The following is a 57,671-nucleotide window of genomic DNA, read 5'->3' on the forward strand; positions in this document are numbered from 1 at the left end:
TCCCAAAAACGTGAAGGTCTAGCCTTTACAATGTCTGGTCTCGGTTTAGCGTTTACGGTTTCTGCGATTTTTGTTGGACTATTTCCGAGGGTCATGATCAGTTCTATCAATAAAGCATTTGATTTAACCGTATACAACGCCTCAAGCGGTGCATACTCTTTAAAAGTCATGACGATTGTGGCCCTAACGATTCTACCATTTGTATTAGGGTATACGATCTGGAGTTATTATATCTTCAGAAAAAGAGTAACTGACAAGGAGCATTTAACTTACTGATGGATAAATCATTGTTCACTTACAGGGGAATAAAGCCGGTCCTAGTCGGTTTAACATTCATAACTGTTATTCAAAGTATAATGATTATTATTCAGGCCTATTTTTTAGCAGATTCAATCTCCTCCCTTTTCGGAGGAGATTTGTTTCATAATGTCATAAAAAAATTAGTCTTTTTCTTTTTAGCTCTCGTTTTCCGTCAAGTGCTAGTCTTTATGAAAAAAAAGATTGCCTATCGTTTCGCTACAGATACGAGTGTACATGTAAGGGAGTCTGTTTTAAAAAAGTTATTCCAACTCGGTCCCAGGTGGATTAAAAAGGAAGGCTCCGGACAGACGGTTACGTTAATCATGGAAGGGACAATCAAATTTCAACGCTATTTGGAACTTTTTTTACCTAAATTAGTGAACATTGCCATTATCCCAGGGGCGGTCTGTCTTTTCGTTTTTTTTGAAAATATACGTTCAGCCGTTATTTTAATCGTAGCTGTGCCTATTTTGATGATATTTATGATTCTTCTGGGATTGGCTGCAAGAGACAAAGCAAATCGCCAGTATGAATCCTATCAAATGCTGTCTAACCATTTTGTCGATTCTTTAAGAGGGCTTGATACTCTTAGATATTTAGGCCTTAGCCGCAAGCACATTGAAGCCATTCGTTTTGTAAGTGAACGCTATCGAAAGGCAACGATGGCCACGTTACGCATCGCTTTTTTATCAACGTTTGCGCTCGATTTTTTCACGATGCTTTCCGTTGCAATGGTAGCTGTTTTTCTTGGTATAGGTTTAATAAACGGGACAATGGAACTAAAAACTGCCTTAACCATTCTTATTCTCGCACCTGAATATTTTTTGCCGATTCGGGAAGTGGGAGCAGATTATCATGCGACCCTAGACGGAAAAGATGCCGGAAAAAAATTTCAGGAAATCCTTCAAATTGAAGTAACGCAAAAACAGGGAACGTTTCCTGCCTTACAATCCGAACCTAACATCTCGGTAAAAGATTTGAGTATACAGTTTGCTGAAAACAATCAAAATGGATTGGAACATATTAATTTTTCCATTTCAGGAATGAAGAAAATTGGGATCATTGGGGCTAGCGGTGCTGGTAAATCAACTTTAGTTGATGTATTAAGTGGATTTTTAGCTCCTACTGAAGGTGAATTTCTAATCAATGGTGAAAAATTCGAGACTCTGTCACAGGAGGAATGGCAAAAGCAGCTGACGTATATCCCGCAGCATCCTTATATTTTTTCCGATACTGTTTTTAACAATATTCGTTTTTATCAACCAACTGCAACGGATAAAGAAGTAGAGGCCGCAGCAATGGCAGCGGGATTAACGGAGGTTATTCATGAATTGCCGGATGGTTATCGTACCCTAGTTGGTGAAGGGGGGCGTAACCTTAGTGGTGGACAGGAGCAGCGAATGGCCCTTGCACGTGCATTTTTAGGAAACCGTCCGATTTTATTACTAGATGAACCTACAGCCCATTTGGATATTGAAACTGAGTATGAATTAAAAGAGGCAATGCTTCAATTGTTTAACGGAAAATTGGTTTTCTTTGCAACACATCGATTGCATTGGATGTTGGAAATGGATCAAATATTGGTTTTAGATCATGGAAAGTTAGTGGAAACTGGTACACATGAACAATTAATGGCACTGCAAGGTTTTTATTATCGACTTTTCCATAGCCAAGTGGAGGGACTCTCATGAAGAAGGATAACTGGATCTTCCCTTATCTACGGCATTATCGTCGTTTATTTTTGCTCGCCATTTTTCTTGGGGTACTGACAATTCTTTTTGGCGGAGGTTTGATGTTTACTTCCGGTTACTTAATTTCTAAAGCGTCAACGCGCCCAGAATCGATTTTAATGGTGTATGTGCCGATTGTTGGTGTTCGTACCTTCGGAATAGGTAGATCGGTATTAAGCTATATTGAACGATTGACAGGTCATCAATTTATTTTAAAAATCCTTTCTGACATGCGTATTCGCTTATATAAAGTAATCGAACCTCAAGCCGTTTTTCTAAGATCGCGTTTTTTAACGGGTGATCTTCTCGGTGTTCTTGCGGATGATATCGAGCATTTACAGGATTTTTACTTAAAAACCTTATTACCGTCTATTGTTTCACTTGTTGTTTATACCGTCATCATTATTTGTGCAGGTATTTTCTCCATCCCATTTGCCATTCTTTTAGCTGTCTTCGTCGGCTTGCTTATTTTTGTCGGACCGATTCTTTCCTTTATTTATATGAGAGTGAAAAATGAACAGATAAAAAAAGGGAGGAATCAACTTTATCAGCAGTTTACCGATGCTGTTTTTGGAATTAGCGATTGGCTCTTTAGCGGCAGATACTTAGACTTTATTCAGCGCTATGAACAGCAACAACACGAGTTACTGCAGCTTGAGACGAAGAAACGATCCTTTGTGAATTGGCGGGACGTCATTCAACAAATGGTGCTCGGCATCACTGTAATTCTTGTGATTTATTGGGCCAATGGCATGACCCTAGACGGGAAAATTCCGGGAACTTTTATTGCGGCGTTTGGGCTCGTTATGATGTCTTTATTGGAAGCGTTTCTCCCAATATCAGAGGCTGTCAGCAATGCTTCCACTTATCAAGATTCGATCAAGCGACTTGAAAGGATCGAGACGGAAGATGGATCAAAGTGGATAGAAGAAGAGAGCCATGACCAAACTGAGATTTCAGAAGTAGCGATTGAATTAAAACGTGTTTCATTCGAATATCAATCAGCACCGCCATTATTAAACGATTTCGGCTTAAAAGTAGCCCCAGGTGAAAAAATGGCTATTCTTGGGCCAAGCGGCGCCGGAAAATCGACTTTGTTGAAATTGATCCAAGGGGCATTTGCGCCAACAAGCGGAGAAGTTCTTTTAAATGGAAGCAAGGCGCATGAGACACCATTATCGATACCAAAAATGATGGCGGTATTAAATCAAAAAGCCTATTTATTTAATACATCTGTTCTCAATAACATTAGGTTGGGAAATCCAGAAGCAACCGATGAAGAAGTATATGAAGCAGCAGAACAAGTCGGACTCCATCAAATGGTGAAAGGGCTGCCGAACGGGTATGACACGATTATGCACGAAACAGGACAGCGCTTTTCGGGAGGAGAACGGCAAAGGATTGCTCTTGCTCGGATTCTTTTGCAAAAAACACCAGTGGTGATAATGGATGAACCGACAGTGGGGCTTGATCCTATTACAGAAAAGAAATTGTTAATGACCATTTTTGATACGCTAAAAGGGAAGACCATTATTTGGGTAACGCACCATTTAGCGGGTATGGAGAAGATGGACCGGATTCTGTTCATGGACAAAGGCAAAATAACAATGGCTGGCAGTCATCAACAATTACTAGAAAACGAAGAGAGATATCGGCGTCTATATTCAATGGATCATCCACAATAATGAATAAATGATATAAAGACCTTCAACTTCCCTATGATTCACTTATAGGGAGGTTTTTTTATTTTTTAGGATGTTAAAGCTCATTGTTCACTATGTTGATTGGAGCGGAAAGCGAGCGCCAGGAGCGGAAATCAACAGGTAAGTTTAACAGATTTTTCAAAAAAATGAATAAAAATAGCCCGGTTGAGTCATAGGAAAAATTTGTGAATTCGTTTACGTTTTTATAGTAAGACAGCGCAATCCCTTGGACTACTTTATGGATACATATTGCTTAGGAAGGAAATTCGTTTGAATGAAAGTTTTAATGAAAATCATTTTAGTTATGGGGATTATTTGTGTATTTAGGGGAGAGGAGGCAGCAGCAGCAGGATCGCTTCAGTCACAAATTAATGGGGTACCGGAAGGCGGTACATTAAGGCTGAAGAAGGGGGTCTACGAGGAAGCAATTGTGATAAAAAGACCTATCGTCATTGAAGGGGAAAAAGGGGTCATTTTTAAAGTTTGTTCTTCAAAACCAGCGATTACGATCACTGGAAACAAAGTAACTCTTAAAAGTATAGAAGTGGTGGGGTGTCAAAAAAATAGTAGCCCTCCTGCCCTATCGGTTAGTGGGAGAAATCATCACTTTGAAGAGATTACCATTCATTCTAGTGGACAGGGAATAAAGCTAGATAATGTGGAAAAAACAAGCTTTCAAACAATTATAATATCAGGGCTTGGCAAGGAAAATGGTTTTGATCTTTGGCAATCGCATCATAACACGTTTACAGATGTCCATATTGACCACGTCCAAGACGGATTTTATATGGAAAATAGCCCCGATAACATGTTTATTCAAAATGATATACATGATTCAAGATATGGGTTTCATGTCATGTTCTCCGACAACATTACCATTAAAAGCAATACATCGTCAGAAAATTTTACTGGTGCCATGATTATGGGGACGAACCATTCGGTCATTGAGGAAAATAAGCTGATCGATAATAACCAAAATGTAAACGCACAGGGACTGCTTCTCTATGATGTCCACGATTCAACGATTAATGGTAATCGTGTTTCAAACAATCGAGTCGGACTGTATATGGAAGACTCGACTGGAAATGAAATAAATCGCAACGTATTTTCCGCAAATTTTATAGGGGCTCAAATTAATAATATTAAAAAGAATGTGATTGAAGGAAATACGTTTATTGCTAATGTGAACGAAATACAAGCAAATGGTGGCTCTGACAATCGAATTCGAAATAACTATTGGGATGCAGCTTTGAATCTTGATACAGATGGAGATGGAAAGAGTAATCTTCCGTATAAAGCAGATCCGTATTTTCTTACGCTTGTAAAGGATACACCATCTTATCAGCTATTCTTTCAGCATCCAGGGCTTGTTTTGCTGCAAAAAATGCTAAAGAGTCCTGAGCATTTACTGATTACGGACGAACAGCCATTAATGAATAACGAGGCAAAGATTGTTCATAGACAATCGCATAATACAGCTGCCTGGTTCATGAGTCTTTCTATGATTCTTGGCAGTCTTATCATCATTTTTTACGGGAGGAAGAAAGTATGAAACGACAGTATGTAACAATATGTATCATTACTATCCTTAGTTTATTTGTCATCTCAGGGTGTGGAAAGAAAGAGTATCAACCAGTTGCGATTAACGAAAAAACAGATAAATGTGATATATGCAATATGGCCGTAAAGGATAATCAATTTTCTACTGAAATTTTCCTTGATAATGGGAAATCCATGGTGTTTGATGATATGGGATGCATGGATAAATGGGTGAAGAAAAATAAGGATAAAAAAATATCGATTACATATGTAAGAGACTATAACTCTAAGAAATGGATTGATAGTAAAAAGGCTACCTATGTTTATGATAAATCGATTAGAACAGCAATGGCCTACAATGTCATCGCTTTCATCGATAAAAAGGATGCCCAAAAATTTATTGCTGATCATAAAGGAAAACTATTAAGTTATGATGAACTTCAAAAACATTCCTGGGTACAAAACGAAGACATGGTAAAAGAAATGAAGAAAAAGAAAATGGAAATGGATAGCGCCAAAAAGGATATGAATACGGGAGATTCCAATAGCCACTAATAGATGATGTGCTTGAGAGGAAACAAACGATGAGAAATTTTTGGATTTTTGAATGGAAGACAATGACTAGGCAACGGTCTTATTATACTTCTATCATCCTATGGGTTCTGGTTTTTTCCCTTCTATTTTTACTAGAAAGAACTAATGATGCTATTTCTGGCTTTACGAATATAACGGGTACGATTGTCAATATCATCTTGTATTTATTGCCTCTTTTCATGATGATTATCGGTTCCTTCTCGATTGCAAATGAAATGGAGAGTGGGCAGTGGCAGCTCCTGTGTACGTATCCAATCAGTATACCGTCCTATTTATTCGGAAAATTCATGGGGTTATTTACAGGACAGGCCGTCATTTTTACGTTTAGCTTTGGATTAAGCATGGCGATAGGTTTAGTAGCGAGAATCCAGTTATCCATCCAATGGGTGCTTGGAATTTATCTGTTCTCCCTTCTCCTGATCTACTTTTTTTTAATTCTCGGCATCTTTCTTGGGACCCTGGTCCAAACAAGGTGGAAGGCATTAATGATCTCGGTCGCAGTCTGGTTTTTCTTGATTATGATTTGGCCAACCGCTTTGATTACTATACTGGGGCTAGTTCCATATCCAATGATTGACTGGTTGATGAAAATAGCTATGTTCCTAAATCCGGCTGAGTTTCTACGAATCTTTTTAATTATTCAATGGGATAGCGGCTCAATTTTCGGCCAATCCTATGATTCTATTGTTCAAGTATTCAAATCAGGAATGGGATGGACAATTTTTATTGAATATATGATTACTTATATAGTGATCCTCTTTTTCTTTGCCAATCTTTGTTTGAAAAGGAGGAGAGTACAATGACCGTTCGTCTAGAAGTGAGAAATGTTTCAAAAATATTCAAGGGGAAAACGGCACTCTATCCTCTCTCTCTGACAGCCGAAGAAGGTGAGTGCCTGGTCCTATGTGGGGGGAATGGAGCGGGGAAAAGTACATTGCTTCATATCCTTGCTGGTATTTCCACACCAGGGGAAGGGGCCGTATTGATTAATCAAGTCGATCTACAAAATAATCGAAAGAAGTATGTATCCTTAATTGGCTATATGCCGGATGAGTTTGCTGCTCAAGAAACAATGACTGTCACTGAGTTTTTAACTTTTTATGGGACCTTTCGAAAAATAGCAAAGGACCGCGTAAAGGAAGTCATCCATATTCTTGGCCTGGAAGAAAAGAAAAATGAATTGATAAAAAACTTATCCAAAGGGATGCGGCAAAGGCTATTATTTGGGCAAGCCTGGATTGCTGAACCATTAGTGCTGATCCTTGATGAACCGACAAATGGCCTAGACCCATATTGGATCAATGTATTTATCGATCTATTAAAGAAAATAAAAATGAGTGGAACAACAGTTATTTTTTCTACTCATATGATGGACGTTGCGGCAGAAGTAGCAGACAAAATCATATTTATGGAAAATGGAAAGCAAATGGACACGATTATTAATGAACACAGTAACACTAAACAATTTATGGTAGATTTGTTAAATCGTTATCGAAAAAAGCAAGAGTAACGTGAATCTATGTTTAAATAGAAGTATCAGTAGTTGAAAAGGGGAGCTCTAGCATGTCATACCGAACATTAAAAATACTTTCATGTTTAATCCCTCCCCTTCTCATCGGTGGGTTTGAATTAGTTCGACACAATATCCTCATGCATTATATGTCGATGAATGTCGGAAACTATTTAATTATCATTTTATCTCTTGTCATTTCTTACGTTTTCTCAACATGGATGTTTAAGATGATTCAAGAAAAAAATCATCGTCTTACGGAAGAAAGAGAAATGCGGGCGATATATGAAGAAAGAGAAAGACTAGCAAAGGAATTGCACGATAATATTGCACAAACGTTATTTTTATTAAAAGTGAATTTAAAAAAGGGAAAAATAGACGAAGCAAAGGGACTGGTCAATTCAATCGATTCCAATGTCAGACAAGCTATTTATAATTTACGAATAAACCCGTCTGAAATGATTTCTTTTCCAAATCGAATTGAGAATTGGCTTGATGAGTGGAGCACGGTCACCGGAATTGAAACAACAGTTTCCCTGCAGATCACAAAAGGTTATTTCAGTGCATCAGAAGAAGTGCAGCTTTTTGGAATTATTCAAGAAGCATTTGCCAACATTCGTAAACATTCTGGTGCAAAAAACGCTAGGCTATCACTAAGTAACACTCTCAAGGGATGGGAAATGATCATTTCAGATAATGGTAGGGGATTTTCACCAAAAGATATCAAAATAAATCAATATGGCCTAGTCATGTTAGAGGAGAGAGTCGAGAAAATTGAGGCTGTGATCGATATCTCTTCCGATCATCATGGAACTCAAATCTTGATACAAGGAAGTGGAAAAAATGATGCCCTATCGAGTAATCATTGCAGATGACCATCCCCATGCACGGCAAGCGATTTTGGAGTTGCTCGAAGAAGATAGCCAATTTACAATTGTTGGACAGGCGAAAAATGGTCATGAGGCGATTCAGCTGTGTGAAGAATATCTCCCCGATATTTTACTAATTGATATTCAAATGCCTTATTTAGATGGTTTGGAAGCAACGAAAATTATTAAAGAAAAATTCCCTTTTATAAAAGTTATCATATTAAGTGTTTCAGATAATGTGGGGGATTTGTTTACTGCCATTCAATATGGAGCACAAGGATATTTATTAAAGAATATGGATCCAGATGATTGGCTTCAATATCTCCGCTCGATTGTTGATGGGTCTTGTGATGCCATTAGGGATTTGGCAGGAAAGCTTTTGTACCAATTTAGAGAACGCGATTTACAGAACACGCCAGCGATCAGTTCGTTAACACCAAGAGAAAAGGAAATCCTCCTGTTGGTTTCAGAAGGATTAACGAATAAACAAATTGCTGAAGACTTGTTTATTTCGGAGAATACTGTGAAAAACCACATAAAAAATCTATTGGAAAAGTTGGGTCTCGAAAACAGGGTTCAGCTTGCCTCCTATGCAGTTAAATATATAACGAAATAAGTCCACATCCGCCCATCAGATAACTTCTTAAGCGATCTAAGATCGTCCTCAACAGTATAATTCATTGTTTAACAAAAAAAGCTAGTAGAACTGTCTAGAAAAATTAGACCTTTCTACTAGCTGAAATTTGATCTTATTTCAATCCATCAAAAGCTACGGCTAATTTAGCTCCAACGACTGCATTGTTTTTTACTAAAGCAATGTTGGCTTCAAGGCTTTTGCCGTCAGTTAATTCTTTCACTTTCCCTAATAAGAAAGGGGTTACATTTTTACCTGAAATGTTTCGTTCTTCTGCCTCTTTTAAAGCAGATTCAATGACGCCATTAATGGTTTTTTCATCCATAGCAAATTCCTCAGGAATTGGGTTGGCGATGACAGCGCCTCCATTTAAATGTAAATCCCATTTTACTTTTAATGTAGAGGCAATCGTTTCTACATCGTCTGCACGGAAGTTAACCCCGAAATCACTCTTGCGCGTATAGAAGGCAGGAAGTACATCAGTTTGATAACCGATCACAGGAACCCCTTTTGTTTCAAGGTATTCCATCGTTAATCCTAAATCTAAAATCGATTTGGCACCTGCACAAATGACCGCCACATTTGTTTGTCCTAATTCTTCGAGGTCAGCAGAAATATCCATTGTTGTCTCTGCACCACGGTGAACACCGCCAATACCACCGGTAACAAAGATGTTAATGCCAGCAGCTTCTGCACAAATCATTGTAGCCGCAACGGTTGTAGCACCCAATTTTTTTGTTGCAAGCAAATACGCTAAATCGCGTCTTGAAGCTTTTGCAACATCGGTGCTTTTTCCGAACATTTCTAACTCTTCGTCAGATAAGCCGATTTTAATTTTTCCATCAACAAGCGCAATCGTTGCTGGGACTGCACCGTTGTCGCGAATAATTTGTTCTACTTCACGGGCAGTTTGTACGTTTTGCGGATAAGGCATGCCGTGGGAGATAATTGTAGATTCTAAGGCAACGACCGGTTTTCCTTGTTCTTTCGCAGCCTGTACTTCTTCTGATAATGTAATGTATTGTTTCATGATTATTCCCCCAAGTCTTTTTGTAGTTGTGCTGCAGATAAATCCTGCCGCACTGTATAAGGTGATTCCAATGTTTTAGAAGCATTGAGACTTCCAGCTTTGGCAATGTCGAGTAATGTTTTACCCTCTAACCAACTGTAAATAACGGCGGAGGAAAAAGCGTCTCCTGCCCCTGTAACATCAGCGATTTTCTCTGGTGGAATCGATGGAGCATGAAAGATTCCTTCTTCGTTGTTGCCAATCATGGCCCCCAACTTTCCGTTAGTAATGACAACATTGGAAACTCCAAGTGATAGCCATTTTTGTAACGTGTTTTTCCAATCCTCATCATTTTTGATTTCAGTATTAAAATAGGTTTCAGATTCATCTCTGTTGGTAATCAGCCAGGTAACACCCGTTAAATCCTCTGGCAATCGCTTCATCTTTGGTGATGAAACAGGCATTAAAACCAACGGTATATCATGGTTTTTAGCAAAATCACATAAGAATTGAATCGTTTCCTTTGGGCAATTTAGATCAACGACTATACATTTTGAACGGCTCAATAAGGCATCATTTTTAAGTAGTAAGTCAGGTGTAATTGCCTCATACACTTCCATATCAGCTAGAGCAATAATTAATTCTCCGTTTGCATCTAATACGGCTGTGTAGGAACCTGTCGACATTCCAGGAAATTGTGTGACGTTTTCAAGATTCATATAGAGCGATGATGACTCTTCAATGAATGACCAATCCTTATCGGCACCGCTTGCCGTTATCATGGTCACATCCATACCAAGCCGTCCGAGATTTTCAGCAATATTACGGGCAACCCCTCCTGCACTTTGCGTCGAACGAATCGGATTAGAGGTCCCTAACTGAGCTTTGTCCTTAATGTGGAATTTACGGTCGATATTTGCTCCGCCGATGCAAATGATCTGTTGCGATTCATTTAATATATAGGCTCTGCCTAGAATATTTCCCTTTTTAATGAGACCGGATATTAAGTTTGCAATCGACGGCCGGGAGAGTCCTAATGTTTCCGCGAGTTCTTGCTGCGAAACATAAGGATTTTTTCGGATCAAATCAAAAATCAATTGTTCTTTCTCCGTCATTCTTTCAGGCATATATTCACCCCGCAAACATTTGTTTATATTTTAAACTTATGTTTAAATTGTAAGCGCTTTTTTTAAACAGGTCAATATTTTTTTTGAAAGCGTTTTAACGGGGGGCTCCGTGTAAAAGTGTGAAATCTCTTAAAATATTATTTTCTCCCTCATTTACGACAAAACTGAGTTCAAGAAAGGAAAAAATGACGCTAATAGAGCTTATTAGAGCTAAAACTGAGTTCAAAAAAGGGGAAAATGACGCTAATCGTCCTCATTAGTGTTAAAACTAGGTTCAAAAAAGGGAAAAATGACGCTAATAGTCCTTATTAGTGTTAAAACTAGGTTCAAGAGAGGAAAAAATGACGCTAATAGCCCTTATTAGAGCTAAAACTAAGTTCAAGAGAGGAAAAAATGACGCTAATAGAGCTTATTAGAGCTAAAACTAGGTTCAAGAGAGGAAAAAATGACGCTAATAGAGATTATTAGAGCTAAAACTAGGTTCAAGAGTGGAAAAAATGACGCTAATAGAGCTTATTAGAGCTAAAACTAGGTTCAAGAGAGGGAAAAATGACGCTAATAGCCCTTATTAGAGCTAAAACTAAGTTCAAGAGAGGAAAAAATGCTACTAATAGAGCTTATAGTGCTAAAACTGTGTACAAAAGAAAAAACGTCGCCAATAGCTCTTATTGGCGACAAAACTGACTTTAAGCTATAAAAAATGTAATGACAGAAAGAAGGACCGATGTGATCAACATTGCGATAAGCGGCCGGGCTGCTTTCGTCCGAAGGTCACGTAGGCTTACGTTTAAACCAAGCCCTACCATCGCAGAAGTCAGAATAAAGGTAGTTGCAGAAGAAACCCCGTCCATTACTCCTTTGGAAACAGGAATCGATTTGCCGAGCACATAGCTTCCAAACAAACTCATGAGGATAAACCCGATGAGGAACCACGGAAATTCAATCTTCGTTTCCTGAGTATTTTCCGTATCCTTTCGTTTCATCCAATACATCAGAATAAAGCATAATGGGATCAGCAAGAGAACCCGACCTAATTTTGCCAGCAAGGCAATTGCCAACGCATCTTGCCCTGCAGGAGCTCCTGCTAGTGCCACATGGGCAATTTCGTGGAGGCTAATCCCGCTCCAGATCCCGTAATGGATGGCGGAAACATGGAGAAACGGACGAATGATCGTATAGGTAATGGAGAAAATAGTACCTACAAGGGCAATAATGCCGACCGCAATGGCAGTATCCTCATCTTTTGTCTTCAATATTGGTGAGACCGCCGCAATGGCTGCCGCACCGCAGACCCCAGTGCCGACTCCAAGGAGTAAGACTAATGATGACTCTGCTTTCAAAAGTTTTCCTAACCAAACGGTGGCTAAAATGGCAAATGTAATGACTCCGATGTCACGAACCAAGAGGCCCAGCCCTTGATGGAGAATAACATCAATGTTTAGCTTTAATCCATATAAAATAATTGCAAATCGTAAAAAACGTTTAGATGAAAATTGAATTCCAGATCGTATTTTTTCAGGATAGCCAAAAAATTGCCGGTAGGCGACCGATATAACAATGGCACATGCTAACGGTCCTACACGATCAAACCCAGGTACTTTAGCTAGGGCAAAGCCGATAGCCGCAATGGCAACGGTAAAGGCGATCCCTGCTAACCATAAACCGAATGATGAATCAGGGGCTGGCTTTTTTTGCTGCTGACCGACTCGATCATGTGAAGGCAAGGCTTTTGCGCTTTGACTCATAAAATCACCTCAATTTATTTTTTCCAATTTCAGCATAACTCTGTTTTATGCATAAGGAAAATAATGATATATTATGAGTATAATAAGTAAAATCATATACATGAAAAAATAGTGAGGGGATCCCCTATATGGATCAATATTTAGAGGTGTTTATAAAGGTAGTTGAAAAAGAGAATTTTTCAAAAGCAGCGGAGGAGCTTCATATGACGCAACCAGCTGTAAGCCAATATATTCGAACGCTCGAGGAGAGCATCGGCACAAGATTGCTGGAACGAAGTAATAAATATGTTCGCCTTAATAAGGCCGGAGAGATTGTCTATCACCATGCGAAGGAAATAGTAGCCCTTTACACAAAGATGCAAAGCTTAGTAGAAGATCTGACAAATAATGCGAGCGGACCGCTTGCGATTGGTGCAAGCTACACGTTTGGTGAATATATTTTGCCGCATATTATGGCAAGGCTTCAGGAGCAATATCCACTCATTTACCCCTCCATCAAGATCCATAATACAAAGGAAATTATTGAATTGGTAAACAGTCATCAGTTGGATATTGGAATTATTGAGGGGCAATTTCATGAGAAAACCTTAAATTCTGAGGTCGTTTCCGAGGATCAAATGGTGATTGTTGCTCCACCCCATCATCGTTTGCTAGGAAAAACCGTTCGCTTATCTGACTTAGAAGAAGAAACTTGGATACTGCGGGAAACGGGGTCTGGGACAAGGGAAGCATCGGAAAATCTGTTTCGCATGTATAATTTTAATCCCAAAAAAGTCATGGAGTTTGGAAGTACACAGCTGATTAAAGAGTCTGTTGAAGCAGGATTAGGGATTAGTTTGGTATCGCGATGGGCGATTGGCAAAGAACTGAAGAACGAATATTTAGGCGTGCTTAATGTAGAGGAGCTGCCGTTTAAACGTAATTTTGCTATCATTACCCACTCCACCTACCAGACAAAATCGTTAAAAACATTTATTGAAACTCTGAGGCAATATATGGCTGACCACGAACAATGAAAAAGGAGAGTCCTTTGGTCTATGTAAAATCCATATAGCTAACATAAACATACCATTATAAACTAAATGAAAGGGGGGCAAGCCGGATGATTGATTTAAATAGGATTAGAATTAGTCTGCAAGATGAGAATTCCTCTCTTTCACGATTATCAAAAGAGATGATTCGTGATTTTTATGAAAAGATTCCGTGCAATCCATACAAAGACCTTTGGAAAAAAGAGTTTATTTTTTTATATGGAGATATCGAAAATAATCTTTCCAGTAATAAAAAAATAAAGCCGGAAGAGCTAGCGACAATTTATTTCATCGATACAAATGAAAAAGAAATAGATTTATTTGATTTGTTCTATTCCATTCAAACATTCTTTAGCCTTTTTATAAGATTCGTAGCTTATAAACTTGTCAGTGATGTGAAAGCGGATACGGAACAAGTAGATCTTGTAAAACCGTTGCTCCTTTCCATTCTATCGGGAAGGTATTTTGAAGCTTTAGGGATAAAAAACTACTGTAATCAAGATTGGTTTTGTTGGATCGGCGAAGACATCGATGACAAATTAGAAATGGCAGTTAGCCATCTATTAAAAGAATTGAACCAATATGATACCATCACCGATTGCGATGAATTAAGCAAAATTGACAATATGAAACAAATGTATGAAACGATTATCCCTCGTGAGTTAAGGCATGCACTTGGCGAGTTCTACACTCCCGATTGGCTGGCGGTTTTTACCATCGAAAAGGTTAGCAAGCTTGACGAAGGGAAGGGGAAAAAATATCTTGACCCGACTTGTGGATCCGGAACGTTTTTGTTTAAAACGATCCAACAATTAAGGAAAAACAATCCCGCTATTACTTTGGATGAACTTATTTCTTCGGTGCGCGGATTTGATGTAAATCCGATTGCCGTATTAACGGCAAAAACAAACTATTTAATTGCGATCCTTGATTTAATTAAGCGGGATACCGTTATCTATATACCTGTTTACAACTATGATGTCATCCACTCTCCTCAGTTAAAACACAATAGATGGTTATCTGTTGATATTAATGGTGATTTCTATGATATTCCGCTTTTTCTAATTGAAGAGGAGTTCTATCCGTGGTTTAAAAAAGTTATAGTTGAATCCTTACAAGATCACGTGAGCCCGGACTTATTTATGCACCGTCTTCGTGAAAAGAGAATGCTAGATGAAGGAGAACTTCAGCCGTTATACGCTAAATTGTCGGAGGGGAAAAAGGGATCAATCATTGCTTCCATCCTATTAAACCGAATAGAGGCATATAAACTAGATAAGGTTGATTTCATCATTGGCAATCCTCCTTGGGTAAATTGGGAGTATCTCCCTAAAGAGTATCGAGAGAAATCCCAGCATTTGTGGACTGAGTACGGTCTTTTTGCGAAAAAAGGAAAAGACTTAAGTTTTTCAAAAGAAGATATCTCGATTCTCATTACCTATCTGGTGATCGATCAGTTTCTTGTGCCATCCGGTCATGTAGCCTTCGTGATTAATCAAAGGATCTTGAAAGCGAAAAAGAACGGAATTGGCTTTAGAAGGTTTCGCGTTAGTGATGATTATGATGTAAAGGTGAAAAGAGTAGATGATCTTTCATTTTTACAGCCATTTGAAAATGCGGCCACAAGTACAGCGGTGATTTTTTTGCAAAAAAATCAACCAACTGATTATCCTGTTCCTTATTATGTGTGGAAGAAGAGTCGACCTAAAGGGAAAAACAAACTAGGTACATATGAGGAATTGGAAGAAATTCTTTCAAAAATCACCATCAAGGAAATGATTGCATTCCCTTCAGATAACGAGGATCGGACCTCCCTCTGGATCACTATTCCAAAGGAAACGGAAATGGCGATTCAACAAGTGTTAGGGACCAATCAGTATAAAGCAAGAACGGGTGTTTTTACAGGTGGAGCCAATGCCGTTTATTGGCTGGAAATAAAAGAGAAAAAAGAGAATGGGAAAATCCTCGTTTCGAATTTGGTGGACCGGGCAAAAAGGAAGGTCGAAAAAGTGGAGCGAGAGATTGAACAAGATTTAGTGTATCCCTTCGTGAAAGGCGGCAATATCAACCAGTGGGATGTGGCATCTGAGCATTATTTGCTTTGTCCTCATACGAAGGAAACGAAAATGGTTCCGATTCAGGAAGAGATCATAAAAAGAGACTATCCCGACAGTTATCTTTATTTACTGAACTTTAAAGAGGAGCTCGATGCGCGTAAAGGCTTTGCCGGCTGGGAAAAGGAGATTCAAAAGCAAAACTTCCATGCCATTTTACGAATCGGTACTTATACCTTTTCGCCTTACAAGGTAGCTTGGCGCTATATCGCTAGTGAGTTTATCACTACGGTCATGAGTAGTTCTGATGATGAGTATTTAGGCCGAAAAATGCTCATTCCGAATGAAAAGGTTATGTATATTAGCCTAGAGGATGAAGAGGAGGCGTATTATGTCTGCGGGATATTAAGCTCCTCACCCGTTGCCTATTGTGTAAAAAGCTATATGAATCCAACAAGCATTTCCACACATGTGCTCGAAAAAATTAAAATCGAACCATTTCAGAAAGCAGACAAAAGGCATACCGCAATCGCCAAACTGTGTAAATTAGGACACCAAGTAAAAAACCAAAAGGAAAAAGAAAAAATACGTAGTGAAATAGATCAGATTGTCGCTGGAATCTATCACCTTAGCCAAGAACAAATGGACCAGTTAACATAACGTTGGGTGTCAGGCACCAAAACCAGAAAAAAGTTGTTGACGTTTTGCTTGGCTTTCTTTTAAGATAGGTAGGAAAAGAATACCCGTACTTTGACGGGAGAGGTTCATAGCTGAAACCCTCTATAAAAAACTATGGATACATGATAATTATGCCATGTCCATACGGACGTGGCTTTTTTATTTTAATCCTTTTGTTTGCATAGATCGGCTGTTTAGAATCTCTCTTGGAAAAGTGGTGGAGACATATTTCAAGGAGGTTTTTTTTATGTCCGGCCGTAAACAAGAAGAAGGTCTAACGGATTTAACATTATTAGGTAATCAACATACTCAATATTCATTTGAATATGCACCAGAGGTACTAGAGGCAGTCGATAATCTTCACCCTGAACGAGATTATTTCGTGAAATTTAATTGTCCGGAGTTCACCAGCCTGTGTCCATTAACAAGGCAGCCTGACTTTGCCACGATGTACATTTCGTACATCCCTAATCAAAAAATCGTTGAGAGCAAATCACTGAAATTATATTTGTTCAGTTTCCGTAATCATGGCGATTTCCATGAGGATTGCGTCAATATCATCATGAACGATTTAATTAAATTGTTGGACCCTCGCTACATCGAAGTTTGGGGTAAATTCACACCAAGGGGCGGGATTTCCATTGATCCATGGTGCAACTATGGGAAACCGGGCACAAAGTATGAGGAAATGGCTCATTTCCGTTTAATGAATCATGACCTCTATCCTGAAAAAGTGGATAATCGCTAAGAGAAGGAACAAACAGATGCTTTTATATTTAAATGGAATTTTTGTCGGCTTGTTGATTTTGGCAAATATTGTGACTGTTAAGCTTTTCAGCATTGGAAATTTGGCCATTCTTCCAGCCGCTGTGATTATTTATATTTTTACTTATCCAATCGTTGATGTCATAGTTGAGGCTTATGGGAAAAAAGAAGGACAGAGAACGGTGCAGGCGGGCTTGATTACGCAAATCCTTGCCTTACTCTTTATTACCATTACCATCCATCTGCCATCAGCTCCTGTATTTAAAGATCAAGTGGCGTTTGAGACCATTTTAAACGGCAGTTTTCGAGTGATTCTGGCAAGTCTAATCTCTTATGGTGTAAGTCAAAATCTCGATGTTTTCGTATTTAATAAATTAAAATCCATCCATGGGCAAAAAAAGCTATGGCTGCGTAATAATGCCTCGACCATGCTAAGCCAATTAACGGATACCGTTATTTTCATCACCATAGCCTTTTATGGGACAATGCCTATTGCCGTCTTAGGCAGTTTAATTCTCACTCAATATATTTTTAAAGTCCTAGCGTCCATTGTAAATACTCCGATTGTTTATCTACTTGTCCACCTGATAAGAAGAATTGAACCTGGAGCGGGACAATTTTCAAGCTCGAAATAATATACTTATCGTATAAAAAATAAGGATGTGTTAAAGGTCATTGTTGATTTTTGACACTATGTTGATTGGAGCGGAAGGCGCGAGATCCTCGAAAATGCTATCGCATTTCCTAGGTACGGTGTTGATTCAAGGATGCTGATTCAACGTCCTGCGGGAGACCCCACAGGCGCTTAAGTGCCGAGGAGGCTCCCCGGAACGCCCGCGGATGCTCGCTTCTGGAGCGCAAATAAACAGGCAAGTTTAACAATGCAAAAATATAAACAGGCTGACCACAAATATTCCGGTCAGCCTGTTTTAATTTGTCCTAAAAATGACAATTCAGATTAATTTTATTTCTGTGGAATGAGGTATATAATCATACTATATGGAATAACTTAAAAGGTTGATTCTAAAGGGTGATGAGTCTTTTTACATAAATGGATAAAACTTATTGTTACCCATAATGAAAATCAGTCATCTAGCACTTGCCCTACCCGTTATTTAGTGTCAATATCTATATATTGATATAGAGAGGTCCGATAGAATTTTATGAAAAACAAAGCTGTTATATTAGGATGCAATTATTATATAGGTTTAAGTACGATTCGGTGCTTAGGAATTCATGGAATCCACACAGTTGCAGTGGACTATTCAGATAAAGACAATTATGGAGCAGATTCTAAATATACATCTGAACGAATCATTGCCCCTCATTATAAAGAGAAGAAACAGGAATTTATCGATTTTCTGAAGGATTATGGCAGCAAACAAAGCGTGCCGCCGGTTCTTATACCCTGCCATGATTCTTATGTAGAAGTTATTGATGAACATTTAAATGAATTAAAGAAATACTACTTAATTCCGCAAACGAACCAAGGCCTTTGGTCGAGGGTGATGGATAAAGAAGCGCTGCACCAGTTAGCAGTTGACCATGGTGTCTTAGTACCGGAAACGGTTCGCTTAAATGAAGAGAATTTTTTCGAAAAAATTGAAACCATTGTTAAGTATCCGTGTATCGTTAAGCCGATAGACTCACCGTCGTTCATGGCGAAATTCAGACGGAAAATCTTTGAGGTTCATAATAAACAAGAATTAGAAGAAGCGTTGGCAAAAGCAAAACAGGCAAACGAAGAAGTGATTGTCCAGCGGATTATACCGGGATTTGATGATCATATGTATACTTTTGACGCCTATTTAAATCAAGATTCAAAGGTCACTCATTGGTTAACCTGTCAAAAGTTTCGCCAATTTCCGATTAATTTTGGCGCCTCTGTTTACACGGGGCAAAAATATGTCCCTGAGCTTTATGAAATTGGCGCCAAATTTTTAGAAGAGATTGGCTATAAAGGCTTTGGTGAAATTGAATTCAAAAAAGACGCCGAAACAGGAAAATTTTATTTAATTGAAATCAATGCAAGGATCACGAACCTTAACAACTTGTTATTTAAAGTAGGGATTAATTTTCCTTACATTACTTATATGGAAATGACCGGTAACCCTTTGCCTCCAAAATCCGTCAAAGAAGATACAGGCAGAGTTTTCTGGTATGGCTTTGAAGATATGTTGGCAGTAAGAGATTATGTAAGAACAGGTCAGCTTTCCTATTCTCAAGTCTTGAAATCTTACTTTAAGCCAAAGGCTTATGCTATTTGGAATTGGAAGGACCCAAAACCAGCTTTTTCATATTTGAAACTACTATCTGGAAAGCTTAGGAAGAAATAAGATTGTCTATTTTAACAAAAAGGAAACGAGGTTGTAAGAATGGTTAGATTAAGCGAATTACTGGATGCAATTGAAATCAAGCAAGCATTTAATGATCAGGAATTAAATATTAGCGGTATCTCCTATCATTCAGGAAATGTCTCGAATGGTCAGCTTTTTGTTTGTGTTAGAGGATATAAAACCGATGGACATAAATACCTTCCTCAAGCGGTAGAAAACGGAGCGGTAGCGGCAATTGTTGAAGAATTCCAAGAAGGAATCGACATCCCGCAATACCTAGTGGAAAATGCCCGAATTGCCTTGGCACGTTTAGGCGATGCTTTTTATGATCATCCAGCGAAAAAAGTGAAAATGATTGGCATTACGGCAACAAACGGGAAAACAACGACGACATTTATGACCAATGCGATTTTAGAAAATCACGGCCTTAAAACAGGGATGATTGGTACAGTTTCCGTTAAAATGGACGACGAGTCGATTCCGGCGGATTTAACGACACCCGAGTCTCTCGATTTACAATATTATTTAAAGAAAATGGTTGATAAGGGCGTATCTCATGTCAGCATGGAGGTTTCCTCTGCTGCCATAGAAACCCATCGTGTTGAAACAATTGATTACGATATTGTGACCTTAAATAATATCAGTCGGGAGCACATTGATTTCCACAGTTCATTTGAACAATACTTTGAGGCAAAATCAAGCTTAATTCGCAATGCTAGCGAACACAGTGTGGCCATTCTGAACCTAGATGACTCTTACTCTGCTTCCCTAATAAATGAAACAAAAGCTCAAGTCATCACTTTTGGCTTAGAGAGCAAGCAAGGGCATATTTACTGTAAAAATTTAGATTTGACGACAGGGCGAGGAAGGTTTACAGTTGAGATTTTAAAGCCTTTTGAAGTGAATGGACGAGAATTTGTACCAAGCGAGTTTGCTGTCGAGCTGTCCGTCCCAGGATTACACTCTGTCTATAATTCGATGGTTGCCATCACAATTGGGTTAATATGCGGTGTTTCGGAGTCGACGATTCAAAAAACACTCTCATCATTTGTAGGTGTGGAGAGACGATTCCAATTTATTTATGAAGATGATTTTAAAATCATTGACGACCATTTCGCCAATGCTGGGAATATCAACGTGACATTACAAACGTTAAACTATATGACCTATAAAAATCTCCATTTAGTATATGCAATTCGCGGTGATAGGGGTCCTACCGTCAATCGGGAAAATGCCGAAATGATTGTCGAATGGGCATCAAAGCTTGGCTTGAATGAGGTCATTGCTACGAAGAGCATTTCTCATGTAACATCTAAGGATTGGGTAAGTGACGAAGAGGAACGAGTCTTTTTAGAGGTAATGGCTGAAGCAGGGATTAAAGTGAATCTGTATGATGAACTGTCTGATGCGATTAGTCATGGATTGGACAATGTAGAGACAGGCGACTTAGTATTATTAGCAGGCTGCCAAGGGATGGATTTCGGCGGTGAGGTTGCTTTACTTCAATTACACGAAAGAAAGCCGGAAATTCCGGTAGAAAAGCTTTTCCATCCGCTTTTGGATCGAGTTTGTGGTGTTACAAAAGATTATAAGGAATGGGTATTGAAAGAAACCCTTCAAAAATCATAATAGAAGGACTAAAGGTGATTAAAAACAATGTGCGGCTTTGTAGGTTTTGCAGATTCTAAGATAGATATCGATAAAGTAAAAACGATTAACGATATGATGGATACGATCATACATAGAGGTCCCGATTCCGGGGACTTCTTTACGGATGACCGGGTGGCATTGGGCTTTAGACGCCTTAGCATCATCGATTTATCCGATGAAGGCAGTCAGCCGATGTACAATGAAGATAAAAGCATAGTCTTGGTTTTTAACGGAGAAATTTACAACTTTCAAGAAATCCGTGAAGACCTAAAGAATAAGGGGCATATTTTTAAATGTCATTCTGATAGTGAAGTAATTGTTCACGGCTATGAAGAGTATGGCGTCGACATCTTGCAAAAGGTCAGAGGGATGTTTGCCTTTGCAATTTGGGATATGAAAAACGATAAGATGTTCTTCGCGAGAGACTTTTTCGGAATTAAGCCGCTCTATTATACGCAGAATACAACTGATAACTCACTGATTTTTGGTTCGGAAATCAAGTCATTCTTAAAGCAGCCGGCGTTTAAAAAAGAGTTAAACAAGGATGCATTGAAGCCTTATTTAACCTTCCAATATTCCGTTATGGATGAAACCTTTTTTAAAGGTGTCTACAAGCTAAAACCAGGTCATTATATGATCTATCAAAACGGCAAATTAGACATCAAGCGGTATTGGGATGTTGATTATAATGAAAAAGAAAATTCCCTTGAGTATTACAAGGAAAAAATCAAAGACACGCTGCGGGAATCAGTTGCCTATCATAAAATCAGCGATGTGAAGGTAGGCAGCTTTTTATCCGGCGGGATCGATTCCAGCTATATTACCGCATTGCTAATGCCAAATAAAACTTTCTCAGTCGGCTTTAAGGACTATGAGGGAATCTTTAATGAAACGAATTTAGCAGGGGAATTATCTGAAATCCTTGACATCGAAAATTATAAAGAGCTCGTCAATGCTGACCAGTGCTTCGACATGCTGCCAACGATTCAGTACCATATGGATGAGCCGCAATCAAACCTATCATCGGTACCGTTATACTTTTTAGCACAGTTAGCTAGCAAGCATGTGACGGTTGTCTTATCCGGCGAAGGAGCCGATGAAATTTTCGGTGGCTATGTCTGGTATCAGAAATCAGCAAACCTAGAGAAATATGAAAAGATCCCGTTCGGCATTCGCCATTCGCTCTCCAACCTTTGTAAGTCATTGCCGCAAAACAAGATTACCAACTTCCTTGTGAAGGGCGGTCAAAGGATTGAGGAGAAGTTCATCGGACAAGCTAAGGTATTTGAAGAAAGTGATGCTTTAAATGTGCTTCGCGATGAATATAAAAAAGGCCCATCTGTTGGCGACATTACGAAAAAGGTATATGACAACATCCAGGGCAAGGATGATATTACGAAAATGCAATATCTTGACCTTCACCTCTGGTTGCCAGGTGATATCCTGTTAAAAGCGGATAAAATGAGTATGGCCCACTCCATTGAATTACGGGTTCCATTTTTAGATAAAGAAGTCATGGCCATGGCAGGTGAAATTCCTGGGAATTTAAGGGTAAATGACATCGACACGAAGTATGCGTTAAGACAGGCATCCAAAGAAGTGCTTCCGGATGAATGGGCTAACCGCGAAAAGGTCGGTTTCCCTGTACCTATGCGCCACTGGCTGAAGGAAGAAAAGTACTACAATCTTGTCAAAGAAATGTTCACGTCCGATCTGGCGAAAGAGTTCTTTAACACAGATGAGCTTGAAAGATACCTTAATGAACATTACACCGGTCAACACAACTATGCCCGTTATATTTGGACGGTTTATGTTTTCTTAGTTTGGTATAAAAAGTTCTTTGTGGAATTATAAATTAAAGAAGGTTATCAAATGGAAAATAAAACCTTAGGTGTATTAGGCGGGATGGGACCAAAGGCGACATCGGTATTTTTTGAAAAAGTAATCCAAAATACCGAGTCGAATTGCGATCAGGACCATATTGACATGATTATTCTCAATCATGCCTCATTACCTGATCGAACGATGTCGATTTTGGATCATCAAGAAGAGGCTTTTATAAAGGTAATTGGAAAAGATATTAAGCTTTTAGAAGCATCAGGTGTTGCTAATATCGCCTTAACCTGTAATACGGCCCACTATTTTTATGAGCAAATGCAGGCGTTGACAGACGTTCCCATCATCAATATGGTGGATGAGACGATTAAAGCCATTTATTTAAAGTACGGGGCTGACAGCAAGGTTGGCATCCTGGCGACAAATGGAACACGACGCAGTGGAATATATAAGAATAGCTGTCATAAATATAACTTAGAGCCATATTTTCCCGAACCAGATGTACAGGACAGAGTCATGGATATCATTTATAATGATGTAAAAGGTGATTTGGAGGTCGGCTCGAATAATAAGCTAGAAGGCATCATAAAAGATCTTATTTTTGAGCAAAATTGTAAATGTGTGATTTTGGCCTGCACCGAATTATCTTGTATTAAATTAAGTGATGATGTTGCTAAGTACAGTATCGATGCCATGGATGTTCTTGTCGAGAAATCGATTCTTTTATCTGGAAAAAAGGTGAAACAACTCCTCAAAGTTTAAAAGGATTGGAGGGATAAAGTTGATACTAAACCAATTGGAAAAATTTGAAGAATTTCTGGTTAATTCTTTTGGAGATGGAATGTACACGCGAGAGTTACGTTTATCAAACGAAGAAGTAGAATTTGTTCAGAAAAAGTATCCAAAGCTAAACGTGAAAAAATGTTTCGCAACGGAAGCTTCAGATGGAAAGTGTTGGTATGAGGTCAGTCTATCTACTCCAATCGAAAAAGTGGAAAAGTCCTCTAAGTCAAGTGAACTTCACTTAGAAAACCTCCGCTTAAAGCTTGAGCTTGAACGGTTAAAAAATTCGTTAACGAAATTAGCATAACGTTTTTATAGTTTTGGCTATGTTAAAGAACATTGTTGATTTTGCCACTATGTTGATTGGAGCGGAAGGCGCTCGACTCCTATGGGAAAAACGGGTCAAGGGAGACCCCGCAGGCGCAAGCGCCGAGGAGGCTCCCGAACCGCCACTAGAGCGGAAATCAACAGTCTAGTTTAACAGAGCCATAGTTTTAAAAAATCACTTAGCAATATTGCTAGGTGATTTTTTTACAAACAATTTTCCCATTGTGTTAAAATTAAAATATTTCCAATATATAGGTTTTCTGGGAGACAGGATTGGGGGAAATGAGATTGTTAATGACGATATTGATCATTCTTTTAGTTGTGTTTATTGTCGGTCCGCTTTGCTTACTTTTGTGGCTCCATTTTTTAGCAAAAAAACCGCAGCATTCGATTATTCGGGCCCATCCGTATTTAGGCTGGGTGCGCTACTTTTTAGAAAAAATGGGTCCCGAGTTTCGCCAGTATTGGTTTGATGGGGATAACGAAAGCAAGCCCTTTTCTCGCGCTGACTTTTTAGGGATTGTCTTTTCGGCCAAATATCGCAGTGACCTGCTAAGCTTTGGCTCTAAGCGTGATTTTGAACAGCCCGGTTATTATATTGCAAACGGCCTATTTCCCCTATTAAATGATGAATTAAAAGTAGACAATCAGGAAAAAATTCATGCGATGAAATATAAAATTGATCATGAAGGGTTGTTTACCCGCAAGGAGCATTTTGAAAAAGATGAAGTCACACGATGGCTTTTTCACGAGGATGATGCCATCATTGTTGGCTCGGAACGGAAATCTCCGTGGCGACTGCGCGGTCCTTTCGGTGCCTCGGCAACCTCCTATGGAGCTGTAGGTGAACATTATATTCTTTCCACAGGTCAAGGAAGCAAGATGGCAGGCGGCTCCTGGATCAATACAGGGGAAGGCGGAATTGCCCCAGAGCATTTAGAGAGCGGTGCCGATGTCGTGGCTCAAATTGGACCGGGGTTGTTTGGTTACCGCGATGATGACGGGAATTTTTCACTTGAAGAATTTAGACGGAAAGCGGAAGAGCCGAATGTAAAAGCATTCGAACTGAAGTTTGGACAAGGGGCAAAAATTCGCGGCGGCCACCTGGAAGGTTCGAAGGTGACTCCAAAGGTAGCTGGTATTCGTAAGGTCCGCGTCGGGCAAACGATCAATTCACCAAACCGTTTTCCATTTTTGCGGAATTCAATCGAGACATTACAGTTTATAAAAACCTTGCAGGATGAAGGCGGCAAGCCGGTTGGCATCAAGCTAGTTGTCGGCTATCATACAAATCTAGATGAATTTTTCGAGGCGATGAACCTTCTCCGCATTTACCCTGATTTTATTACGGTGGATGGTGGTGAGGGCGGCACCGGTGCTACGTTTAAATCAATGGCAGACAGCATGGGGCTTCCACTTTATCCTGCTTTAGTGGCTGTTGTAGATAAAGCCCATCAGTTCGGTGTGCGTGATAAATTGAAAATTTTTGCCTCAGGAAAATTGATTTCTGCAGATAAAATTGCGATTGCACTTGGCATTGGTGCCGATGCGGTCAACTCTGCCCGGGGCTTTATGATTGCCAATGGCTGCATCATGGCGATGCAGTGTCATACTGGGAAATGCCCGGCCGGCGTAACGACGACCGATCCGAAATACCAGGAAGCCCTGGTGCCGGAGGAAAAGAAATGGCGCGTCATGAACTATATTATTAATGTGCGTCAAGGCTTGTTTGCCCTTGCGGCGGCATGCGGCCTTGATACACCGCGAAAATTCACCCGCGACCACATCGTCTTTAAAGATGCCAACGGTCAGGTGAAAAGGCTATCTGAGATATTTCCTCTTCCAGATGCTGTAGACATGCCAAAAAGACATCTGCTCGATGCAAAAGAGGATTCACAAGTAGGATAAGAAGGTGTTTAGTTGAAAAAAGTTGGATTAGTCATGCGTAAGATTCAATTTACGGAAGCACAGGGACCGCGTGTGTTTGCCGAAAGACTTAAGAGGATTGCAGCAGAATTAGGGGTAGACATCGTCTTTATTTCTCCTGAGCGCCATGTAAGCGGCCATGACTGGATCGCCGGCTATGAGCATGAAAAAGGCGATTTAGTCAATTACGATATTGTATTAGATAAAATTTATGCTGAAAAAATTGATCATGTCATATATACCGTTTCCGGTTTTACTTTTTTAAAAATGTTTCTTAAAAATAGTGTCCTGTTTCCGCACAGCTTCCCTGACCCGGCCTTGACCGGTTACGAAATGATGAAGCCGTTCTATTCCATTGTTGATAAAGCGATTGTGCAAACGGAATTTTTGAAACGGGAATTTGCCAGAAACTTTGGGATTACCGATGTCACCGTGATTCCGATTGGCTTTAATGAAGCCCTTGCTGCCAAACATTTTGACCCTTTACAAGTTGTTGATAACCGCGTGCTATGGATTGGCAGGGATGAAGAAAACCGCAGGCCCGACCTCGTTTTGGAGTACGCCCGCAGGAATCCAGATAAGGAAGTATATATGGTCTTCGGCGGCGAGCGCTACAGGGAAAGCATGAAAAAGTATTCGATTCCTGACAATGTGAAACTGCAGTTTGCCTTAACACAGGATGAAATTTTCGCGCTGATGAATAGCGCTAAGGTGTATTGGAGCTGCTCGAAGTTCGACACCTTTGCGATGCCGCTCACCGAAGCGCTAGCAATGGGAAAAATCGTCGTCAAGCCGGAGCATCCGTGCTACGGTCACATCAGCTCAACCCATTCCTTTTCCGGCAACGAGAAAAATTGGTTTGAGCTCGTCAATATGGCCCTCTCCTCGCCTCAGCGAGTTTCCTATGAGAACCGCGACTATGCTTTTGAAAAATTCTCGAGTAAAGTCATGAAGCAAGGCTATGCAGAGTTTTTTGATAAGTGGCTGTCTAAATAGTAGGATCTTTTCGGGAGATGTCGTAAATACGCAGTTTGTGGATTCGCGGATAGAATAGTGAAATTCGCGGATAGAGCGGTTAGAATCGCGGATAGAACGCATAAATTCGTGGATAGAACGGCCAAATCCGCGGATAGTGTATCATTTTTTGCTGATAAACGACGTTTAATGGGAATTTATTTCATTGAAATAGCGATTTTGCCTATTTAAAAAAGACTAACCCGCATTTTCGGGTTAGTCTTTCACTTTTTTACGCTCTTTCTTCAAAAAGCTTGGCAATTTCTACTACTGTTTGGGTAGCTTTCACCATATTATCGACGGAAATGAATTCATATTTTCCGTGGAAGTTTTCGCCGCCGGTAAAAATATTTGGTGTCGGCAGACCCATGTAAGAAAGCTGTGAACCGTCCGTGCCGCCACGAATCGGTTTGATGATCGGCGTAATGTCCAAATTCTCCATAGCCTGATGTGCAATATCAACAATTTCCTTCACAGGTTCAATTTTCTCTCTCATGTTGTAGTATTGGTCTTTTAATTCAAGCAGAATGCTGTCTTCGCCATATTTTTCTTGTAATTCTTGAACAATTTTCGTCATGTTGGCTTTACGGGCATTGAAATTTTCTCGGTCAAAATCTCTGATGATATAGGACAGCTTCGTTTCTTCCACATCTCCGTTAAAAGAGATTAAATGATAAAAGCCCTCGTACCCTTCTGTATGCTCTGGCGCTTCAAATAATGGCAGCCTGCTGTTCAGCTCCATAGCAATTTTTGCTGAGTTCACCATTTTGTTTTTTGCGGAACCAGGGTGAATATTGGTGCCTTTAATGGTGATTTTCGCTCCAGCCGCATTAAAGCTTTCGTACTCCAATTCCCCCAGCGGCCCGCCGTCAACGGTATAGGCAAACTTCGCATTAAAGGCTGCAACGTCAAACTTATGTGGTCCCCTGCCAATTTCCTCATCAGGTGTGAACGCAACGCGGACCTTACCGTGCTTAATTTCTGGATGCTGAATCAAATAAGCCATTGCGGTCATAATTTCCGTAACTCCGGCTTTGTTATCAGCCCCAAGCAGGGTTGTTCCGTCCGTTGTAATCAGCGTATGGCCTTTATATTCTGAAAGATTAGGGAAGGCATTCGGTGACATGATCACCTTCAATGCGTCGTTTAATACAATCTCGCCGCCATCGTAATTTTCATGGATTTGTGGGTTCACGCCTTTCCCAGTGAAATCTGTTGCCGTGTCAACATGGGCTAAGAAACCAATCGTCGGCACATCCTTCTCTGTATTAGAAGGTAGTGTCGCCATACAATAGCCATTCTCATCGATGGTGACTTCCTCCATTCCGATCGATTTTAACTCATCGACGAGCATCCGTAACAGTGTCCACTGCCCTTCTGTGGACGGACAGGTCTCGCTGCTTTCATCGGATTGCGTGTCTACTTTTACATAGGAGGTAAATCTTTTAATTAATTCGTTTTTCAACTTCACCACAACTCCCTTTTTGTATGTATATCCTTTTTATCATATCACTCTGAGAGAGCGGTTACACGTTTTTAATAAAATCGTTAGCGGTGAAAGAGTTTACTGTCGGATAGAGAAACATAAATGTCGTAAGAGCATGAGTTACTGTCGGATAAGCAAGGATTACTGTCGCATAAGGCAGCAATACTGTCGGATAAAGCTACGTAACTGTCGGATAAGCAAGGATTACTGTCGCAGACCACGATAACTGTCGCATAAGGCAGCAATACTGTCGGATAGAGCTTAATTACTGTCGCAAAATAAGTCTTTCCATGTATTGACTGAAGTCCATTATATATGTCCGGTTTCGATATGTCCCTTGGCTTGGCCAATTCATGCTTTGTAAAATACGTTTGGCGACTTGAATATCATCAATCTGCAAAATATCACGGCATTCCCTATTCGTTATGGTCCTATTAAAAATCAAAAACTACTCAAATAAGGTTTTTTGATGCGCCAAGTGATTATACGTCTTACATTTCGGACAATACCAGGTTCTAGCAAACTTAATCATTCCGATTCTGTCGCACACTTCACACCTTACCCTATTTGAAAATCGCTGAAGGGAATTTGATAGGTCTCGCAAATTGGTTTTGGAATGAAAATCTGATGGTGGTTAAGAAGCTCAGATGAAAGCCAATGGAAAGTCTCTTGATCCAACTTTTTTGCTTGTTGTGGGATGCTTTTAATAAATGGAGGAATTAAGCTTGGGAATAAGAGTTTCGTTTTCGCGGGTGGGATAGAAACAATTTGCTTCGGATAGGCGAGAACAACGGCACCGTAAATTGGAATATGGATGTTACGGCTTCTTAGCCAGTCATTCAATAATTCTCGATTTCGTTCCAATTGGACGACAGGGCTTTCAAAACCATCGTGATGCCCGTCCTCTCTTGTTCGGATTAACTGAGGAGGATTGCCCTTGAATTCCAGGACGCCGGCGATATTTTTTACCTCCAATATGACACCATACCAAGGTGTCAAACAAAAGGTGTCCATTTGAAATTTTTCATCTGAAGAGGGAGAAAAATCATGGAAAATGTGGTTTTCAAATGGAAGAGGGTGCTTTCGTAATATGTCTGCGACTCGTTCCTCCCCTCCAATACCAGCCTCAACTGACGCTTGCTTAGCCGCTAATATCGGGAGAATCGGGTGACCTGCAGATAATCGACTTTGAGCAGAAAGTAAACCTTCTGAAGTTAATGATGGATCTCTATTTTTAATGATAGTAATGATTCGTCACCTCCTAAATGAATCATAGCATATCCCCAAAAAACTACTTTACAATTTCATATTTTTGTAAAAAAAAATTCTCGCAGCCCATTGACCACACGGGTCAATGGAGTTACAATGGCATTGACTAGAGTGGTCAACAAATTTAAGAAAGGGGCTGCCAGCATGTTTTCAAAATTTCTCAACTTAGATATGGAAAAACAAGATCGAATCATTAATGCGGCTATGAAGGAATTTGCCCAGAAAGGATTTGATAAGGCGTCGACTAATGAAATAGTCAAAGAAGCGGAGATTTCCAAAGGATTGTTATTTCATTATTTCCAAAACAAGAAGCAGCTGTATTTATTTTTGTTTGATCATTGTATTGATGCTATTACCGAAGAATTTTATAAAAAAATGGACTTTGTAGAAAAAGATTTTTTTGAAAGAATGCGCCAAGCCGTGATTATTAAAGTGGAATTATTGCACAAATATCCCGACATTTTTAAATTTGTTCAAGAGGCTTATTTAGAAAACTCACCTGAAATTAAGGCAGAGTTAGAGAAGAAGATTAAAGAAATGAGTGATATCAATATTGGCAAAGTGTACGAAGGTATTGATATTTCCAAATTTAGAGGCGATATGGACCTCAAGAAAATCCTAAAGATTATCACCTGGATATTTGAAAAAATCGGTGAAGATGAGATTCAGAAAGCAAAGCTATCTCCTTCACACGAATTTGATTATGAAAAAATCCAGTTGATCGTAGAAGAATATTTTGAGATTTTAACGAAAGCTTTCTATAAAGAAGGGGGATTGTCGCGATGAATGTAATTGAAATTAAAAATCTTACAAAGACTTACGGAAAGGCAAGAGGGATTTCTAATATCAGCTTTCATGTTGAAGAAGGAGAGATTTTTGGCTTCATCGGTCCGAACGGCGCCGGAAAGTCGACGACCATTCGAACCCTTTTATCGCTCATTTATCCAACGAGCGGAAGCGCCACGATTTTCGGCAAAGACACGGTGAAGTTCGCACCCGAAATTAAAAAAGAAATCGGTTATTTGCCATCGGAAGTCTTCTACTATGACAACATGAGAGTTAAAGATTTATTGAAATACTCTGCGAGCTTTTATAAAAAAGATTGCAGCAAGCGAATCAAGGAATTGGCTGAAATAATGGACCTTGATCTTAATAAAAAAATTGATGATTTGTCGTTTGGGAATAAAAAGAAGGTCGGCATCGTTCAAGGACTGCTTCATAATCCAAAGCTGATCATCCTTGATGAACCAACGAGCGGTCTCGACCCGCTCATGCAGCAGAAATTCTTTGATTTGTTAAAAGAAGAAAACAAAAAAGGTACGACGATTCTATTTTCCTCCCACATCCTCAGTGAGGTTCAGAAGATGTGTGACCGCGTCGCCATCATTAAAGAAGGGCAGATCGTGAAGGTCGAAAAGATTAGCACGTTAAAGGAAAATAATCATAAGCGATTTAAGCTCGAAACAAAGTCACCGATTGAGAAAGGCTTTTTCAATCTGGCAGGTGTGACCAATATGGAAGTGAAGGATCATCATGTAAGTTTCCTCTATAGCGGCAACATCAATATCATCATGAAAAAACTGTCGGAAGTCGAGCTGATGAACCTTTGGATTGAGGAACCAGACCTAGAGGAAATCTTCATGCACTATTATGAAAAGGAGAAGTAAGCCATGAATATTTTTCTCCATGAACTAAAGGTAAATCGGAAATCAACGATTATTTGGACGCTTTCATTGGTGGCATTAATCATCTTTTTCATGTCTCTGTTTCCTGCTATATCAAAGGATGCGGAAGGATTTAAAAAGATACTTGAAAACTATCCTGAAGGAGTGAGGAAAGCATTAGGGATCTCCATTGATTCCATTGCTTCCTTGGTAGGCTATTATTCTTATGCCTTTACGTATGTCATTTTGATTGGCTCGATTCAGGCTATGAATTTAGGAACCTCGATTTTATCAAAGGAAGTTCGCGAAAAAACGGCCGATTTCTTGTTAACAAAGCCTGTTACAAGGCAACAAATTGTCACCGCAAAGCTGCTTTCGGCATTTACTTCACTAGTCATTACGAATATTATTGTAGTCATTGCCGCTAGCATTACGGTGAAAGCGGTGAGTGAAAAATCGTTCGATATGAATACTGTATTGTTGATTTCTTTAACTGCGTTTTTCGTTGAACTCATGTTCCTGGCACTCGGGGTAATCATTTCCGTTGTTGTACCAAAAATCAAATCGGTTCTCACGATTTCACTCGGTACTGTGTTTGGATTTTATATATTAAATATGTTGGGTACTGCTATTGGTGAGAAGACTATGCGCTACCTAACACCATTTGATTATTACGAAACTGGCTATATTATCAAACATAATAGCTATGAAACCACCTATATCATTATCGAAATCATATTTATTTGCGTGGCCATCGCTGCAAGCTATGTGGTTTATAGCAAAAAAGACATTCATTCGGTGTAGGAGGTGTGGTCAATGAATTTATTTTTACGGGAAATGAAGGCAAACCGGAAATCGTTAATCATCTGGTGCTTTGGAATCCTTTTTATGATTGTTGCTGGCATTGCCAAATTCAAGGCTTTTTCTGGAAGCGGTCAATCGATGAGTGAACTGATGTCGCAATTGCCGAAGTCACTGCAGGCAATTATGGGAATGGGAAAACTGGACTTGTCAACAGTAACCGGCTTTTATGGCATGCTCTTTATTTACCTACTTTTGATGGCAGCGATACATGCCCTTATGCTCGGAGCTAATATCATTGCTAAAGAGGAACGGGATAAAACAACGGAGTTTTTAATGGTAAAACCAATTTCGCGAACGCAGATTGTCACCTCAAAGCTGTTAGCGGTGCTTGTTAACCTAGTTATTTTTAATCTCGTTACCCTTGTTTTATCTGTTTCGATGGTTAAGTATTATATTAAACCAGGTGAGTCAATTAATGATATTTACCTTTTAATGGTTGGTATGTTTTTGGGGCAGTTAATTTTCGCTGCTTTAGGTTCATGGCTTGCTGCCGTCAGTCGTAAACCAAAACAGGCAGCATCACTGGGAACCGCAATCCTATTAGTGATGTTTATTTTATCCATTGCGATTGACCTTAATAGTAAACTTGAAAATTTAAAGTATATTACCCCTTTTAAGTTTTATGAAGCGAAAACCGTATTGATTGATAGAGCCCTTGATCCGGTTTATGTCACAATATCAGTAGTGGTGATAGTCGCCATGATAAGCGCAACCTATGTATTTTATAGAAAAAGAGACTTAAACGTTTAAAAAAAAGGCATTTCCCCGGGAAATGCCTCTTTTTTAATATGAATGGATTATTTTAGGGGATAATCGGAGACGTTATAGAAGATAAACACACTGCCTATGTGGTAAAATAAAAAAACCAAAGGAGGAGAGATTATGACAGAACAAAATCAAACTAATGGACTACCGCCGAAAACTTGCTCGATTGAGCGCCTTGTAACAGTGAAAGAGGATGTAGAAAAGGTTCTTTCCGGAGAAAAAACTGCTACCCGCAGAAATGGAAGATACGCGGATGCGGGGGAAATCATGACCCTAGAAGGTCGTCAGTTTGTCGTTGATAACGTGTACTCACAAAGCCTAGGTGAATTAACAGATGCGGATGCACGCCGCGAGGGCTTCGAGACAGTTGAAGACTATAAGCAATCTATCCTTTCCATGCATCCAGGAATGCCGTGGCTGCCACAAATGCGAGTTTGGGTCCACGAATTCAGTCCGGTAGAAGCTTAAAACAAAAAGAGGATGTCCCTTTGTTATGGGGCATCCTCTTTTTATTTTGAGTAAGTATAAATATTTTGAGAATCGAAGGAAAGGAAATTATAATAATCTTATCAAAAAAGATTTCCTAACAAGCTTGGAGTGAAGAGTGAATGGAGTTTTTAGGTAAATATGTTAGACAGTATTGGAAATCTTTTAGCATCGCTGTTTTATTTCTCACCTTTGAGGCCATTTGCGATTTATTACAGCCAACCATTATGTCGAAAATTATTGATATTGGTGTCGTCCAAAAGGATATTCATTATGTGCTGAAAATGGGGGGACTTATGCTGTTGATTACGTTTTTTGGAGCAATATCTGCTTCAACAAGAAGCGTTGTCGCCAGCACTGTTTCCCAAAAATTCGGCACGGGATTAAGGTCAGATTTGTTCAAAAAGATCCAATCACTTTCCTTTAAAAATATTGATAAATTCGACCGTGCCTCACTGATAACAAGGCTGACAAACGATGTCACCCAAGTGCAGGTATTCGTAAATGGATTAATGCGCATTTTTGTAAAGTCGCCCCTCTTAGCGATTGGCGGTTTAATCATGGCAACGAGATTAAATCTCCAGTTGGCTGTCGTATTGGCGGTAGTGGTACCAATTGTGGCTGGGCTAATCGTTTTTAATATGAGATTAGGCTTTCCTCTTTTTGCAAAGGTACAAAAGGCGCTCGACCGTGTGAATGGGGTCATGAGGGAATATTTGTCCGGAGTCCGAGTTGTCAAAGCCTTTAACCGCTTTGATGTTGAGGTGGACAAATTTAAAGCAGCAAATGATCAGTTAAAAAACCAGGCGATGACCGCGAATCGCCTCATGTCCATATTCAGCCCTTCCATAATGCTTACGGTAAACCTTGGCATTGTGGTGGTTCTTTGGATAGGCGGTTTAGGGGTAAATTCCGGGCATATTCAAGTCGGGCATATCATTGCATTTATTAATTATATGACGCAAATATTATTTTCCTTAATGATGATTTCCATGGTATTTAATATGTTTGTCAGAGCAAGAGCGTCAGCTGGAAGAATTGGCGAAGTATTTAAGCAGACAGAAACGATCACGTGGAAAAATGAAGCCTTATTCTCTCCTACTGAGAAAGGGAGAATTGACTTTGAAAATGTCCGCTTTTCCTATGAAGGAGCGGCCGGCGAGCCAGTTTTAAAAAATGCCAATCTGACCTGTCTACCTGGGGAAACGATTGGAATCATCGGCTCCACTGGGTCGGGGAAAAGTACGCTTGTCGGGCTCATTCCCCGCTTTTATGATGTAACGAGCGGCACAATTAAGGTGGATGGGGAAGATATTCGCAATATCAACCCGAAAAAATTACGTGAGAAAATTGCGATTGTTCCTCAAAAAAACATTCTCTTCTCAGGGTCGGTCAAGGAGAATATTTGCTGGGGGAAAGACGATGCCACCGACGCGGAGGTTGAGATGGCAGCATCAATTGCCGGGGCACATGATTTTATTGCAGCATCACCTGAAGGCTATCATACAGCGATCGGCCAAGGCGGAGTTAATTTTTCCGGCGGTCAAAAGCAGCGGATTTCCATTGCAAGGGCATTGGTGAAAAATCCAGAAATTTTAATCTTAGATGATAGTACAAGCGCCGTCGATGTTACCACTGAAGCAAAAATAAAGGAAGGGCTCAAAAAATATGCAAAAGGGCTTACCTGTCTGTTAATTGCCCAGCGCATAACCTCTATTATTGATGCTGATAAAATCGTCGTGATGGATCAAGGCGAGATTGTGGGGATTGGCCGGCACGATGAATTAATGCAGGAATGTAGAGTGTATCAAGAAATCTTCCATTCCCAGATGGGTAAGGAGGTGCTGTAAATGGCGAAGGAAACAGAAAACAGGCCAACCCCCCCGATGCCACCTACTATTGGGAGACCTGGCGGAGCTCATCGATTTAGGGGACCTGTAGTCAAACCGAAAAACTTGAAAGGCACATTAAGTAGGCTTTGGGATTACTTTGGCAAGGAAAGGAAAATGCTTTCCTTTATCTTTGCTTTAATTCTTGTCGATTCGGCCATCACCCTTCTTTCTCCTTATTTAATCGGGAAAGCAGTTGATTCGATGGGATTGCATACGGGAAAAGTCAATTTTAACTTTCTTGAAATGACGATTGTGATCCTTGCCGTCGCCTACGTATCCGATGCCATTCTCACCTTTTTACAAGGCTGGCTGATGGCGGGAGTATCCCAACGGATTGTGAGGAACTTAAGAGCTTCTTTATTTAAAAAGCTGCAAAAGCTACCTGTGTCCTTTTTTGATACACGAGCCCACGGGGACCTCATGAGCAGACTGACAAACGATGTCGACAATGTGAGCAATACGATCTCCCAATCAACCACGCAGTTAATGTCAGGTCTAATTGTCATAATCGGGTCGCTTGTGATGATGATTATTTTAAGCCCAATTTTAACAGTAGCAAGTTTAGTTACCGTACCGCTTGTCTTTTTACTCACCCGTACGATTGCTAAAAGAACAAGTGTCTTGTTTAAAGATCAGCAGGTACAGCTTGGAAAATTAAATGGGCATATTGAGGAAACCATTTCTGGTATTGAAATAGTGAAGGCGTTTAATCACGAGGATAAAGTCATTGAAGAGTTCGAAGCGGTGAATAAAAAACTTCGCGATGTTGGTTTGAGAGCACAAATCTGGTCAGGTTTTTTGATGCCGATGATGAATGTCATCAATAACCTTGGCTTTACGCTTGTCGCCGTTATTGGTGGGATTCTCGCGGTGAAAAATATCATTACTGTCGGAGCCATCGCAAGCTTTATCACCTATTCTAGGCAATTTGTTAGACCGATCAATGACCTTGCGAATATTTTTAATGTCCTGCAATCAGGGATCGCTGGGGCTGAGCGTGTCTTTGAAATTTTGGATGAACAGGAAGAACCTGAAGATTTGCCGAACGCTATACCTCTCGATCATCCAAAAGGTCATGTGGTTTTTGATCATGTCAGCTTTGGGTATCGAGCGGATGTACCAATATTGAAGGATGTCAGCTTCGAAGCTCCGGTTGGTTCCAGCACCGCATTAGTTGGTCCAACCGGAGCCGGAAAAACGACGATTGTCAATATTTTAACCAGGTTTTACGATGTTACAGGCGGAAGAATCCTGCTCGATGGCCGTGATATAAGAGAATATACAAGGGATTCCTTGAGAAAATGCTTTGGTTTTGTCCTTCAGGATACGTACCTATTCTCTGGAACCATCAAGGAAAATATTAAATACGGAAAGCCGGATGCCACAGATGTAGAGGTGGAAACAGCGGCAAAAATGGCGAATGCCGATCCTTTTATTAAAAGGCTGCCAAATCAATATGAAACCGTTTTGTCGGAAAATGGTGGAAATTTAAGTCAGGGTCAGCGCCAGCTACTGGCCATTGCCAGGGTTATTCTTGCCAAACCATCACTGTTGATTTTGGATGAAGCGACAAGTAGCATTGATACCCGAACAGAGATTCATATTCAGGAAGCGTTGTTAACGCTTATGGAGAATCGCACGAGCTTTATTATTGCTCACCGCTTAAATACAATTCGTGATGCGGATACGATTATGGTAATTGATAATGGACAAATCATCGAAAGCGGAAGTCACGAAGCTTTAATGAATCAACACGGTCGATACTACAATATGTTCTTCAACCAATTCAAAAATGTGGAAGGTGCTTTGGATTAAATAAAGATCACATGAGGATGTCACAATTTGCTGGAAACACGAAAATCGACTCATAACAGCATGGATTCGCTAATAATAATAGAAAGAGAGATTGAGAAAATTACAATCTCTCTTTTTTGGTGACAAGTGTAAAGACACTTGTTAAAATACAATTGTTTAGTAAAGTACAAATCGAACTGAATAGAGATACTAATCAAATGCTGATACAGGGGGTTTATATGGACAATCAGAAGGAAATATCGAACCGGAAATTACTTGGGATTGCCGGGATGGGCTGGATGTTTGACGCGATGGATGTAGGGATGCTTTCCTTCATCATTGCCGCATTAAAAGTAGAGTGGAATTTATCTCCGGATCAAATGGGCTGGATTGGCAGCGTCAATTCTATTGGAATGGCAGTTGGAGCGTTAGTGTTTGGTTTGATGGCAGACCGGATCGGTCGAAAAAATGTTTTCATCCTTACCTTATTATTATTTTCGCTTGGAAGTGGTGCTGCCGCCTTCACAACAACCTTAACCGTCTTTTTAGTGTTCAGATTTTTTATTGGAATGGGATTAGGAGGAGAGCTTCCGGTTGCTTCGACACTTGTCTCAGAAAGTGTTCCTGTCGAAAGACGGGGAAGAGTGGTCGTCCTGCTTGAAAGTTTTTGGGCAGTGGGCTGGCTGATTTCAGCCGTTATTTCTTACTTTATTATTCCTAAATATGGCTGGAAAATTGCCTTGATATTAAGTGCGATTCCAGCTTTATATGCTTTATATTTACGTCTCGGTTTACCAGATTCACCTCGTTTTGCTGCCGTTAAGGGAAAGAAAACCATCTCTTCTTTAACCGGATTAGCAAAATGCTGGTCGAAAGAGTATAGACGCCAAACAATTATGCTTTGGATTGTTTGGTTTGGTGTCGTCTTTTCTTACTACGGCATGTTCCTTTGGCTCCCTAGCGTGATGGTGATGAAAGGCTTCAGTTTAATTAAAAGCTTTGAATACGTCTTGATCATGACCCTTGCTCAATTGCCGGGGTATTTTACAGCAGCATGGTTCATCGAGAAATTCGGTCGGAAATTCGTTCTAGTTGTTTATTTAGTAGGGACGGCTATCAGTGCCTATTTCTTTGGTACAGCCAATTCAACCGCACTATTAATCGGTTCAGGGATTTTGTTGTCATTTTTTAATCTAGGGGCATGGGGCGGCCTGTATGCCTATACGCCGGAACAATATCCGACCATCATCCGTGGTACAGGAAGCGGGTTGGCGGCTTCCTTTGGGCGGATTGGTGGAGTACTTGGCCCGTTATTGGTTGGGTATTGGGTAACACAAAAAATGCCGATTTCCAGTATTTTTTCGATCTTCTGTATTTCGATCTTGATTGCAGCGTTTGCTGTCTTATTTTTGGGAAAAGAAACGAAGAAAAGAGAATTGGCTTAATTTTATACGAAGAGGCTGTCCCAAAAGGTGATAGGCACCACATATTTACAAAGTTCATGATAATTTTTCCGTTATGTTGATTGGAGCGGAAGGCGCTCGACTCCTGCGGGAGTACGGGGCAGGGGAGACCCCGCAGGCGCAATAGCGCCGAGGAGGCTCCCCGTACCGCCCGCGGAAAGCGAGCGCCTGGAGCGGAAATCAACAGACAAAGTTTAACAGACCATTAATAAAGGGGGTGCTCCTAAAAGTTAATACTTTTGGGACACCCTCTTTTTTTGAGAAAATTTCTCTTTAGAATTGTCTAGCATCTGGTCTTTGTTTACGAGACTTGTATTTAATTTTGAAAAAATATTAATTTGTACTTAGTATTATATAAAGCTTATTAAAGTTAGTTTGGTTAAAAATAGTCAGTCTTTTCTAAATTATTTTAAAATAGTCAAGAAAATACTAGACGAACCTGAAATAATTGGTTACAATATTTTCAGAATATTATTGTTATTAGAAATAATAGAAATTATCGGTGAGAATTCTAGTAAAAATTTTAATACTGGGGGGTAAATTATGAGAAAGAAAAAATGGGCGGGGATCCTTATGTCCATGATAGTGGCAGGAGGATTAATGGCAGGCTGTGGTTCATCAACTACTAGCGGAACTACTGAAAAGGGCAGCGGCACAATTAAGATTGGGGCAAACCTTGAGCTTTCCGGTGGGGTGGCTTCTTACGGCCAATCTATCAAGGAAGGAATCAATCTAGCGCTAGATGAAATTAATAAAAAAGGTATTAACGGAAGCAAACTTCAACTCGTAGAAGTGGACAATAAATCAGATGCAGCAGAGGCAACAAATGGTGCTATTAAGCTAATCAGCCAAGATAAAGTTGCTGCCATCATTGGTGCGGCAACAAGTACTGATACTTTGGCACAGGTCCAAGTAGCACAAGGAAACAAAGTTCCATTGCTGACACCAACCGGGACAAATCCTACGGTTACCTTTAAGGATGGCAAATTAAATGATTATGTATTCCGTACCTGCTTCATTGACCCATTCCAAGGTACGGTTGCTGCAAACTTTGCCTCAAAAGAATTAAAGGTCAAGAAAGCTGCTGTTTTGGTTGACAGCTCGAGTGACTATTCAAAAGGTCTTGCGGCTTCCTTTAAGACTGATTTTAAGAAAAATGGCGGAACATTAATACCAGATGCAGCCTATGTAGCAAAGGATACAGACTTTCACGCTATCTTAACTCGCATTAAGGCTGAAAACCCTGATTTTGTCTTCATTCCTGGATACTATGAAGAAGTTGGCTTAATTGTTAAGCAAGCTCGTGAATTAGGATTGAATGTTCCAATGATGGGTGCTGATGGCTGGGATTCTCCTAAACTTGTAGAAATTGCTGGTAAAGATGCATTGAACAATACGTTTATTACTAACCACTATTCTTCTGGTGATACCGATAGCAAGGTTCAAGACTTTGTTAAAGCGTTCAAAGCTAAATATAACGGCAAGTCTCCTGATGCTTTCAACGCATTAGGTTATGATTCAGCTTTCTTCCTGGCAGATGCTATCAAGCGTGCCGGTTCAAGCGACCCGCAGAAAATTGAAAAAGCACTTGCTGAGACGAATGGACTTGATCTTGTAACTGGAAATATGAAGCTTGATAAAAACCATGATCCAATTAAATCCGCTGTTATTCTTGAATACAAAAATGGCGAACAAACATTTAAAACAAAGGTTAGCCCTTAAATTTTATAGCACTCAAATGAATAGGGAGCATTTTTGTCTCCCTATTCTCATGTAAGCCCGTAGAAAAGAGGAGTGTTTGGACATGGAACAATTTATTCAGCAGCTTGTCAATGGAATATCCCTAGGAAGTATTTATGCGTTGATTGCTCTTGGCTACACAATGGTTTATGGGATTGTTAAATTAATCAATTTTGCCCATGGAGATGTCTTCATGATTGGTGCATTTATCGGTTTTTATTCTATTTCTGTATTTCATTTAAGCTTTTTCCCGGCATTGCTCATTTCGATGGCTGCCTGTGCAATTATAGGTGTTTTAATTGAACGGATTGCGTACAAGCCGTTAAGGAATGCGACAAGGATTGCTGCCTTGATTACGGCGATTGGTGTTTCGTTGTTCATCGAATATGGGACCATCTATATTCGCGGTGCTCAGCCGGAAGCTTATCCTGACAACTTAGTACCATTTAAAAGTTTAAATATTTTTGGAGTAAATATCAGCGGTCAGTCACTGTTGATATTAGGAACGGCGGTATTATTAATGGTGCTGTTGCAATTTATCGTTCATCGTACAAAAATCGGGAAAGCAATGCGTGCAGTATCACATGATATGGATGCAGCGAGATTAATGGGGATTAATGTAAACAATACGATTTCGGCAACATTTGCGATTGGCTCAGCGCTTGCCGGTGCTGCTGGAGTCATTTTTGGCATGTATTATACGAAAATTGAACCATTGATGGGAATTATTCCGGGTCTTAAAGCATTCGTTGCAGCGGTACTCGGCGGAATCGGTATTATTCCAGGGGCAATGGTTGGCGGACTTGTATTAGGTGTCATTGAGGCACTGGTTAGTGCGCTTGGTTATTCACTATGGCGTGATGGTGTTGCCTTTGTTGTCCTCATCTTAATCCTTATTTTCCGCCCTTCAGGCCTGTTTGGTAAAAATGTCAGGGAAAAAGTGTAAGGGAGGCTTGAGCGATGAATCTTTTTAAACAAGTAAAGGGCTTTTGGGCCTCAATCGTTTTAGCCGTCATCTTCGCTGTTGTAACCCAATTTTTAATAACTGGTGATGTGTTAAACCAATTTTACTCAAATACCCTTTTCTATATCGGAATTAATATTATTCTTGCAGCAAGTCTGCATTTAATCATTGGAGTAACTGGCCAATTTTCAATTGGACATGCCGGCTTTCTTGCTATCGGGGCATATGCTTCCGCGATTATGACCGTGAAATTAGGCCTTCCCTTCCCAGTCGCTTTGTTGGCGGGGGGAATTGCCGCTGCCTTGGCTGGTCTTGTCATTGGGATTCCAAGCCTCAGACTAAAAGGCGATTATCTTGCCATTGCCACCCTCGGTTTTGGCGAAATTGTCAGGATTATCTTTTTAAATGTTGATTATGTCGGCGGTGCAAGCGGAATGACTGTTCCACACCTGACGACATGGCCATGGATTTTTGCTTGTGTAGTGTTCACGATTGTCGTGATTGTTAACTTCACCAATTCTACACATGGACGAGCCTGCATTTCCATTCGTGAGAATGAAATTGCTGCCGATGCCATGGGAATTAATACGACCTATTATAAAGTAACAGCCTTTGTGATCGGTTCCTTTTTTGCCGGAATTGCCGGTGCATTGTATGCCCATAACTTTTATATTATTCAGCCGACAAACTTTGGCTTCTTAAAATCATTTGATATTTTGATTTTTGTTGTATTCGGCGGTCTGGGTAGTATGTCTGGGGCAGTCATTGCCGCAATTCTTCTGACCATTGTTTCTACTTACCTCCAAAGCTATCCAGAATTAAGGATGATTATTTACAGCCTTGTGCTCGTCGTTATGATGATTTATCGTCCGCAAGGATTGTTAGGTACGAAAGAATTAACTTCATTCTTTAAGTTTGGAAAATCCGCCAAAGGAGGAGCCCGCGATGAAAACAAACACACCGTTGCTTAAGGTAAACAATGCAGGAATCCGGTTTGGCGGATTAAAGGCAGTTTCTGATGTAAACCTTGAATTAAATCAAGGAGAGTTAGTCGGACTGATTGGACCAAACGGGGCCGGAAAAACAACCTTTTTCAATTTATTAACGGGTGTTTACGTGCCTACTGAAGGAAGCATTGAATTGGATGGAGAAAGAGTAAATGGTTTAGCACCGTATAAAATCACGAAAAAAGGAATTAGCCGTACATTTCAAAATATCCGCTTATTTAGTGAATTGTCGGTTCTCGATAATGTTAAGGTTGCATATCACTCTCTTGCCAAGCATTCAATGATTAGCTCGATTTTCCGCCTTCCTCCCCACTTTTCGGGTGAGAAGGAGATGGAGGAAAAGGCAATTGAGTTTTTAAAAATTTTTAACCTTGACCCATTCATGCATGAAAAAGCAAAGAACTTGCCTTATGGTCAGCAGCGCCGCCTTGAAATTGCCCGAGCACTGGCGGCCAATCCCAAATTGCTGCTCCTTGATGAGCCTGCAGCCGGAATGAATCCTCAGGAAACTGAAGAACTCATGCATTTAATTGCGCTTATTCGTGAACGTTTTTCTTTAACGATTTTACTGATTGAACATGACATGCTTCTCGTAATGGGAGTGTGTGAACGAATATATGTACTTGACCACGGTCAATTGATTGCTCAAGGTACTCCCGAACAAATCCGGAATAATCCAAAAGTCATCGAAGCCTATCTTGGGGAGGAGGTCTCCTAATGCTGCAAATAAACGATATCCATGTCTATTACGGTAATATCCATGCCATAAAGGGTATATCGCTTGAAATCAATCAAGGTGAGATTGTCACGCTAATCGGGGCAAATGGTGCCGGGAAAAGTACACTGTTAAAAACTATTTCTGGTCTGCTGAAGCCAAAAAATGGCGATATTTTATTTGAAGGGCAATCTGTTGCCGGAAATGTTGCACAAGCCATTGTGAAAAAGGGCATTTCCCAAGTACCTGAAGGCCGTCGAGTCTTTTCAAACATGTCGGTTGAGGAAAACTTGGAATTAGGGGCCTATATAAGAAAAGATAAACAAGGGATTCGCGAGGACTTTGACAAGGTCTATCAGTTATTCCCTCGCCTCCATGAACGCCGGAAGCAGCAGGCTGGAACAATGTCAGGTGGTGAACAGCAAATGCTTGCTATGGGACGGGCTCTCATGGCACGGCCAAGGCTGCTATTATTAGATGAGCCGTCAATGGGGCTTGCACCATTGTTAGTCAAAACCATTTTTCGGATCATTAAAGAAATCAACCAAAGTGGAACTACTATTCTATTGGTTGAGCAAAATGCCAACATGGCACTCTCTATTGCGGACCGAGCCTATGTCATTGAAACTGGAAAAATAGTCCTCTCCGGTACATCGGACGAACTAAATCAGAGTGAACAAATTCAAATGGCTTATTTAGGCGGACATTAGGGTCTTGAAAAGCCGAGTCGGACAAAATGAGGATGTCCCAAACAAAGTGTCAGACCTCTCAACTTACAAATATATAGTTGAACTTTGCAAAAAAGGCAGCTATATAATGAATGTTAAGCGAGAGGTTAAACCCTTTTGGGACACCCTTGTTATTTTATTTCTACTTTTACTTGCTCGCGTTTTTTCGGGCTTAATTGGGTCCTGATTTTTATTAAGTATTCTTCATAAAGCTGTTCTAATCCTACTAAGGCAAGTGAGAAAAAGTTGGCATAATTCTTTTGTACTTCCCATTTCAATTCATTTTTACCGCAAATACTGTATCGATTCAGTTCCTCTATTTCTTTATTGAGCTTAACAAATTCTAGTTCCTTTTTTTCCTTAGGCAGGTTAATGAGAGAATCAATTTTCTCAATATAGGTCTGCGATTTATCGATCTTTCTTTCAATGTCTTCAAATCCACTTTGATCAATAAGCTGATACTTTAATTTAAAGTGATTTAGTAGTTTAGCAGCTTCATAGGTAGCATTTACGATATCGTCCCGTGTCATTTCATTTGTTTCATAGCTTAGCATATGCTTCCAGGAAGGCTGGGTAATCGCTTTGCGGTGATCCTCAAGCGTATGGCAGAATTTTTTATATCCATAGAGTTCCGGATGCTCAAATGCCGGGCTGGCTGGGTCAAGGAATGGTGCAAGTGGTGCCACAAAGTAAAAAATTCGCGGGTCTAACTGACAAGCCTGATGGATCCTTTCGCAAAACTCGATGTTTTGTAAGGCACTTTCATAGGTTTGTCCAGGAATACCCACCATAAAAAACAAATCGATTTTCTTACAGCCGTGCTTTAAGGCAGAATTCAAGGTTTCAATCACTTTTTCATTCGTGCAGCTAAACTTTCCATTAAATTTTCTTAACCGTTCATCATGGGTTTCAAGGGTTATTTCAATACTGTATTTTGGAACACTGTCATTTATTTTTTTAAAGAACTCTTCATCTGCATACTGAAATAATTCAAACACAATTTCATTTTTTGGCTTTAATTTCTTTAGTAGACTAAAAAATTCATTCATATATTCTTTTCCCCCCTGCCGGATGTCATGAAGGATAAAAATAGGTGCCCGGCTAAAGCGTTGAATAAATTGAATATCCTCTACAAGCTTACGAGGCGATCGTAAGGCAAGGGATTTCCGATTACAGTTCTGTCCGTATGCCTCTCTTGATCCGCCGCAAATGAGGCAGTTTTGCGTGCAGCCCCGGGCAGTCAAAAGAGCTGTGTTTGGATATTGAAGCCAGCCATTGTATGGAAGTGGGTCCAGGAAATTGCGATACTTAAAAACGGAACGGATCGTGTACCGATAGCCGGGGACATCGAATTCATCCAAATCTTTAGGAACATACGTAAGTGGATTATAGTGGGTCTCTGTCCCCTTCTTCCAAGTGAGGTTGGGAATATCTGAATAATTGGTGTTGCCATATTCAAATTTATTCATCAAAAGAAGCATGAGCTTTTCCGTTGAGTCGCCTCTCATGACAAAGTCAACAAAAGGATATTGAATTAATTCTTGATGATAATAGGTTGCTGATAATCCGCCAAAAATGATGGAGCTGTCAGGATGCAGGCTTTTCACCAACTTGGCCAGTTCAATGCTGCCATGGGCATGCGGCAGCCAGTGAAGGTCGATTCCGAACGCTCTTGTATTGATTTTCTTTAACTTTTTTTCAACATCAAAGCTTTGATTCATCAGCATCCGATTGGCAATATTAATGATTTTCACTCTTAAACCGAATCTCTCGAGATAGTCTGCAATACTTGTCAGACCGATTGGGTACATCTCAAATACTGGCGATGATGGAACCACATCGCTAATAGGTCCAGCTAGCAAGGGATTTTTGCGAAAATCATAGACACTCGGGGCATGCAGCAAAACTAAATCATATTTCATGTCATCCACCTCTAATTTAATTACACTATGTATATATATTTATATGTGAATAATTTCACACACTAATTTATCTCTTAAAGTGAAGCGAAAACTTTCAATTAAAGTGTACTATAATTTAGATATAATAAAGTGACAAACGGGTGACAGATTTTGGATGAATTTGTGGATAAAAGGTACATTGAAAGCAGTTGGTTTAATATTGCTATAATAAACCTACATCAATAAAAAAGGATGATCATGATGTCTCAAGTAAAGACGAATGCGATGCGGATTCTTGATGCTAAAAAGGTATCATATGAAATGCTGACCTATGATAATAAGGATGGAAAAATCGACGGCGTTTCGGTTGCCGAGAAAATTTGCAGAAATCCAAAGGAAGTTTACAAAACACTTGTCGCTCAAGGGACAAGCAATAATATCTATGTTTTTGTTATTCCTGTGGCCGCAGAATTGGATTTGAAGAAAGCAGCCAAGGCGGCAGCTGAAAAGAAAATCGAAATGGTGCCGGTGAAGGATATCCAAAAATGGACTGGCTATATCCGTGGAGGTTGTTCGCCAATCGGAATGAAAAAGGAATATCAGACGTTTATCGATGAAAGCTGTCTGCAAATTGACTCCATCATTGTCAGTGCCGGAAAAATTGGTGTCCAAATCGTATTGGCACCGGCCAAGTTAAAGGAGCTCACAACCGCCGAAATTACCCATCTCATAAAAAATGGTGCCTGACATCCATTAGGCATTCACCTATATGTGGCATAAGCATAAGATAATGTGAAAATATGTCACGGAAAAGGGAGTGTCGAATAAGTGGCTGGAAAAATAAAAAATTATTATGCAGGCGGTAACACGGCACGAGGCTTTCACAATCTCTATGACTCCAACCTGCAAGGACTTGATCGCTTATTTATTTTAAAAGGCGGCCCAGGAACAGGAAAATCTTCGTTGATGAAAAAGATCGGCAATGAGTGGGTAGAAAAAGGCTATAATATTGAATTACTTCACTGCTCTTCCGATAATCAATCGATTGACGGTGTCATCATTCCTGCTTTGAAAGTAGGAATTGTTGACGGAACAGCGCCACATGTGATTGAACCGAAAGCACCAGGTGCCATCGAGCAGTATATTAACCTTGGTGAAGCATGGGATGTTCAAGTGCTGGGCCTTCATAAAAATAAAATCCAACGTTTTACCTATCAGATTAACCAATTGTTTCAAAAGGCTTATTCCACGTTTAATGAAGCATTGGAAATCCACGATGATTGGGAAAAAATTTATATTAATAGCATGGATTTTAATAAAGCAGACCAATTGACCAATAGATTGATTGCAGCTTTCTTGGGGAAAATGAAGCTGAACAAAAAATCGGACATCCGCCATCGTTTTTTAGGCGCGGCCACACCCATGGGGGCAGTGGATTTTGTCCCCAATTTAACAGAGGATATTTCGAAGCGTTATTTCATCAAGGGTCGTCCTGGTTCCGGGAAATCCACGATGTTAAAAAAGCTTGCTGCTGCAGCTGAAGAGCGAGGCGTAGATGCTGAAATTTATCATTGCGGATTTGATCCGAACAGCCTTGATATGGTGATTTTCCGTGAGTTGGGAATTGCTATTTTTGATAGCACGGCCCCGCACGAATATTTTCCAAGCCGTGATGGTGACGAAATTATTGATATGTATGAACTTCTCATTGCCCCTAAAACGGATGAACTTTATGCCGAAATAATCGAAAGAATTACAGCAAAATATAAAGAAAAGATGGCAGAAGCAACCTCCTATCTAGCAAAGGCAAAGGAACTTCATGATAAGCTTGAAGCCATTTATATTTCCGCAATGGATTTTACAGTGGTTGAAGAAATTCAAAATCAAATCGCTGAGCAAATTAGGGAATTGGCCGGGGTTAGAGTTGAATAGGGAAAATAATATAAGAGGGTACGGGGTTTTTCTAAACAGCTGATACCTATAATTAAAAAAAGCAATGCAAGAACTGAAACGCATTGCTTTTTTTATGGAGTAAATACGATTTAATATCGTAACAATAGAGTTTAATTTTATAAACAAGTAAAAGAAACGATGCTAGAAACCGAAAAAGACAGATTGTGATCTCATAAAAAGAGGCTACCGGTCGTTGAGCCCGTACATCAATGCCCGTTTTCTCATAAAAAGAGGTCGAAAGGTCGTTGAGCCCGTGTATCAACGCCCTTTTTCACGTAAAAAGGGGTCGAAAGGTCGTTGAGCCCGTGTATCAACGCCCGTTTTCACGTAAAAAGGAGTCGAAAGGTCGTTGAGCCTGTGTATCAACGCCCTTTTTCACGTAAAAAGGGGTCGAAAGGTCGTTGAGCCAGTTTATCAACGCCCGTTTTCACGTAAAAAGGAGTCAAAAGGTCGTTGAGCCCGTGTATCAACGCCCGTTTTCTCATAAAAAGAGGTCGAAAGGTCGTTGAGACGATGGATCAACGACCTTTTCTCATAATAAGAGATCAAACGGTCGTTGAGACTTTACGTTTTCTAAATAATGTGTGCTTCATAAAACGGATGACTTAGGATTTTCGGTTTCATCGGGGGTTAACTTTACTTCTTACCCTTCTGTGTTCGATTATGCTTATTTCCTTTACTGTTGTCACCACTGACAAATTCACCGGCAAATTCGGCTTCTGCTCTTGGTGAATTTTGATTTTGGCTGCCTTTATTATACTTCTTTGTCATTCGAGAATCCCTCCTTAACAGTCCATTATTAGTGTGGCAGCGGTACAATTGTTTATGCAGGTTAACAGAAAAAAGGTTAAAAAAGAATGGTGCTAGAATAATTACTTTAGGCTAACAATTCAAAAATGAAGGAAGGGCGCGTAAATGACAACACATATCGACGTATTAACTCAAATGTTCGAGGAAAACCGAAACGCTATGAATGCAGAATCAATGAAGAAATATATGAAAGACCACTTTCCATTCCTAGGGATCAAGTCGCCACTGAGAAAGGAGCTAGAAAGACAATTTTTCAATAAGACTGGGCTGTTAAAAGAGCCATTTAACAAGGACTTTGTGACGGGTCTTTGGGAGAAGGAAGAACGGGAATATCAATATACAGCCCTGGTTTACCTTGAAAAGTCGGTGAAAAAGCTTGAAAAAAATGACTTGGATTTCATGGAGCAGCTAATTACCACCAAATCATGGTGGGATACGGTCGATGCCATAGCGCCCAAGCCGGTTGGGGAAATCGCCAGAAGGTTTCCGGAAGTGATTCATGAGACAATTGATGGCTGGGCCAGCCACGACAATATGTGGCTGCGAAGGGCAGCTCTTCTTTTTCAATTAAAATATAAGAAGCAAACAAATGAAGAGCTTCTCTACCAATACATAGTGAAAAATGCCGATAGCAAGGAATTTTTTATCCAAAAGGCAATTGGCTGGGCATTACGGGAATATTCAAAAACGAATCCGGAATCCGTGGGGAAGTTCATTGCAGGCCAGAAGCTGGCGCCATTAAGTGTACGAGAAGGAAGCAAGTATGTATGATGGGAAAAATGGCATAGATATTAACATAAATGTTAAAATACGAGTAGCAAAAAAATTGAGGAGGACAGCATGATTGAATGTATTGCAACAGACATGGATGGAACATTGTTGAATTCACTGCAGCAAATCAGCCAGGAAAATAAAGAAGCCATTTTAAAAGCACAGGCCCAAGGAATTGAAGTAGTCGTTGCAACAGGGCGATCATATCAGGAGGCAACCTATGTATTAGCGGATGCCGGCGTAAAATGTCCCATTATTTGTGTGAATGGTGCAGAGGTCCGCACGAAAGAGGGAAATGTCCTTACCTCAAACCCTATTGATAAACAATTGGCAAGGGAAGCAGCGGCAAAGCTAACGGAACATGATGTTTATTTTGAGGTTTACACCAATAATGGGGCATACACGATAAATATGGATTTGGCGGTGTCCATTCTGGTTGACATTATTGTCAGTGCTAATCCGGATGTTGACCGCGATGAGGTAGCCCATGCAGCAGGAGCAAGATTGCGTGACGGGCTGATTCAGGTAATTGAAGATTATGAAGAGTTGTTTGCCGATGAAGCGCAACAAATTTATAAGCTGCTTGTATTCTCCTTTGATCCTGTTAAGCTTCAAGAAGCTGGTAAATTTCTCTCAGAGTTTGAAGAATTAGCTGTTTCTGCTTCAGGCCATGAAAATTTGGAAATTACCCACAAGCAAGCCCAAAAGGGTGTTGCCCTTGAAGCATTTGTCAAAGCCCATGGAATCGATCTCGCTGAAACGATGGCAATTGGAGATAATTTTAATGATATCTCCATGCTGCAAAGAGCAGGGAAATCGGTGGCGATGGGAAATGCGAGTGATGTAATTAAGTCCCTATGTGATGTCGTCACGAATACGAATGAAGAAAACGGCGTGGCGAAGGCGATTGTTGACGTGCTTAGGAAGAGTGTAAGAGATTAACAATTTATTCATATTTAGTATATAATTTAATCAAAAAAGGCAGGTTTGGAATGAGTACAAAAAGTAACCCATTACAATATGGCTGGACGTTGATTACGCATAGTTCCTATCAAATTTACTCGAATAAAAACTGCTACGTGGTCATGGACGAGGAAAATGATGCCGTGATCCGTTTCGGGGTACAGGAAAACGAAGTAGAGGTTTTCAGCAGTAATTGGAATTTGAATTACAAAGTGAATATCGGCTTTAAAACAATCAAAATCATGAACTCGCCGGAAAACTAAAAGCACGCTCAAAGGTTGAAGCGTGCTTTTTTACATCTTATGTGGTGCCACTCTGGTGCCTGACACCTTAGAGGATTTCGATGTTTAATGAGTTAATCTGGGAAACGAGCAGGTCTTCGAAACTTTGCTGGGCTTGATAGGTAATTTCTTGAGTACCTACATTGGGATTTGCTTTTTTTGCTTGTTCGACCAAGTCTGAGAGTACTTGGTTGGATAGGATGGTATAACGATATTCCTTTTCTTCAAGTGTTTGAAACTTGGCTTCACCGAATTCACCGATTAGTTTTTTAGTAGAATCATATTGAAGATATTGCGTATGGTCTTTATTAATAGCATTCTTAATAGCATCTTCATTAGCTTTGTGACCTTTTTGCTCAGCAAGAAGGGCCATTGCACGTATGCGGATGATTTGAGTTAACAGCTGATTTTTATCTTTTGCCGATTTTTCTTGTGAATCTAAATAGGCCATTTCTTCCTCTAACTGCTGGCCGCTATAGGTCTTACGGGCATTCTCGCGGTTAATAGCCAATTGTAGCTTATTAATTAGCTGATAAAACTGTAAGTCTTCCTTTTTAATCCATTCTCCATTAATGAGAGCAACGCCGTCGGCTTTTTTTACAGTGTAATCAGTCGTTTTTTCAACTTTTTTTCCGTCCTTTTCAATGGTAAAGGTAATTTGATATTTGCCATCCATCGAAAGCTTCACTTTCCCTAAATACGTTCCTTCTTGGCCTTCAGTTAATTTCACGCTACTGGTGCCATGATCCATATTAGCCATTGATAGCTCAGCGGAAATCTTAAGACCCTTAACAGGCTTGTTGTTTTCCGTGATCTTTATTTCAAAAGGTGAGGCGGAATCTTTTTGAAAATAGAGCGGTTTTGAGACAGAAATTTTATAATCAGGTCCTGAACTGCAACTAGTCAGCACGGCTACTAGCAACATGAGCAACACAAACAACCCTTTTTTTATCATCATTCAGATCCCCCTAATTTTTGAGATTGTAGAAAATCTTCGACTGTGTATTTTTCCATTTTTCCATCATTTAAATAGGCCACATGCGTACATACTTGTTTAATTTCATCAAGATGGTGTGAAGAGAGGAGAACGGTTTTGTGATGAAGGGTTTTTAGCACCTCTAGGATTTCTCTTCTCCCGATTGGGTCAATGCCGCTTGTCGGCTCATCTAGGATAAGAATGCTGGCATCCTGGTAAAGCGTAATGGCCAAACCAAGTCGCTGCAGCATCCCTTTGGAATACTTTTTCACCTGAAGATCACGGTCGTCCCATAAACGAACCGATTGAAGGGTTTGTTTTATCCGATCGGTGTCAGGCACCTTTGCCAATGCTTCTGCAAAAAATGTCATGTTTTCAAGGCCTGTTAGCATTGGATAGAGCATGAATTTTTCCGGCAGGTAGGCGATTTCCTTTTTCCATTCCTCGTTTTTCCTAGTGACTTCGCTTCCGTTTATGGTGATGGTTCCTTGTTTGACTGGAAGCAGTCCGAGGAGACTATTAATAAACGTTGATTTTCCAGCGCCATTGCGGCCGACAAGGGCACAAATTTCATGCTTTTTGATGTCAAGATTGACCCCGTCTAGTATGGTCTTTTTCCCGAAGGATTGGTATAAATTCGTAACCTTAATCATTCAAATCCCTCCTTCCGATGGAAAATAACTCCCACACCAGTGGTAACGACCAGCCAAAACGCTAGATTACCAAAAAGGAAGAATACTGGTTTCGTCCACATAAATGTTTGCATCAACTTTGACATGTGGCCAAAGGAATAGACGCCCATCCCCGTTTCTAAAAACATCCGTACTGCTTCAAGAGGGTTTAGAAAATAGGCGATGGAAAACCACTGGACGTTGTCATAGGTGACAGTAGGAAGTAACGATAGTAAAAGAAAGTCGTGCATGAAAAAGAAATAAAACCAGATAAAAAGGCAATAGCCGACAATCTGCATTCGAGAACGGCTGAAGCTTCCGATTGCCGCACCCATTTGCAAAAAGATCATTGATAGACAAATAAGCGAAAATACAAAGAGCAGATAACTTTTGACATCTAATTGAAAATAAAATTTCAGCAAGAGTAAATAGAAGAAAAACCAGACCACGAGCGGCATGAGAACGACGGTATTCAAACCAAGGCTTTTCTTAAATAAGAAGCTTGAATAACGTTCATTTTTCGTCAGTAGCATAATCAAGGTTTTCTGTTCCTTCTCCTGAAAGATGGAGAATGCTCCGATAAACAGGCAAAGAATCGGGATAAAATAAATAATCGTATCAAATAGGTTAATTAACAAGACAAGAAAGCCTTTATCATAAGAAAGAACGGAAGAGCGAAACAAAATGCTGATAGAGATGATTACGATAATGCTTAATGACAACCATAATCCTTTTCCTCTTAAATTTTCTTTCCATTCCTTCCAAACATAATGCATAGTCGATGTCTCCCTTTAAATAAAATCAGTACAGAAAGAATTCCTAACCCAATCAGGAGGGGATGAATCGTTGGATGCTTCGTCACTAATGGATATGAATCACTGAACATGACATCATCATGTTCAAGCAGAGCATTCATTTTTTCATAGATGGCAATTGCTGGGCTCTTTAAAAATAAATTTGTTAATTCCTGATTCTCGAGCAATTGATGGAGAGAGGAATGATACGTGACTGGGAAATCGCCAATCCCATCTTGGTTTAAATCAGTGAGCGGGAAGGCACTGCCCCAATCATTTCCTTTATTATTCTTGCTCCAGGCGTTTCCCTCTCCCTTACCGCCAATGGTAACGGCCGGCAGGTTATTGTCTGTAATTCGGTTTAGAGAAAAGGTCTGTTTGTTAGAGCTCCCCCATAGTTCAATCCCGATTTGGTTTTGCACGATTTTGTTTTGTAAATAGAGATTTCTCGTTGATTGGTCGATATAAATTCCCCGCTGGTTCATATAAAACGTATTTTTTTCTATATAGTTGTCATTCGCCTGCATAAGTAAGAGGCCAAATGATTGATTTCCATCGTTAAAAATAAATTGGTTATTTCGTAGTTTAAGATAATTAGAGTTCATAATGGCGGCCCCGCCTATATTCATCGTAAACGTATTATTCTCAAAAGTGTTTTCGTCAGAATACATATAATGGAGTCCATATCTGGTATTGCTAATTTGATTGCCAAAGCTTCGATTATTATTGGCGTAATCGAAGAACATACCGTCTCGGGTTCCCTCAATTCGATTATTTTCTAGAAGGTTATTATTTGCATAGTACACATGGAGGCCGTTTCCTTGGGAAGCAATTTCTCCTTTCCCCAAGCCTCGTATATCATTGTCGCGAATTGTATTATACTGCCCCTGGCTTATATAAATACCGTGAAAGGAGTCACGGACGGTTACATGGTCGACCACATTTTCGTTTGAATAAATTTTGATGGCTGCGTACTCCTCAGCAGTGTCAAGGCTCATGCTGCTGTGGCGAACGGTCAGGTGGCTTAAATGCACATTTGGAGCCTTGATGGAGATAACATTTCCGGTTCCGTCTCCTTTTATCACGGTTTTATTGGAGCCTATGATCGTTATGCTTTTATCAATGATGATATTGCCCTCATAGGTCTTATTCTTGAGCTTCAAAACCGCTCCCTCTTTCATGGAGTCGATCATCGATTGAAGGTTTTCGGCTGCCATATTCTTCTCAGGATAGATGAGTAATAATAGAGAAAAAGTTAAAGAGAAGAGCGTCCATTTTTTCATCTTTTTCGTTCCTTCCATAACGGAATCAGTAATAATACAAAGGCAGCAAGGATGAAATAGGTGCCTAAGCCAAGAAGGCTGTGTGTCGTAAAATTTGCCACCTGGTTTTGCCCAATAATCGGCGGTACAAATGGTTTAATTTTTATCGCAGCATGTGGGTCTAAATTCGTTCCATATTTATAAAGGGCGTGGTGGAGGTCGTAGATGCCGAGTAATCCGCCGATTGTAATCAGACTGATTAGACCGTATAGAACCGCTTTATTTCGAATAATCGCCGTTAAGAGGGTGAGAACAACCAAGCCGATAACTATATATCCAAGATAGGACAGCTCGGGGAAATTTTTTTCACCGAAGTTTGCCATTCCTATATAGTGGTTAAGCCCATTAATGATATCTATTTGTCCTTCAAGCTTAGTCGGATACACAATAATATTTAAGCCCTCGGGATATTGAGGGGCATAGAAGCCCATTTTCCACCACGGGAAAAACGCGGATACCCCAAATAAAATTGCTGAACATGTGATGAGTAAAGAAGAACCGATCGAAAACTTTTTACTTTTCAAAATAAACAAGACCTTTCTTAGAGAAGCGAAAGCGCCAGTCTCATCCAAGTCAAGCTGGAGGGTATGACGGTGAAGTCATTTTTTGTGCTTCAAGTCAGGACCGAAGCGATCTCGAGGGCCTGGCGCTGCAGCTAGTCATTAGTATAAGTCCAAATAACATAAAGTTAGGGCTAAGGGTATCAACGATTAGTTATTAGGTTTTACCAGCAAGTAACCAGTCATTTCTTGATGAAGTGCTGAACAGAAATTCGTGCAGTAAATCGGATACGTACCGGCTTTATCTGCGATAAAGTCAATCGTATTGGTCTGCCCTGGCTGAACTTCCATGTTGAGATTGTAGCCGTTGATGGCGAATCCATGGGTGATATCTTCATCAAAATCAATATTGGTTAAATGGATAAACACATGATCGCCTTGATTTACATCAATTTCGTCAGGCCGTTTCTGCGTATGGTCAAAGGTAAACCTTGAACGTACGGCTGTTCCATATACATGGACTTCATTTCCATTTCTGACGATTTTCGTATCCGATTGTTTATAGACAGCAAATGGATTGCTAGGATCTTTCGGATAGACGTTGATGGTATGAATTTTATCGGCCTTAATCATTTGCGCATAGTGCGGTTCAGGGTTCACAGGAACGGTATCAAGGATGTGCATTTTTGAGCCGCTAATATCGATTAACTGCATCGTTTCCGGGTGGGATGGACCAACAGATAAGAAGTTATCCTTCGCCATTTTGTTCAGCGAAACAAGGTAATGTCCTTGCGGTGAAGCTGTATCGCCTTCAGCAGCAGCAGAGTGGCCTGGTGCATATTGAACAGGAACCCGATCGACAACTTCCCCTGTTTTATAATTCCATTTCACGACTTCAGAAGAAATAAACATCGTTGTATAGGCAAAGCCTTTATCATCGAATTGTGTATGAAGTGGTCCAAGAGCATTTTCTGGGTTTACTTCTCTTTCCATAACAGATTTGTATTTCAGAATAGGAATCCCGTTTCTTTCTCCAGCAAAATCTTTATTTTCGATGGCTTTAAATGCTTTTTCAAATGAAAATACGGTCATCAATGGTGCCAGCTTACCTGAGGCAATAAAGTATTTACCGTCTGGAGAGACATCGACACCATGCGGTGATTTCGCGACAGGCACTAAATAGATTCCACCTTTTTGTTTTTCAGGAAAAATCATTTTCTGGCCGTTCACATCTTCATACTTTCCGTCCTTCACCATTTGCGCAAGCTCTTTCCAGTTGAACAAAACGATATAGTCACGGTCTGCCTGGGAAGCGTTGATTTCAAGTGTAGTCGTTGCTTCTTCGGTGTTATAGGATGTTATAACAGCCCAGTCTCCGGATTCTTTTTTACCGGCATCTGACAGGTCATAATTCCATGGTGGAAGAGCAACCTGGTAGGCGATATTTAATTTTTCCTTCTTTTCATCAAAGGTTACGGCAGACATGACGCCGCGGTATTTCGTGCTATATTGATCTAATGGCTGATATTCTTGGCCTAGAGGGACAGCAAATCGTGTTGGTAAAAATAAATACTCTGTATTTTGGGTAACAAATGCGGCACAATGCGGACCGCTTGTGTTCGGTACTTTAATGATATCTTTCGTTGTAAAGGTTTTAAGGTCGACAACCGCTGCCCGGCTATTCCCTACGTCAGTCGCAAATAAGTATTTTCCGTTATAATTGCCGTTTGTTTCGGAGATTGCTGGGTGATGGAGGTCACCCCATGTATAGCCGCCAAGCATTTTTTTTGTTTCGGTATCAAACCCGTATCCAGTTGCCGGGTCAGGAGAAAATACCGGAATCGTGCGAATTTCTCTCATTGATGGAACACCATAGACAAATAGCTGCCCTGAGTGCCCGCCCGAAGCGAATAAGTAGTATTCATCTTTTTGCCCATAAGGAACATAAACCTTTTCGGCATCGCTTTTTGTGTTGCTTGTTACCGCCTGAGTTGTCTTGTTCGTCCCAAAGTTTCCGAAGGCAATGGTCGCTGCCGCAAACCCAGCAGCTAAGCCGGCAGCAATTGGAATCCATTTTTTCATACACTACACCACCTTTTATTTTTCAGATGCTTTTTTCAGGATATCCAGTACTTGTTTGCGTTGGTCATCTGTTAATGGATTGCTGCCAAGAACGCCTGTCATAACAGCTGAGTTTGGCTTTTTCAAGAACTCCTCGATTGGCATATTGTGTTTGCTTTCAACCTCAACATACGCATGGGATAGGTCCGGTCCAACCTGCCCACCATTCAAGCTTAAAGCGGAAACAGAGTGGCAACTGAGGCATCCTCTTTTTGAAAGAATATTGTCTTGGTCAGCAGCTGTAGTAGCTGCCGTTGTCGCAGCCTTGGAATCGGAGCTTTTGTCTTTGGAATCTTTAGTTGTTGTTTTTTGCTCCGAGGTAGCTGCCACTTGATTTTGCGTCCCGGAATGACCCATGATGACATCAAACACTAAGTAACCAAGGCCAAAACCAAGTAAAGCGCTTACAATAAAGCTGATAATGGTTTTCTTCATTTTTCCCCCTCCTTACATATTTGGAATGTGTATATTTTCATATTATTCTGTCGGTGTTTTTTACACTGTGATGTAAAACACAATTCATTTCCCTGTTTATGAACGTTATGTGAAAAGATGTAAATTAATACAAAAAAGCCCTTCGGATAACGAAGGGCTTTTAAAGTCTAATCTGT

At 40.1% G+C, this 57,671-nt stretch carries 53 protein-coding genes and 1 riboswitch (2 of these 54 running past the window's edge); of the genes, 38 read left to right on the forward strand and 15 right to left on the reverse strand.

The window, feature by feature from the left end; translation table 11 throughout:
- The 9 genes from cydB to BN1082_RS12005 form a co-directional block, all read left to right on the forward strand.
- Positions 1 to 276, forward strand: partial view of a cytochrome d ubiquinol oxidase subunit II gene (gene cydB, locus BN1082_RS11965; protein WP_090634577.1) — the final stretch only. 738 nt of this gene lie to the left of the window's left edge; 276 of the gene's 1,014 nt are visible here — the last part of the coding sequence; the start codon falls outside the window, past its left edge; the stop codon is at positions 274 to 276.
- Positions 276 to 1,991 (forward strand): thiol reductant ABC exporter subunit CydD, encoded by a 1,716-nt coding sequence (gene cydD, locus BN1082_RS11970; RefSeq protein WP_090634580.1) that lies wholly within the window; start codon positions 276 to 278, stop codon positions 1,989 to 1,991. The genes cydB and cydD overlap by 1 nt, the downstream gene beginning before the upstream one ends.
- Positions 1,988 to 3,715, forward strand: a complete 1,728-nt coding sequence (cydC, locus tag BN1082_RS11975; RefSeq protein ID WP_090634582.1) for a thiol reductant ABC exporter subunit CydC — start codon at positions 1,988 to 1,990, stop codon at positions 3,713 to 3,715. Before cydD ends, cydC begins: the two co-directional genes overlap by 4 nt.
- A 292-nt stretch (positions 3,716 to 4,007) precedes the next feature.
- Positions 4,008 to 5,285, forward strand: coding sequence for a right-handed parallel beta-helix repeat-containing protein (locus BN1082_RS11980; protein WP_090634584.1), 1,278 nt, complete (start codon positions 4,008 to 4,010; stop codon positions 5,283 to 5,285).
- Entirely contained in the window at positions 5,282 to 5,827 is a 546-nt protein-coding gene (locus BN1082_RS11985; RefSeq protein WP_090634586.1) for a nitrous oxide reductase accessory protein NosL, read from the forward strand. The genes BN1082_RS11980 and BN1082_RS11985 overlap by 4 nt, the downstream gene beginning before the upstream one ends.
- Positions 5,828 to 5,856: 29 nt before the next feature.
- Positions 5,857 to 6,669, forward strand: coding sequence for an ABC transporter permease (locus BN1082_RS11990; protein ID WP_090634589.1), 813 nt, complete (start codon positions 5,857 to 5,859; stop codon positions 6,667 to 6,669).
- On the forward strand, positions 6,666 to 7,376 hold the full coding sequence (locus BN1082_RS11995; RefSeq protein WP_090634591.1) for an ABC transporter ATP-binding protein: 711 nt from the start codon (positions 6,666 to 6,668) through the stop codon (positions 7,374 to 7,376). The genes BN1082_RS11990 and BN1082_RS11995 overlap by 4 nt, the downstream gene beginning before the upstream one ends.
- A 53-nt stretch (positions 7,377 to 7,429) precedes the next feature.
- On the forward strand, positions 7,430 to 8,251 hold the full coding sequence (locus BN1082_RS12000) for a sensor histidine kinase (RefSeq protein WP_090634593.1): 822 nt from the start codon (positions 7,430 to 7,432) through the stop codon (positions 8,249 to 8,251).
- On the forward strand, positions 8,220 to 8,861 hold the full coding sequence (locus BN1082_RS12005) for a response regulator (protein WP_090634595.1): 642 nt from the start codon (positions 8,220 to 8,222) through the stop codon (positions 8,859 to 8,861). Before BN1082_RS12000 ends, BN1082_RS12005 begins: the two co-directional genes overlap by 32 nt.
- Positions 8,862 to 8,994: 133 nt before the next feature.
- Here the strand turns inward: BN1082_RS12005 and BN1082_RS12010 are convergent, their stop codons facing one another.
- The 3 genes from BN1082_RS12010 to BN1082_RS12020 all read right to left on the reverse strand — a co-directional run bounded on the left by BN1082_RS12010 (position 8,995) and on the right by BN1082_RS12020 (position 12,760).
- The gene (locus BN1082_RS12010; protein ID WP_090634598.1) at positions 8,995 to 9,909 is read right to left on the reverse strand and encodes a pseudouridine-5'-phosphate glycosidase; all 915 of its coding nucleotides are present in this window, start codon (positions 9,907 to 9,909) and stop codon (positions 8,995 to 8,997) included.
- Between the two features lie 2 nt (positions 9,910 to 9,911).
- Positions 9,912 to 11,015: a carbohydrate kinase gene (locus BN1082_RS12015; protein ID WP_090634600.1), complete on the reverse strand. Its 1,104-nt coding sequence runs from the start codon at positions 11,013 to 11,015 to the stop codon at positions 9,912 to 9,914.
- Positions 11,016 to 11,701: 686 nt separating this feature from the next.
- A complete protein-coding gene (locus tag BN1082_RS12020; protein ID WP_090634602.1) occupies positions 11,702 to 12,760 on the reverse strand; it encodes a YeiH family protein in 1,059 nt (352 codons plus the stop codon).
- A gap of 128 nt (positions 12,761 to 12,888) precedes the next feature.
- On the opposite strand from BN1082_RS12020, the gene BN1082_RS12025 reads away from it, so the two are divergent.
- From BN1082_RS12025 to BN1082_RS12075, 11 genes are all read left to right on the forward strand, one after another.
- Entirely contained in the window at positions 12,889 to 13,776 is an 888-nt protein-coding gene (locus tag BN1082_RS12025) for a LysR family transcriptional regulator (protein WP_090634604.1), read from the forward strand.
- A gap of 86 nt (positions 13,777 to 13,862) precedes the next feature.
- Positions 13,863 to 16,505 (forward strand): N-6 DNA methylase, encoded by a 2,643-nt coding sequence (locus tag BN1082_RS12030; protein WP_090634606.1) that lies wholly within the window; start codon positions 13,863 to 13,865, stop codon positions 16,503 to 16,505.
- Between the two features lie 93 nt (positions 16,506 to 16,598).
- Positions 16,599 to 16,645: riboswitch (PreQ1 riboswitch) on the forward strand.
- A gap of 125 nt (positions 16,646 to 16,770) precedes the next feature.
- A complete protein-coding gene (gene queF, locus BN1082_RS12035; RefSeq protein ID WP_090634609.1) occupies positions 16,771 to 17,271 on the forward strand; it encodes a preQ(1) synthase in 501 nt (166 codons plus the stop codon).
- Between the two features lie 16 nt (positions 17,272 to 17,287).
- Entirely contained in the window at positions 17,288 to 17,923 is a 636-nt protein-coding gene (locus BN1082_RS12040) for a queuosine precursor transporter (protein WP_090634612.1), read from the forward strand.
- Between the two features lie 528 nt (positions 17,924 to 18,451).
- A complete protein-coding gene (locus BN1082_RS12045; RefSeq protein WP_090634614.1) occupies positions 18,452 to 19,624 on the forward strand; it encodes a carboxylate--amine ligase in 1,173 nt (390 codons plus the stop codon).
- Between the two features lie 39 nt (positions 19,625 to 19,663).
- Positions 19,664 to 21,253: a Mur ligase family protein gene (locus BN1082_RS12050; protein WP_090634617.1), complete on the forward strand. Its 1,590-nt coding sequence runs from the start codon at positions 19,664 to 19,666 to the stop codon at positions 21,251 to 21,253.
- Between the two features lie 27 nt (positions 21,254 to 21,280).
- On the forward strand, positions 21,281 to 23,128 hold the full coding sequence (asnB, locus tag BN1082_RS12055; protein WP_090634618.1) for an asparagine synthase (glutamine-hydrolyzing): 1,848 nt from the start codon (positions 21,281 to 21,283) through the stop codon (positions 23,126 to 23,128).
- An 18-nt stretch (positions 23,129 to 23,146) separates the two neighbouring features.
- Positions 23,147 to 23,872, forward strand: coding sequence for a cysteate racemase (gene cuyB / locus BN1082_RS12060; RefSeq protein WP_090634621.1), 726 nt, complete (start codon positions 23,147 to 23,149; stop codon positions 23,870 to 23,872).
- A 19-nt stretch (positions 23,873 to 23,891) separates the two neighbouring features.
- Positions 23,892 to 24,200: a hypothetical protein gene (locus BN1082_RS12065; RefSeq protein WP_090634623.1), complete on the forward strand. Its 309-nt coding sequence runs from the start codon at positions 23,892 to 23,894 to the stop codon at positions 24,198 to 24,200.
- Positions 24,201 to 24,502: 302 nt separating this feature from the next.
- The gene (locus BN1082_RS12070; protein WP_425412144.1) at positions 24,503 to 26,128 is read left to right on the forward strand and encodes an FMN-binding glutamate synthase family protein; all 1,626 of its coding nucleotides are present in this window, start codon (positions 24,503 to 24,505) and stop codon (positions 26,126 to 26,128) included.
- 12 nt (positions 26,129 to 26,140) lie between these two features.
- A complete protein-coding gene (locus BN1082_RS12075; RefSeq protein WP_090634627.1) occupies positions 26,141 to 27,142 on the forward strand; it encodes a glycosyltransferase in 1,002 nt (333 codons plus the stop codon).
- Between the two features lie 250 nt (positions 27,143 to 27,392).
- Here BN1082_RS12075 and pepT read toward each other — a convergent pair whose 3' ends face one another.
- Positions 27,393 to 28,625: a peptidase T gene (gene pepT, locus BN1082_RS12080; RefSeq protein WP_090634629.1), complete on the reverse strand. Its 1,233-nt coding sequence runs from the start codon at positions 28,623 to 28,625 to the stop codon at positions 27,393 to 27,395.
- A 579-nt stretch (positions 28,626 to 29,204) separates the two neighbouring features.
- A complete protein-coding gene (locus tag BN1082_RS28180; RefSeq protein WP_342666652.1) occupies positions 29,205 to 29,897 on the reverse strand; it encodes a nuclease-related domain-containing protein in 693 nt (230 codons plus the stop codon).
- Positions 29,898 to 30,059: 162 nt separating this feature from the next.
- On the opposite strand from BN1082_RS28180, the gene BN1082_RS12090 reads away from it, so the two are divergent.
- The 13 genes from BN1082_RS12090 (at position 30,060) to BN1082_RS12150 (ending at position 43,979) form a co-directional block, all read left to right on the forward strand.
- The gene (locus BN1082_RS12090; RefSeq protein WP_090634631.1) at positions 30,060 to 30,701 is read left to right on the forward strand and encodes a TetR/AcrR family transcriptional regulator; all 642 of its coding nucleotides are present in this window, start codon (positions 30,060 to 30,062) and stop codon (positions 30,699 to 30,701) included.
- Complete coding sequence (locus BN1082_RS12095) at positions 30,698 to 31,582, forward strand: ABC transporter ATP-binding protein (protein WP_090634633.1); 885 nt, start codon at positions 30,698 to 30,700, stop codon at positions 31,580 to 31,582. The genes BN1082_RS12090 and BN1082_RS12095 overlap by 4 nt, the downstream gene beginning before the upstream one ends.
- A gap of 3 nt (positions 31,583 to 31,585) precedes the next feature.
- The gene (locus BN1082_RS12100) at positions 31,586 to 32,383 is read left to right on the forward strand and encodes an ABC transporter permease subunit (protein ID WP_090634635.1); all 798 of its coding nucleotides are present in this window, start codon (positions 31,586 to 31,588) and stop codon (positions 32,381 to 32,383) included.
- A gap of 12 nt (positions 32,384 to 32,395) precedes the next feature.
- Positions 32,396 to 33,193, forward strand: a complete 798-nt coding sequence (locus tag BN1082_RS12105; protein ID WP_090634637.1) for an ABC transporter permease subunit — start codon at positions 32,396 to 32,398, stop codon at positions 33,191 to 33,193.
- A 132-nt stretch (positions 33,194 to 33,325) separates the two neighbouring features.
- The gene (locus BN1082_RS12110) at positions 33,326 to 33,676 is read left to right on the forward strand and encodes an ASCH domain-containing protein (RefSeq protein ID WP_090634639.1); all 351 of its coding nucleotides are present in this window, start codon (positions 33,326 to 33,328) and stop codon (positions 33,674 to 33,676) included.
- A gap of 140 nt (positions 33,677 to 33,816) precedes the next feature.
- Complete coding sequence (locus tag BN1082_RS12115; protein ID WP_090634642.1) at positions 33,817 to 35,544, forward strand: ABC transporter ATP-binding protein; 1,728 nt, start codon at positions 33,817 to 33,819, stop codon at positions 35,542 to 35,544.
- Positions 35,545 to 37,401, forward strand: a complete 1,857-nt coding sequence (locus BN1082_RS12120; RefSeq protein ID WP_090634645.1) for an ABC transporter ATP-binding protein — start codon at positions 35,545 to 35,547, stop codon at positions 37,399 to 37,401.
- 218 nt (positions 37,402 to 37,619) lie between these two features.
- Positions 37,620 to 38,825 carry an MFS transporter gene (locus BN1082_RS12125; RefSeq protein WP_090634646.1) on the forward strand — a complete coding sequence of 402 codons (1,206 nt, stop codon included), beginning with the start codon at positions 37,620 to 37,622 and terminating at the stop codon, positions 38,823 to 38,825.
- Between the two features lie 561 nt (positions 38,826 to 39,386).
- Positions 39,387 to 40,565, forward strand: coding sequence for an ABC transporter substrate-binding protein (locus tag BN1082_RS12130; RefSeq protein WP_090634648.1), 1,179 nt, complete (start codon positions 39,387 to 39,389; stop codon positions 40,563 to 40,565).
- Positions 40,566 to 40,647: 82 nt separating this feature from the next.
- Positions 40,648 to 41,529 carry a branched-chain amino acid ABC transporter permease gene (locus tag BN1082_RS12135; protein ID WP_090634650.1) on the forward strand — a complete coding sequence of 294 codons (882 nt, stop codon included), beginning with the start codon at positions 40,648 to 40,650 and terminating at the stop codon, positions 41,527 to 41,529.
- 14 nt (positions 41,530 to 41,543) lie between these two features.
- Entirely contained in the window at positions 41,544 to 42,518 is a 975-nt protein-coding gene (locus BN1082_RS12140; protein WP_090634653.1) for a branched-chain amino acid ABC transporter permease, read from the forward strand.
- Positions 42,493 to 43,272 (forward strand): ABC transporter ATP-binding protein, encoded by a 780-nt coding sequence (locus BN1082_RS12145; protein ID WP_090634655.1) that lies wholly within the window; start codon positions 42,493 to 42,495, stop codon positions 43,270 to 43,272. The genes BN1082_RS12140 and BN1082_RS12145 overlap by 26 nt, the downstream gene beginning before the upstream one ends.
- A complete protein-coding gene (locus BN1082_RS12150; RefSeq protein ID WP_090634657.1) occupies positions 43,272 to 43,979 on the forward strand; it encodes an ABC transporter ATP-binding protein in 708 nt (235 codons plus the stop codon). Before BN1082_RS12145 ends, BN1082_RS12150 begins: the two co-directional genes overlap by 1 nt.
- A 149-nt stretch (positions 43,980 to 44,128) precedes the next feature.
- On the opposite strand, the gene BN1082_RS12155 is transcribed toward BN1082_RS12150, so the two are convergent.
- The gene (locus BN1082_RS12155; RefSeq protein WP_090634661.1) at positions 44,129 to 45,919 is read right to left on the reverse strand and encodes a TIGR04190 family B12-binding domain/radical SAM domain protein; all 1,791 of its coding nucleotides are present in this window, start codon (positions 45,917 to 45,919) and stop codon (positions 44,129 to 44,131) included.
- A 240-nt stretch (positions 45,920 to 46,159) separates the two neighbouring features.
- On the opposite strand from BN1082_RS12155, the gene ybaK reads away from it, so the two are divergent.
- On the forward strand, positions 46,160 to 46,645 hold the full coding sequence (gene ybaK / locus BN1082_RS12160) for a Cys-tRNA(Pro) deacylase (RefSeq protein ID WP_090634663.1): 486 nt from the start codon (positions 46,160 to 46,162) through the stop codon (positions 46,643 to 46,645).
- An 81-nt stretch (positions 46,646 to 46,726) separates the two neighbouring features.
- Complete coding sequence (locus BN1082_RS12165) at positions 46,727 to 47,830, forward strand: PRK06851 family protein (protein WP_090634666.1); 1,104 nt, start codon at positions 46,727 to 46,729, stop codon at positions 47,828 to 47,830.
- A gap of 657 nt (positions 47,831 to 48,487) precedes the next feature.
- Here the strand turns inward: BN1082_RS12165 and BN1082_RS28550 are convergent.
- A complete protein-coding gene (locus tag BN1082_RS28550; RefSeq protein ID WP_281177010.1) occupies positions 48,488 to 48,622 on the reverse strand; it encodes a hypothetical protein in 135 nt (44 codons plus the stop codon).
- A 144-nt stretch (positions 48,623 to 48,766) separates the two neighbouring features.
- Here BN1082_RS28550 and BN1082_RS12170 point away from each other — a divergent pair, with 144 nt between their 5' ends.
- From BN1082_RS12170 to BN1082_RS12180, 3 genes are all read left to right on the forward strand, one after another.
- Positions 48,767 to 49,432 carry a DNA alkylation repair protein gene (locus BN1082_RS12170; protein WP_090634668.1) on the forward strand — a complete coding sequence of 222 codons (666 nt, stop codon included), beginning with the start codon at positions 48,767 to 48,769 and terminating at the stop codon, positions 49,430 to 49,432.
- A gap of 69 nt (positions 49,433 to 49,501) precedes the next feature.
- Positions 49,502 to 50,374 (forward strand): Cof-type HAD-IIB family hydrolase, encoded by an 873-nt coding sequence (locus BN1082_RS12175; protein ID WP_090634671.1) that lies wholly within the window; start codon positions 49,502 to 49,504, stop codon positions 50,372 to 50,374.
- 50 nt (positions 50,375 to 50,424) lie between these two features.
- Positions 50,425 to 50,658 (forward strand): hypothetical protein, encoded by a 234-nt coding sequence (locus tag BN1082_RS12180; RefSeq protein ID WP_090634674.1) that lies wholly within the window; start codon positions 50,425 to 50,427, stop codon positions 50,656 to 50,658.
- Between the two features lie 67 nt (positions 50,659 to 50,725).
- Here the strand turns inward: BN1082_RS12180 and BN1082_RS12185 are convergent, their stop codons facing one another.
- From BN1082_RS12185 to bshB2, 8 genes are all read right to left on the reverse strand, one after another.
- Positions 50,726 to 51,634 carry a FixH family protein gene (locus BN1082_RS12185; RefSeq protein ID WP_245640397.1) on the reverse strand — a complete coding sequence of 303 codons (909 nt, stop codon included), beginning with the start codon at positions 51,632 to 51,634 and terminating at the stop codon, positions 50,726 to 50,728.
- Positions 51,631 to 52,305, reverse strand: coding sequence for an ABC transporter ATP-binding protein (locus BN1082_RS12190; RefSeq protein WP_090634676.1), 675 nt, complete (start codon positions 52,303 to 52,305; stop codon positions 51,631 to 51,633). The genes BN1082_RS12185 and BN1082_RS12190 overlap by 4 nt, the downstream gene beginning before the upstream one ends.
- Positions 52,302 to 53,099 (reverse strand): ABC transporter permease, encoded by a 798-nt coding sequence (locus tag BN1082_RS12195; RefSeq protein WP_090634678.1) that lies wholly within the window; start codon positions 53,097 to 53,099, stop codon positions 52,302 to 52,304. The genes BN1082_RS12190 and BN1082_RS12195 overlap by 4 nt, the downstream gene beginning before the upstream one ends.
- On the reverse strand, positions 53,063 to 54,400 hold the full coding sequence (gene nosD, locus BN1082_RS12200; RefSeq protein ID WP_090634680.1) for a nitrous oxide reductase family maturation protein NosD: 1,338 nt from the start codon (positions 54,398 to 54,400) through the stop codon (positions 53,063 to 53,065). Before nosD ends, BN1082_RS12195 begins: the two co-directional genes overlap by 37 nt.
- Positions 54,397 to 54,972 (reverse strand): hypothetical protein, encoded by a 576-nt coding sequence (locus tag BN1082_RS12205; protein WP_342666648.1) that lies wholly within the window; start codon positions 54,970 to 54,972, stop codon positions 54,397 to 54,399. The genes nosD and BN1082_RS12205 overlap by 4 nt, the downstream gene beginning before the upstream one ends.
- A gap of 177 nt (positions 54,973 to 55,149) precedes the next feature.
- Positions 55,150 to 57,021 (reverse strand): Sec-dependent nitrous-oxide reductase, encoded by a 1,872-nt coding sequence (gene nosZ, locus BN1082_RS12210; RefSeq protein WP_090634682.1) that lies wholly within the window; start codon positions 57,019 to 57,021, stop codon positions 55,150 to 55,152.
- 15 nt (positions 57,022 to 57,036) lie between these two features.
- Positions 57,037 to 57,495 (reverse strand): hypothetical protein, encoded by a 459-nt coding sequence (locus tag BN1082_RS12215; RefSeq protein WP_090634684.1) that lies wholly within the window; start codon positions 57,493 to 57,495, stop codon positions 57,037 to 57,039.
- Between the two features lie 167 nt (positions 57,496 to 57,662).
- Positions 57,663 to 57,671: the 3' end of a bacillithiol biosynthesis deacetylase BshB2 gene (gene bshB2 / locus BN1082_RS12220; protein ID WP_090634687.1), read on the reverse strand. 663 nt of this gene lie beyond the right edge of the window; the window shows 9 of its 672 coding nt (coding positions 664-672); its start codon lies off the right edge, out of view — the gene reads right to left on this strand; the stop codon is at positions 57,663 to 57,665.

The organism is Neobacillus massiliamazoniensis (assembly GCF_001048695.1).
GTDB lineage: Bacteria > Bacillota > Bacilli > Bacillales > Cytobacillaceae > Neobacillus > Neobacillus massiliamazoniensis.

Excerpts from the sequence above, each read along its gene's own strand:
- BN1082_RS12145 (WP_090634655.1), top strand. The coding sequence starts at position 42,493 with ATGAAAACAAACACACCGTTGCTTAAGGTAAACAATGCAGGAATCCGG.
- BN1082_RS12115 (WP_090634642.1), top strand. The coding sequence starts at position 33,817 with ATGGAGTTTTTAGGTAAATATGTTAGACAGTATTGGAAATCTTTTAGC.
- BN1082_RS12185 (WP_245640397.1), bottom strand. The coding sequence starts at position 51,634 with ATGATGATAAAAAAAGGGTTGTTTGTGTTGCTCATGTTGCTAGTAGCC.
- BN1082_RS12155 (WP_090634661.1), bottom strand. The coding sequence starts at position 45,919 with ATGAAATATGATTTAGTTTTGCTGCATGCCCCGAGTGTCTATGATTTT.
- BN1082_RS12195 (WP_090634678.1), bottom strand. The coding sequence starts at position 53,099 with ATGCATTATGTTTGGAAGGAATGGAAAGAAAATTTAAGAGGAAAAGGA.
- BN1082_RS12005 (WP_090634595.1), top strand. The coding sequence starts at position 8,220 with ATGATGCCCTATCGAGTAATCATTGCAGATGACCATCCCCATGCACGG.
- BN1082_RS12050 (WP_090634617.1), top strand. The coding sequence starts at position 19,664 with ATGGTTAGATTAAGCGAATTACTGGATGCAATTGAAATCAAGCAAGCA.
- BN1082_RS12175 (WP_090634671.1), top strand. The coding sequence starts at position 49,502 with ATGATTGAATGTATTGCAACAGACATGGATGGAACATTGTTGAATTCA.
- BN1082_RS12120 (WP_090634645.1), top strand. The coding sequence starts at position 35,545 with ATGGCGAAGGAAACAGAAAACAGGCCAACCCCCCCGATGCCACCTACT.
- BN1082_RS12140 (WP_090634653.1), top strand. The coding sequence starts at position 41,544 with ATGAATCTTTTTAAACAAGTAAAGGGCTTTTGGGCCTCAATCGTTTTA.
- nosZ (WP_090634682.1), bottom strand. The coding sequence starts at position 57,021 with ATGAAAAAATGGATTCCAATTGCTGCCGGCTTAGCTGCTGGGTTTGCG.
- BN1082_RS12070 (WP_425412144.1), top strand. The coding sequence starts at position 24,503 with ATGAGATTGTTAATGACGATATTGATCATTCTTTTAGTTGTGTTTATT.
- ybaK (WP_090634663.1), top strand. The coding sequence starts at position 46,160 with ATGTCTCAAGTAAAGACGAATGCGATGCGGATTCTTGATGCTAAAAAG.
- BN1082_RS12010 (WP_090634598.1), bottom strand. The coding sequence starts at position 9,909 with ATGAAACAATACATTACATTATCAGAAGAAGTACAGGCTGCGAAAGAA.
- BN1082_RS12040 (WP_090634612.1), top strand. The coding sequence starts at position 17,288 with ATGCTTTTATATTTAAATGGAATTTTTGTCGGCTTGTTGATTTTGGCA.
- BN1082_RS12090 (WP_090634631.1), top strand. The coding sequence starts at position 30,060 with ATGTTTTCAAAATTTCTCAACTTAGATATGGAAAAACAAGATCGAATC.
- BN1082_RS11985 (WP_090634586.1), top strand. The coding sequence starts at position 5,282 with ATGAAACGACAGTATGTAACAATATGTATCATTACTATCCTTAGTTTA.
- asnB (WP_090634618.1), top strand. The coding sequence starts at position 21,281 with ATGTGCGGCTTTGTAGGTTTTGCAGATTCTAAGATAGATATCGATAAA.
- BN1082_RS12015 (WP_090634600.1), bottom strand. The coding sequence starts at position 11,015 with ATGCCTGAAAGAATGACGGAGAAAGAACAATTGATTTTTGATTTGATC.
- cuyB (WP_090634621.1), top strand. The coding sequence starts at position 23,147 with ATGGAAAATAAAACCTTAGGTGTATTAGGCGGGATGGGACCAAAGGCG.
- cydD (WP_090634580.1), top strand. The coding sequence starts at position 276 with ATGGATAAATCATTGTTCACTTACAGGGGAATAAAGCCGGTCCTAGTC.
- BN1082_RS12190 (WP_090634676.1), bottom strand. The coding sequence starts at position 52,305 with ATGATTAAGGTTACGAATTTATACCAATCCTTCGGGAAAAAGACCATA.
- BN1082_RS12215 (WP_090634684.1), bottom strand. The coding sequence starts at position 57,495 with ATGAAGAAAACCATTATCAGCTTTATTGTAAGCGCTTTACTTGGTTTT.
- BN1082_RS11980 (WP_090634584.1), top strand. The coding sequence starts at position 4,008 with ATGAAAGTTTTAATGAAAATCATTTTAGTTATGGGGATTATTTGTGTA.
- cydC (WP_090634582.1), top strand. The coding sequence starts at position 1,988 with ATGAAGAAGGATAACTGGATCTTCCCTTATCTACGGCATTATCGTCGT.
- BN1082_RS12130 (WP_090634648.1), top strand. The coding sequence starts at position 39,387 with ATGAGAAAGAAAAAATGGGCGGGGATCCTTATGTCCATGATAGTGGCA.
- BN1082_RS12180 (WP_090634674.1), top strand. The coding sequence starts at position 50,425 with ATGAGTACAAAAAGTAACCCATTACAATATGGCTGGACGTTGATTACG.
- BN1082_RS11995 (WP_090634591.1), top strand. The coding sequence starts at position 6,666 with ATGACCGTTCGTCTAGAAGTGAGAAATGTTTCAAAAATATTCAAGGGG.
- BN1082_RS12150 (WP_090634657.1), top strand. The coding sequence starts at position 43,272 with ATGCTGCAAATAAACGATATCCATGTCTATTACGGTAATATCCATGCC.
- nosD (WP_090634680.1), bottom strand. The coding sequence starts at position 54,400 with ATGAAAAAATGGACGCTCTTCTCTTTAACTTTTTCTCTATTATTACTC.
- BN1082_RS12020 (WP_090634602.1), bottom strand. The coding sequence starts at position 12,760 with ATGAGTCAAAGCGCAAAAGCCTTGCCTTCACATGATCGAGTCGGTCAG.
- BN1082_RS12170 (WP_090634668.1), top strand. The coding sequence starts at position 48,767 with ATGACAACACATATCGACGTATTAACTCAAATGTTCGAGGAAAACCGA.
- queF (WP_090634609.1), top strand. The coding sequence starts at position 16,771 with ATGTCCGGCCGTAAACAAGAAGAAGGTCTAACGGATTTAACATTATTA.
- BN1082_RS12135 (WP_090634650.1), top strand. The coding sequence starts at position 40,648 with ATGGAACAATTTATTCAGCAGCTTGTCAATGGAATATCCCTAGGAAGT.
- BN1082_RS12105 (WP_090634637.1), top strand. The coding sequence starts at position 32,396 with ATGAATTTATTTTTACGGGAAATGAAGGCAAACCGGAAATCGTTAATC.
- BN1082_RS12100 (WP_090634635.1), top strand. The coding sequence starts at position 31,586 with ATGAATATTTTTCTCCATGAACTAAAGGTAAATCGGAAATCAACGATT.
- BN1082_RS12000 (WP_090634593.1), top strand. The coding sequence starts at position 7,430 with ATGTCATACCGAACATTAAAAATACTTTCATGTTTAATCCCTCCCCTT.
- BN1082_RS12025 (WP_090634604.1), top strand. The coding sequence starts at position 12,889 with ATGGATCAATATTTAGAGGTGTTTATAAAGGTAGTTGAAAAAGAGAAT.
- BN1082_RS12110 (WP_090634639.1), top strand. The coding sequence starts at position 33,326 with ATGACAGAACAAAATCAAACTAATGGACTACCGCCGAAAACTTGCTCG.
- BN1082_RS12030 (WP_090634606.1), top strand. The coding sequence starts at position 13,863 with ATGATTGATTTAAATAGGATTAGAATTAGTCTGCAAGATGAGAATTCC.
- BN1082_RS12045 (WP_090634614.1), top strand. The coding sequence starts at position 18,452 with ATGAAAAACAAAGCTGTTATATTAGGATGCAATTATTATATAGGTTTA.
- BN1082_RS12125 (WP_090634646.1), top strand. The coding sequence starts at position 37,620 with ATGGACAATCAGAAGGAAATATCGAACCGGAAATTACTTGGGATTGCC.
- BN1082_RS28550 (WP_281177010.1), bottom strand. The coding sequence starts at position 48,622 with ATGACAAAGAAGTATAATAAAGGCAGCCAAAATCAAAATTCACCAAGA.
- BN1082_RS12095 (WP_090634633.1), top strand. The coding sequence starts at position 30,698 with ATGAATGTAATTGAAATTAAAAATCTTACAAAGACTTACGGAAAGGCA.
- BN1082_RS11990 (WP_090634589.1), top strand. The coding sequence starts at position 5,857 with ATGAGAAATTTTTGGATTTTTGAATGGAAGACAATGACTAGGCAACGG.